Source organism: Sphaerisporangium rhizosphaerae (assembly GCF_042665155.1).
GTDB lineage: Bacteria > Actinomycetota > Actinomycetes > Streptosporangiales > Streptosporangiaceae > Sphaerisporangium > Sphaerisporangium rhizosphaerae.
In genome coordinates this window covers 570,529-628,199 of record NZ_JBHTCG010000001.1, presented here as the reverse complement: position 1 = coordinate 628,199, position 57,671 = coordinate 570,529, and the positions used below count along the sequence as shown (strand labels likewise).

Genomic DNA, 57,671 nt, shown 5'->3' with positions numbered 1-57,671 from the left:
CCCGCGGGCCGGCCAAGACCCAGGACCCAGGACCACGACCGGGAGAACCGGTCCGGCCGTGCCCGCCCGGGGGCAAGCGAATGGGACCCGCCCGGCATGCGGGTGGGTGGTCCGAGGGTTGCTGCCCGCCCAGCTCGTCAGTCCATCAGATGGAGCGGCATGGAGACGGATGGCCGGTGTCGCGGCCGGTGCGGGGGACCGTTTCGCCGGCTGGGGAGCGTGAGGGCGGTCATTGTGGGCGTACGTCGTAGCTGAGGTGGGTGACCCGGTCGCTTTCCACGATGCGTGGGTTGTTCAGCATCGTGGTGGGGATCTTGTGCTCTCCGAAGAAGCGGATGCCGTCGCCGAACAGGACCGGAACGACGTACATGTCGATCTGATCCACCAGCCCCGCGGAGATCGCCTGCCCGGCGAGGTCGCCCGGGGGCATGGAGACGTCGCGGTCGCCGGCCGCCTGCTTGGCACGGGCCACGGCTTCTTCCAGGCCGCCGGTCACGAAGTGGAACGGGGCGTCGGGATAACGGCTCGGCCAGTCGCCGGGGGACCGGTGGGTGACGACGAAGACGTGATCGCCCACGGCGGGTTTGCCGCCCCAGCCGTCGGTGAGGTCGAACAGGCGGCGCCCCATGATGGTCGCGCCGACGCTCGCCCAGGTAGCGCGGAGGAAGTCGGCGCTTGCGGCGGCCGGCCGGTATCCGTCCTTCGGCCGGTACTGGTTCGGTGCGGCCGGCAGCTCCTGCGGGCCGTTGAAGTACCAGTCGAACAACGGTCCCACGCCATCGTTCCGGTCGGCGATGAAACCGTCCGCTGACACGGCCGCACCGATGATCACCTTGCTCATGTGCCTTCTCCTGTCTGGATATGTCTACTCGGCCGTCGAGCGGCGAACCCGGTCGTAGACCATGGCCATCTCGCCCAGCTCGCCGGTCTCCTGGTGGACCAGCGTCCACGTGGTGGCCGGCAGGCCGTCGTCGAACAGTCGCTGCCCCCCTCCGGTGATCTCGGGGAAGATCATGAGGTACAGCCGGTCGATCAGGTCCGCCGACAGGAGCGCCTTGATGACGCCGGGGCTGCTGTTGACGAGGATGTCGCCCTCGCCGGTCGCCTTGAGGTCGGTGACGACGTCGGCGGCGGGGGCGTTCACCACGCGGGTGCGTTCCCACGGAGCTTCGGTCAAGGTGGTCGACAGGACCACCTTCTCCGTGTCGACCAGCCACTTGGCGTATCCGCGATCACGCGGGTCGGCGTTCGCGTCTTCGGCGACCGACGGCCAGTACCCCATGAATCCCTCGGCATTGATCCGGCCGAGCAGCGCCGTCGTCGCGGCCTCCCACATGCGGTTCATGTGGTCGCGCGCGACCTCGGTGGTCACATAGGGAGCGAACGCGGCGAAATCGCCGGGTCCGCCGGGACCGTTGTAACGTCCGTCGAGGGTGAGACTCAGGTTCGCGGTCACCCTGCGTCCGGTCGAGTCGGTCATCGTGAGCTCCTTTTATCGGTGGTGTGCGAATGCGCGGCCAGGGTCGCTGCGAGCTTGTCGAGGCTCTGGCCGAAGCCGATCTCGATGCCTGCGACGAAGTCCGCGGATTCGACGGTGCTGTCGGTGATGTGGAAGAGAACTTCCAGGTCGGTGCCGGTGCCGCTGCCGGTGCCGGTGCCCGGGCCGGTGCCGGTGGGACGGAGATCGAGGTCGAGGTGGGCGGTGAAGGCGTGGCCGCCGTCGGGAAGCAGCGGAGACAGCCGGTAGGCGAGGTGTTCATGGGGCCGGACCTCGTCGACGATTCCCTCCGCGTGCCCGGCGACCTGGTCGGAGCCGTCGACGTCCTCGGCGTCGCGATACTCATGGGCGATCCGTCCACCCGGCCGCGCCTCGAATACGAGCTCGGAGACGCGTAGGTCGTCGGGGGTCCACCAGTGGGCGAGCAGGGAGGGCTCGGTCAGGTGGCGCCAGACCGACTCGGGGTCGCCTGTCAGCGACCGGTGGAACCTGAACGAGCGGCCGTCGGCCCACCCCGGCCGTTCCGCGGCGAGCCGCTCCGCGTGGACGCTGAGCCCGTGGCGGTCGAAGGTCTCGCGCGTGCCGCCGGCCTGCCCAGTGGTGTCGGCGAGCCTGTTGAGCTCGGCCGCCAGCTCCCGTAGAGGCTCGGACCGGAGCGCGTAGATGCGGCACTGGCCGGTGCGCTGGGAGGTGACGATGCCGGCGCGTTCGAGGGTCTGCAGGTGCTTGGTCGTCTGCGGCTGACGTGCCTCGGCGAGCCGAGCCAGGACGCCGACCGGCCGGGGCCGCTCGGCCAGCAGGATCACGAGCCGCCAGCGAGCCGGGTCGGCCAGTGCGGTGAAGAGTGCGTCCATGGAGAGAAGCATTCACCACTAAGAATATTCGTGTCAAGGAATATGTCGGGGCAGATGTCGGCCGGTGGTGACCAGTCGGTCAGCCGACGAAGGGATCGGGCAGGTCAGGCCGCAGGTCGGCCGGCCGACGAGACCAAGAGAACTCTGGAGCACATGACCGGTCGCCAGGCCGACCGGATTGGCGGGAACAGGGTCGGTCGGCCGGTGTGGGGAGTGGAAGCCCGGGTGGGTCGGCTACTTGATGGGAGGCGGGTGGACGGTCGACCCGTCGATGGAGGGCGGGAGGGCAGGGCGGTCGGCCGGCGTGGGGTCGGGAGGGTCAGGTTGGGGCGCCGGAGGCGGCCTCGCCGACGTAGGGAGTCGAACACCGGTCGGATCCATGGCGGCCCGCGAATGCACTGTGCCGGACGCAGCCCGTTCAACTCGTTCGCGCCGAATCCGTTCCCGGTCGAACTCGTGGATTCCCTCGCGAACCATTGAAGAACCGGTCGTCGAATCGCTTGTGGAAGCGCGTGAACTCGCCCGGGACTTCGCCCGTAGATCGGATCTCCGGTAGAGCAGCGGGGGCCGCACGGAGGTGATCAGCCCCTCCGGGGCGCGGGATATCGCAGCGCGGGGTACGGGGGGTGAGATATCGCGATGCCCCCGGAGGGACGGGTTAGGGGACGATGAGGACGGCGTCGCCCACGCCGCGTTCGACGCCGTCGGAGGGGTGGTTGACGACCTTGCCCTTGACGACCATCGCGCTGGAGCCGCCGCCGTCGAGGTTGATGGCCTGGCGGGCGCCGAGCCACATCATCACATGGGCGGCTTCGATCATCGAGGCTCCGACGGTGACGCCCGGCTTGCGGCCGTCCACGACGGCGAGGATCAGCCGGCCGGACTTGGTGACGCCCGCGAGGGTGCGCGGGTGACGGCGGAGGATCATGTTGATGTTCGCCTGGCCGTCCGCCTGCGCGGTGACGCGCTCGCGGCCGTCGCGGACCAGGCCGACGCCGCCGCCGATGACGCTGGTCTCGGGGGTGAGGGGGATGGCCTTGCCGGAACGCATGTCGGTCACCTTGGTGGTGATCTTCAGGCTCCAGTTCTCCCAGGCGTGCGACCAGATCCAGTCGGCCATGATGCCGGTGCCGTGCAGGACGCTGGTGCCGGCGGCGACCTTGCCGCCGGCCGGGCGCAGTTCGAGGACCTGTCCCTTGGCGTCCAGCACGGCTTCGGCGCCCTCGTCGGCGGGGGTCTTCTCCCCGAACTCCTCGGTGTACAGGACGAGCTCGTCGGCGGCGGCGGCGCGGTTCACGCCGTTGATGACGGTCTTCTCGCCGTCGGCGGAGGTGGCGGTGACGGCCGTGGCCACCTCGGAGATGCGCGCGGTGCGGCCCTTGAGGATGAGGGCGCTGCGGCCGAGAACGGCCTCGCTGAGCAGGCGGCCGTTGACGACCGAGACGCCGACGGGTTCGCCGCGGAGGTTCTTGTCGGTGTGGATGTTGAAGAAGCCGCCGTTGACGGCGACGACGGCGCCCGCCTTCTTGGCCATCGAGGAGGTGGTCTCGCGCTTGGCGACGCTCGTCCCGAGGCTCGCGTGGTAGGAGCCGCCGAAGACCCGCGGGTCGACGGTGAGGACGCGCATGTCCCAGGGGCCGGTGGTCTGGAAGCCGTCGTCGCCGAGGAAGTCGACCTTCGCCTTGACGCCGGCCTCGCCGAGCTTCTTGGCGATCTTGCCGGCCTCGGCCTTCTCCTCCGGCTTCCACATGCCGACGCGGACCATGTAGCTGACGCCCGCGGGGTAGTCGGCGACGGCCGGGCGGGTGAACTCCTGGATGCCGGCGGGGAGCCCGGCCGCCTGGACGGCCTCGGCGGCGGCGTCGGCCTGCTCCCGCGAGCCGTAGTCCTTGCCGTTCATGAGCACCGACACCGTGTATCCGTCGGTCGCCTCGCCGTGCACGACGGTGAAGAAGTCGATGCCTTTCGTCACGGACTTCTTCTTCTGGGTGACCGGGCCTGGCTGCCCCAGCGGGAAGTCCTTCGTCGGGAGGGCGAACTGGACACGCGTGGCCGTCGTGCCGGCCTGCCGGGTCGCCCGCGCCGTTTCGGCCGGCGCCGCCGACGCGGCCGACCGGGCGCTGGCGGCTGTGGGGGCCGCCGCCGCGAGGAACGACAGCGCGGCGAGTCCGGCGGCGAGACGACGTGGCATCAAGGGCTCCCGTGGGTGATCCGATTCCTCGATGACCATCGTCTTGTCCGCGGAAGGTCAAGGCCGGGTGAACACGCCAACGTCTACGAGAATGTGACCAGAGGCCCGGCCGGGGGCGTGGGCAGGGATCCCGCGGGCCGCCTTCTTCCGGTGGTGGGGGAGAGTGTCCGTAAGGGGCTACGCAAATCGGGTCAACGCCCTGGTCATTACGGGTCAACCGGCGGCGATCGGCTGCCGGCGCCCGTGTTCCGGGGTTACGGTTCGTCAGGCCGCGATCACGAGCCGGCGGCACACCATCCTCGAGAGGCACCCGTTATGGGGCTCAACGTAGTTTTCGTGATAATCCTGGCGAGCATGAGCCTTGGTTTCATCCTTGGAGTGATCATGGCTCGGCCGCGCCGGTGGGACGCCTACGTCTGCGCCGACGACGCGGCCCACGCCGCACGGCGGGACACCGTCCCCGACTCCTGACGCCCGTCACCACTTGGGACCTGTTCACCACCCAGGACCTATCACCATCCGAGACCCGTCGCGGACGACAGCGGGTCGCCATCCGCCGCGGCGGTCGTCAGCGCGTCTTCCGCCGAACGATTCGTGCGCGCCCGTCAGCGCGTCCCTCGCGGTGCGATCAGCGGGTCTCTCTGCGGAACGACTCCAGTGCCAGCAGGGCGACGTGCAAGGACAGGCAGGAGTCGACGTCGTCCAGGTTGGTGTCCAGGACGCGCTCCAGGCGGCGCAGCCGGTCGTAGAACGCGGGCCTGGACAGGTGGGCACGCTGTGCCGCGACCGCCTTGTTGCGCCCGGAGTCCAGGTAGACGCGCAGGATGCCGGTCAGGTCGCCGCCGCGATGGGCGTCGTGGGCGAGCAGCGGGCCGAGCTCGCGTTCGGCGAAGGTCTGCAGGCGCGCGTCGTCGCGCAGCAGGTGCAGCAGGCCGCGCAGGCGCAGGTCGGGCAGCCGGTAGAACGGGCGGCGGTCGGGCTGGCGCGCGGCGGCCTCGGCGACCTGCTCGGCTTCCAGGAAGCTGCGCCGCGCCTCTTTGATCGACTCGACCACCGAGCCGGCCGCCAGGACGAACGGCGTGGTGAAGGTCGTGCGGAGCCGTTCGGCGAGGGCGGTGAGCGCGCCTTCGGCCAGGGTGCGCGGCGGAAGGGGCAGCAGGACGCCGATGCGGTGCTGGTCGAGCGCGCCCACCAGGGCGGGCAGCCTGGCGTCCCGGCATGCGGCCGCGGCGGCCTCGGCCAGCTCGCTCAGCTTGGCCTGCAGGTTGAGCACCGTCTCGGCCGGCGGTTCCGCGAGGCGGAGCACCAGACCGATGAGCTTGCGTCCGGTCAGCGGGACGCCGACCGCGCGGGCGCGGGCGGCGACCTCCTCCGGGTCGGCGTACGCGTGGGTCAGGATGCCGGCGATGATCGTGCCGTGGGCCTGGCGTTCGAGGCTCTCCTGGTGCCGCTCCAGCAGCCGGCCCAGGGCGAGCGTGGTGGCGGCGCGCTCGGCGAGGACGATGTCGCGCGGGCTCGGCGGCGAGTCGCAGAGCAGGATGAGCCGCCCCCAGTCGTGGCCGCGCGCGCCGACCATGGTGACCAGCCAGCCGGAGGAGGGGTCGTAGGCCGTGCGCTCGCCGAGGACGACGGCGCGCGACCGGGCCTCCCAGTTGGCGAGCAGGATGCCGGTGTCGCGCCCGGCGGACTCGCAGGCGAGCACCTGGTGGGCGAGGTTCTCCAGCAACGCGGGCCGGGCCGAGAGCCTCGCGACCTGGGTCAGCACCTCGGCGGGCGAGGCGCCCTCGACCGACAGCTCGGTGAACACCTCGTGCAGCTGCTCGGAGGCGCGCAGCTCCTCCAACTGGATGTCGATGATGCGGGCGTGCACCGACTCGGTGATCTGCACGAACGGTGTCTCGCGCGCGAGGGTGACCAGCGGCAGGCCGTGGGTCTCCGCGGCGTCCACGACGGCGGAGGGCAACTCGTGGATGAACCTGCGGCCGAGCTCGACGATCAGGCCGGAGGTGCCCACGCTCGCCAGGTCGGCGATGTAGTCGGCGAGCTTGTCCGGTTCGTCGGGCAGGGCGACGCCGGTGGTGAGGATGAGCTCGCCGCCGCGCAGCAGGTGGGCGATGTCGCTGACCTCTCCGACGTGCACCCAGCGCACGCGCGTGTCCAGCCGGTCGGCCCCCGCGACCACGCGGGGGTTGCCTCGGCGCACGGCGTCCAGCGCGAGGACGTCGGCCAAGGTCGGTAGCATATTTCCGAGCCTAGCTGATCACGGTGTACCAGCGACCGTCCCCTATGTGGCATAGTGACCGCCCGTTATACGGCCGTTCTCGCCGGCCGTCCCGCGTGGGCCGGCCCTCGCCGCCAGGTCCGCTCCCACTGTCCGCCCCGCTCTCGCTGTCCGCCCTGCGCCCGTCCTCGGTCTGTCCGCCCTGCGCCCGTGCTCGGTCAGGTCTGGTGGAGGCGGAGCGCCAGGCCGTCCAGGAGGGCGGACAGGCCGTAGTCGAAGCTGAGGCGGCGCATCTGGGTGACGTCGAGGTCGTGGAGGCTGTCGTAGCGGGCGATCAGCTCTGGATGCTCGGCGCCGGCGATGTGGAGCTGGGCGCTCATGTCGGCCACCCATTCGGACTGGTCGGCGCCGCTGCGGCCCACGGTGTTGATCCAGCTGGCCTCGGGTGTGGTGGCGCCCAGGGTGTAGGAGACGATCGAGCTGACGGCGAACTCGAGGGTCACGCCGGCGAAGCCGCCGAGCTGCATGGCGGTGGAGAGCGCGGAGATCGCCTTGAGCGCGTTGGGCCCGATGCTCGGCATGGAGCCGATGAGCGTGACCGACCACGGGTGCCCGAGCACCGCCTCGCGCATCCCGTAGGCGAACGCCGCGGCGGTGTCGTGCCAGCCCGTGACGTCCGGGTCGGGCAGCCGCACCTCGGAGTAGACCTCGTCGAGCGCCAGCTCCAGCAGTTGGTCCTTGTTGGAGACGTGCCAGTAGATGCTGGTCGCTCCCGAGCCGAGGCGTGAGCCGAGCCTGCGCATGCTGAGGGCGTCGAGGCCCTCGGCGTCGAGCAGTTCGACGGCGGCCTTGACGATGTGGTCGCGGCTCAGCGCGGGTTGTTCGCGGACGGGCGTGGCCTTGGGCGCGCTCTGGCGTGACCAGACCGAGGTGAAGCGTTGCTTTGGCGGCACGTGCGCGGGCTCCTTCGTTCGCTCCAGGATAAATCTGTCGCACACCGTGCGAGGCTCATCGTACGCTGTGCGAGTGAACTCGAACGATGTACGAGACGAGGCCGGTCCGACCCCGGCCAAGCACCCGCGCCGCTGGTGGATCCTCGGCGTGCTGTGCGTGAGCCTGCTGGTGCTCGTGGTCGACAACACGGTGCTCAACCTGGCCATCCCCTCGCTGATCCGCGACCTCGGCGCCACTCCGTCCGACGTGCAGTGGATCATCGACGCCTACGTGCTGGTCTTCGCCGGCCTGCTGCTGACCGCCGGCAGCCTGTCCGACCGCTACGGGCGGCGCCGATTCCTGATCATCGGCCTGGCCGCGTTCGGAGCCGCCTCGCTGGTCGCGACGATCGCGCAGGAGCCGTGGCAGCTCATCGGCGCCCGCGCGCTCATGGGCGTGGGCGGGTCGTTCCTGATGCCGAGCACGCTGTCGATCCTGATCACGGTCTTCGACGAGTCCGAGCGCCGCAAGGCGTTCGCCGCGTGGAGCGCCGTCGCCATGGTGGGGGTGATCGCCGGTCCGACGCTCGGCGGCTTCCTGCTGGAGCACTACTGGTGGGGCTCGGTGTTCCTGCTGAACGTGCCCATCGCCGTCGTCGCGATCGTCGCCGCGGTGCTGCTGATGCCCGAGTCCCGGGGCCCGGCCCGCCCCGTCGACCCGCTCGGCGCGCTGCTGTCGACGGCCGGCATGACCGCGCTGGTGTACGTGGTCATCGCGGCGCCCCGCGACGGCTGGAGCTCGGGCGGGTCGGTGGCCGCGATGGCCGTCGCGGTCGTGGCGCTCGGGGCGTTCGTGCTCTGGGAGCGCAGGTCGGAGCATCCCATGCTGCCGCTGGCGCTGTTCCGCGACCGTGACTTCGGCGGGTCGTCGTTCTCGATCGTGCTGATGTCGTTCGGCACCGGCGCGCTGCTGCTCATGCTCACCCAGTACCTGCAGTTCGTCCTCGCCTACGGGCCGATGAAGGCGGGGCTCGCGCTGCTGCCGTACGCGGTGGCGGCGGCGGTCTTCAACGGGGTGGGCGCCGGGCTCGGGCAGCGGGTGAGCAACCGCGTGCTGATCGCCGGCGGCATGCTCGTGATGGCGGGCGGGTTCGCCGTGCTCGGGACGATCGGCCCGGCCGACGGGTACGGCAAGCTGATCGCCGGTCTGCTCGTCATGGGCGTCGGCGGCGGTCTCGCCGGGCCGGCCGCGTACGCGACGTTGATGGGGGCGGTGCCGCCCGAGCACGCGGGCGTCGGCTCGGCGCTGAACGACACCGTTCAACAGGTCGGCATGGCGCTCAGCGTGGCCGTTCTCGGCAGCGTGCTGGCCGGCGTCTACACCGCGAGCATGCCGGACGGCGCGCCGGCGGCGGCCCGCGACTCCATCGGCGCGGCGCTGCAGATGGGCGATCCGGGGCTGGCCAGGACCGCCAGGGAGGCGTTCGTGTCCGCGATGTCGTTCGGCTCGTGGGTCGGCGTCGCCTTCACTCTGGCCGCGGCCGTACTGGCCTTCTCCGTCCTGCGTCCCGGGCGGCCGGCGTCCGCGCCCCAGCCCGAGCCGGAAAAGGTCGCCTGAGCGCGCCCGCCCGCGCGCTCGGTACGACCGCGCCCCTCGCGCCGACCACGACGGTGCCGGCCACGACGGTGCCGGCGATCAGCGCCGGAGCGTCGGCGCGAGGGGCTTTCGCGCGAAGGAGGCCCCGACGGGCGTGCGCCGCCGAGGAGCCATGAGGACTCCGCTCGGAGCAGGCTGTGAGGTGATGTCCTGACATACTATCTACTGGACCGCACGACATTTTAGCCTGGCACTGCCAGCATGTAAGGTGATTTCGGGGTACGCCGACACCTTGGAGGTGGGAGCGATGGCAACGAGTGGACATAATCGGTCTATGTCCGACCTGCTTCCGCGCCATCGTGCGGTCATGCCCAACTGGTTGTCCCTCTACTACGACGAGCCCATCGAGATCGTGCGAGGTAAGGGCAACCGCGTCGTCGACGCCGAAGGCCACACCTACCTCGACTTCTTCGCCGGCATCCTGACCAACATGATCGGTTACGACGTCCCGGAGGTCCGTGACGCCGTCGAGCGCCAGCTCGCCACCGGGGTCGTTCACACCAGCACGGTCTACCTCCTGCGCGCCCAGGTCGAGCTGGCCGAGAAGATCGCCAGGCTGTCGGGCATCGAGAACGCCAAGGTCTTCTTCACCAACTCCGGCACCGAGGCCAACGAGACGGCTCTGCTGCTGGCCACCTACGCCCGCGGGTCCGACCAGGTACTCGCCATGCGGCAGAGCTACCACGGCCGCAGCTTCGGCGCCCTGGCCGTCACCAGCAACCGCGGCTGGAAGAACAACTCGCTGTCGCCGCTGAACGTGCACTTCCTGCACGGCGCCGACCGCCACCTGACCCAGTTCCGCGGCCTGTCGGACGCCGACTACATCGCCGCCTGCGTGGACGACCTGCGGCACGTGCTCGCCACCGCGGTGTCCAACGACGTGGCCGCGCTGATCGCCGAGCCGATCCAGGGCGTCGGCGGTTTCACCATGGCGCCCGACGGGCTGTTCCGGGCGTACAAGGAGGTGCTGGACGAGGAAGGCATCCTGTTCATCTCCGACGAGGTGCAGACCGGGTGGGGCCGCACCGGCTCGGCCTTCTTCGGCATCCAGAACCACGGCGTGACCCCCGACATGATGACCTTCGCCAAGGGGCTCGGCAACGGCTTCGCGGTCGGCGGCGTCGTCGCGCGCGGCGACCTGATGGACGGGCCGCACGCCATCGGCCTTGCCACCTTCGGCGGCAACCCGGTCTCGATGGCCGCGGCGAACGCGACCCTGGACTACGTCCTGGACCACGACCTGCAGACCCGCGCCGCCACCACCGGCGCCATCCTCATCGACGGGCTGCGCGCGGCCAAGGACCGGCTGCCGATCGTCGGCGACATCCGCGGCAAGGGCCTGATGTTCGCGGTGGAGCTGGTCGACCCGGGCAGCGGGGCGCCGTCGCCCGCGCTGGCCGCGCGGTTCATGGAGGAGACCAAGAAGCTCGGCCTCCTGGCCGGCAAGGGCGGTCTGTACGGCAACGTGCTGCGCATGGCGCCGCCGCTGACCCTGAGCGAGGAAGAGGCGCGCGAGGGGCTGGGCATCATCCTCGCCGCGCTGGAGACGATCAACGAGGAGACGGGCAAGTGAACCACGGGCCGGCGCACGGGCCGCTCGACCACGAGGGCGACGGGCGGGACGGCGCGGTGAGGCGGGTCGCGCACTGGATCGGCGGCGCCGAGACGCCCGGCGGCTCCGGACGCCGGGGCGAGGTGTTCAACCCGGCCACCGGCGAGGTGCGCGCCCTGGTCGACCTGGCGGCCGTCCAGGACGTCGACGCCGCGGTGGCCGCGGCCGCGGCGGCCTTCCCCGCCTGGCGCGACGCCTCGCTGATGAAGCGGGCGCAGGTGCTGTTCCGGTTCCGGGAGCTGATGGACGCCCACCGCGGCGACCTGGCCGCGCTGATCAGCGCCGAGCACGGCAAGGTGCGCTCCGACGCGCTCGGCGAGGTCGCCCGCGGCCTGGAGGTCGTGGAGTTCGCGTGCGGCATCCCGCACCTGCTCAAGGGCGGCTTCTCGGAGAACGTCTCGACGAACGTCGACTCCTTCTCGATCAGGCAGCCGCTGGGCGTCGTCGCCGGGATCACCCCGTTCAACTTCCCGGCGATGGTGCCCATGTGGATGTACCCGGTCGCCATCGCCTGCGGCAACACCTTCGTGCTCAAGCCCTCCGAGCGCGACCCGTCGGCGTCGCTGCTGATGGCGTCCCTGTGGAAGCGGGCCGGGCTGCCCGACGGGGTGTTCAACGTCGTCCAGGGCGACAAGGTGGCGGTGGACCGGCTGCTTGAGCACCCCGACGTGCGCGCCGTCTCCTTCGTCGGGTCCACGCCGATCGCCCGGTACGTCTACGAGACCGGCACCCGGCACGGCAAGCGGGTGCAGGCGCTCGGCGGCGCGAAGAACCACATGCTCGTGCTGCCCGACGCCGATCTCGACCTGGTCGCCGACGCGGCGGTGAACGCCGGCTTCGGCTCGGCGGGGGAGCGCTGCATGGCGATCTCCGTGGTGCTCGCCGTGGACCCGGTCGGGGACGAGCTGGTCGCCAAGATCGTCGACCGGGTGAGCCGGCTCACCGTCGGCGCCGGCGACGACCCCGACGCCGACATGGGCCCGCTGGTCACCGGCGCGCACCGCGACAAGGTGGCCTCCTACCTCGACACGGCGCTGGCGGAGGGGGCCAAGCTGGTCGTCGACGGCAGGGAGACGCCGGTCAAGGGCGGCACCACGGCGGCCGGGACGCCGGGGTTCTGGCTCGGCCCGACCCTGGTCGACCACGTCACCCCCGGTTCCGCCGTGCACCGCGACGAGATCTTCGGCCCGGTCCTGTCGGTGATCCGCGTCCCCTCCTACGAGGAGGGCCTGCGCATCATCAACGGCACCGAGTACGGCAACGGCACCGCGGTGTTCACCAACGACGGCGGCGCGGCGCGGCGCTTCCAGAACGAGGTGGAGGTCGGCATGGTCGGCATCAACGTGCCGATCCCGGTGCCGATGGCGTTCTACAGCTTCGGCGGCTGGAAGGCCTCGCTGTTCGGCGACACGCACGTCCACGGCGCCGAGGGCGTCCACTTCTACACCCGCGGCAAGGTCGTCACCTCCCGCTGGCTGGACCCGAGCCACGGCGGCGTCAACCTCGGCTTCCCCACCAACGCCTAGCGCGCTGTCCGCGAACGTCGACCGGGCCGGGCGCCGTAGGAGCGGCGCCGGCATCGCCGTACCACGCCTCGCCGACCCGGCGCCGATCACATCCAGCACATACCGGGTGGAGGGCCGCGGCCGGTGCAGGTGTGCGGTCGCCGCGCCAGCGCGCCCTCGCCGCGGGCCTGGCCCCCGGCGCATGACGCGCCCCCCGCCCGCCCGGCCGGTAGGCTGCCCGCAAAGGGCTGAGAACGAGGGGGACGGCCGGCGTGAGCACACCGACGAGGCGTCCTCGATGGCTGCCGGCGCTGCTCGCCTCGGCCGCCGTCGCGCTCGCCGGGTGCGGCGGCGCGAGGGGGCCCGCCACGGCCGACGCGGGGGCGGCGCCCAGCGCGTCGGGCTCCGCTTCCATCTCCGCCTCTCCCTCCGCCTCCGGGACGGGGCCGTCGGGCGCCGCCTCCTCGGCGGCCGCGACGCCGTCTCCGTCGTCCTCGTCCACCCCGGCGGCGACGCCGTCCCCTGCGGTCACCACCCTCGGGCCGGGGGAGGGGTCGGTCACCGTGCTGTCCTACCGTGGTTACGCCGAGTACGGCGGCACCGATCCGGCCTACAACTGGGTGGGGCGGTTCGAGACCACCACCGGCTGCCGGGTCAACCTGCGCTTCCCGGCGTCGGACGACCAGCTCGACACGATGGCGGCCGGCACCGCGTTCGACGTGGTGTCCGCGCCCCCGCAGGTCGGCGGGCGGCTGATCGCCGAGCGCAAGGTCGCCCCGATCACCACCTCGCTCCTGCGCAACTACGGCGAGATCCCCTCGTGGTTGCGCTCCCAGCGCGCGATCACGGCCGGCTCCCAGGTGTACGGCGTGCCATACCTGTGGGGGTGGTACGCGACGCTGTACGACAGCGTCGAGACGCGCCCGCCGGCGGGCGCCGGGCTGTACTCCGCCCGCGGGCCCGTCATGCTCAAGGACAGCCCGCTGACCATCGCCGACGCCGCGCTCGCGGTGAAGCGCCAGCGGCCGAAGCTCGGCATCGGCGACCCGTTCAACCTCACCCGGCCCCAGCTCGACGCGGCGATGGCGCTCCTCGGCGAACGGGGCGGCGCCGACCGGGTCTACTACGCCAGGCAGGTCCAGGCGTTGCAGGCGTTCGCCGGCGGCTCTGTCTCCGCAGGGCGGGGCCTGCCGTTCCTGATGGAGACCCTTCGCGCGGGCGGCCACTCCGTGAAGGCGGTGCGGGACGACCCGGCCACCGGCTGGGTGGACGCGTGGATGGTCTCGGCGACGGCCGCCTCGCCCAACTGCGCCTACCGCTGGATCGACTGGGCCTCCTCCAAGGACGTGCAGCAGCAGGCGTCGGCGCGCACCATGCTGGCGCCGGCCAACCCCGGGGCCTGCGCCTACCACGGCAAGGGGCCGGCGGCGGCGGGCCGCGCCAGGCTCGCCAAGGCCGTGTGCGCGGCGTTCCGGGTCCCCGACGCCTCCTGGGGCAAGAAGGTCGTCTTCGCCGTCCTCCCGGGGAGTGACTGCGAAGACCGGGACGGACCATGCACCGACTACGCCGAGTGGGCGGCCCGCTGGCGCTCGCTCGCCGGTTAGACGGGGCGCCGCCGGGGTTTCCGGTATCGGTCGTGCCGGCGGCCGGCTGCTCTCCTTCTCGTCGCCGTCTGGGGTCGCCGGCGACGAAATCCATGGTGGAAAGGGGTGGCCGGGTGGCGGGCATCATATTGATTGGTTGACCAGTCAGTTGATACGGTCCCGGCATGCGCATCCTTCTCGTAGGCGCGGGCGGCGTGGGTTCCGCCGTGGTGCCGATCGCCGCCCGCCGTGACTTCTTCGACCACATCGTCGTCGCCGACTATGACCGCTCACGCGCCGAGGCCGTCGTCTCCAAACAGGTCGGCGCGTCCAAACGCGTCGGCGCGTCAGAACAGGTGCCGCCCTCTGGACCGGGACGCGGCCCGGGGTGGCGCGGGGCCTCCGCGCGCCCGGTGGAGGACCGGTTCAGCGCGATCGGGCTGGATGCCGCAGACCAGGCCGCGGTGGAGGCCGCCCTGCGCGAGCACCGCTGCGACGTGCTGTTCAACGCCGTCGATCCCCGGTTCGACATGCCGCTGTTCCGCGCGGCCCTCGCCGCGGGCGCCGACTACCTCGACATGGCCATGTCGCTGTCCCGGCCGCACCCCTCCCGGCCGTACGAGCTGCCCGGTGTCAAGCTCGGCGACGAGCAGTTCGCCATGTCACGGCGCTGGGAGGCCGAGGGCAGGCTCGCCCTGGTCGGCATGGGGGTCGAGCCGGGCCTGGCCGACGTCTTCGCCCGGTACGCGGCCGACCACCTGTTCGAGAGCATCGACGAGATCGGCATCCGCGACGGCGCCAACCTGGTCGTGCGGGGCCCCGATGGGCAGGAGGCGTTCGCGCCCACCTTCTCCATCTGGACCACCATCGAGGAGTGCCTCAACCCGCCGGTGGTCTGGGAGGACGGCGGCTGGCACACCACCGAGCCGTTCAGCGAGCCGGAGGTGTTCGACTTCCCCGAGGGCATCGGCCCGGTCGAGTGCGTGAACGTCGAGCACGAGGAGGTCCTGCTGGTCCCGCGCTGGGTGAAGGCCCGCCGGGTGACCTTCAAGTACGGCCTGGGCGCCGAGTTCATCGAGGTGCTGCGCACCCTGCACAAGCTCGGCCTGGACTCGACCGAGCCGGTGCGGATCAAGGGCGTCGAGGTGTCCCCGCGCGACGTGGTGGCCGCCTCGCTGCCGGACCCGGCGACGCTGGGCGACCGGATGCGCGGCAAGACCTGCGCGGGCACCTGGATCAGGGGCACCGGCAAGGACGGCCGGCCGCGGGAGGTCTACCTGTACCACGTCGTGGACAACGAATGGTCGATGCGCGAGTACGGAGCCCAGGCGGTGGTGTGGCAGACGGCGGTCCATCCGGTCGTGGCGCTGGAACTGCTGGCGCGCGGCACCTGGAGCGGGCGCGGCGTCCTCGGCCCCGAGGCCTTCGACCCGGTGCCCTTCCTGGACCTGCTCGGCGAGTACGGCTCCCCCTGGGGCATGCGCGAGGAAGGCGCCGCCGCGGCCTAGGGGAGGGCGGCCTTGCGCGGGGCGGGCTTCTTGCGGGGTGCGGGGGGCGCGGGCAGAAGGGCTTCGGCGCAGTCCTCGCAGGCCATGACGGGGGCGTCGTCGGGCAGCCGGCCGACGCGGACCCGTGGCCGTGGCCACTTCTTGTGGCAGACCACGCAGGCGTCCCCCTCGCGCTGCGGGCCGGTCAGATCGTTGGGGTCGAAGGTCAGGTTGAGCCGTGCCGCTCCGGTCGGATCCCAGCTCATCACGCTCCCGTGGCTCGAATGGCTCCTACCCGAACCGTTATAACCCCGTTACTGAAAGTGATCGACTAGGGCGATGTCAAGGACGGGTTAAATCGCGTCCCTCGCCCCGCCCGTTCAATGACAAAAGGGACACCTCGGGTGAAACCCGGGTGCCCCTTTTGTGGTGCTCCTAAACGGACGCGATGGCCTTCTCCAGGATGGACAGGCCCTCCTCCAGCAGGGAGTCCGGGATGGACAGCGGCGGCAGGAAGCGCAGCACGTTGCCGTAGGTGCCCGCCGTGAGCACGACCAGGCCCTCCGCGTGGCAGCGCCGGACCATCTCCCCGGTGACGGCCGGGTCGGGCTTCTTGGTGCCCGGCGCGACCAGCTCGATGGCGATCATGGCGCCGCGCCCCCGCACGTCCCCGATGATGTCGAACCGCTCGGCCAGCGCCCTGAGCCGGGGGAGCATGATGGCGCCGACCTGCCGCGCGCGCTCCACCAGGCCGTCGGCCTCGATCGTGTCCAGCACGGCCAGCGCCGCCTCGCAGGCCAGCGGGTTGCCGCCGTAGGTGCCGCCGAGGCCGCCGACGTGCACGGCGTCCAGGAGCTCGGCCCGGCCGGTGACCGCCGCGAGCGGCAGGCCGCCCGCGATGCCCTTGGCCGTGCAGATGATGTCCGGCACGATGCCCTCGTCCTCGCAGGCGAACAGGTGCCCGGTGCGGGCGAACCCGGTCTGCACCTCGTCGGCGACGAACACGATGCCGTTGGCCCGGGCGTACTCCAGCAGCGCGGGCAGGAAGCCCCGCGCGGGCTCGATGAAGCCGCCCTCGCCCTGGATCGGCTCGATCACGATGGCGGCCACGTTCTGCGCGCCGATCTGCTTGTCGATCGCGTCGATGGCCTGGGCCACGGCCTCCTCGGCGCAGTTGTCCGGGCCGGTGGGCCACCGGTAGGGGTAGGCCATCGGCATGCGGTACACCTCCGGCGCGTAGGGGCCGAACCGGTGCTTGTAGGGCATGTTCTTGGCCGTCAGCGTCATGGTGAGCAGCGTGCGGCCGTGGTAGCCGTGGTCGAACACGACGACCGCCTGCCGCCCGGTGGCGTGGCGGGCCACCTTGACGGCGTTCTCCACGGCCTCGGCGCCGCTGTTGACCAGGAACGAGCGCTTGTCGTGGTCACCGGGGGTGAGGGCGTTGAGCCGCTCGCAGACCTCCAGGTACGACTCGTACGGCGTCACCATGAAGCAGGTGTGGGTGAAGTCGGCGACCTGCTTCTGGACCCGCTCGACCACGCGGGGGGCGGCGTTGCCGACGGTGGTCACCGCGATGCCCGAGCCGAAGTCGATGAGAGAGTTGCCGTCGGCGTCCACGAGCACGCCGCCGCCGGCGTGGGTCACGAACACCGGCAGGGTGGTGCCGATGCCCGGCGGCACCGCCGACCGCTTGCGCGCGAACATCTCGCGGGACTTCGGGCCGGGGACCTCGGTGACCAGGCGGCGCACCTGGGGCAGGGACGGGCCGCCGTGCGTGACGGGCTGGTCGGGAGCCACGCCCGGCTGCTGGTGTACCTCACGCTCGATGCTCATGCCTGTGACGTTACGGCCGCCGCCTCCAGGTGCCGACCTGGCGACATGTCACAATATGTCGGTCCAGCTTGTCCAGGTTGTACAACTCCGGACCCCCGGTGGATCCGGCCCTCTTCGCGGAGGAGCCGCGAGGCTCCGGGAACGGAGTCGTCCGCCTCCGGCGTCCCGAGGAAGTGACATGGCACCGACCCTGCGGCGGGTGGTCGCGCTCGCGCGGCTGCGGCTCCGCGTGCGCGCGGGCCATGACGCGCTGGAACGCCCGGTGCGCTGGGTGGCGGTGAGCGAACTGGAGGACCCCACGCCGTTCCTGGAGGGCGACGAGCTCGTCCTCACCACCGGCATGCGGCTCGCCCCGGACGACGCGCCCGCCTACGTCTCGCGGCTGGTCGGCCGGGGAGCGGCCGGCCTCGGGTTCGGCGTGGGCCTCGGCCACGAGAGCGTGCCGCCCGAGTTCGTCGCCGCCGCCGCGGACGCCGGGCTCCCGCTGGTCGAGGTGCCCAGGGAGACCCCGTTCATCTCCATCGGCAAGGCCGTCAGCGACATGCTCGCGGCCGAGCGGTACGAGGAGCTCGGCGACGCCTTCGCCGCCCAGGGCCGGCTGACCCGCGCCGCACTCCGGGCGGGGGGAATGGCGGGGGTGGTCCGGCGGCTGGCCCGTGAGATCCACGGCTGGGCCGTCCTGTTCGACGAGACGGGCGGCGTCCTGCACGCCGCCGGTGAGGGCGCCGACAAGGCCGCGACCCTGGTGCGGGGCGAGCTCCACCGCCTGCGCGCCCCCGACGGCGCGCCCGCGAGCCTCGCGCTGTCCGGGCCGCACGAACACGTGATCGTCCAGCCGCTCGGAGACCAGCGGCGTGTCACCGGCTTCTTCGCGGTCGGCGCGCAGCGGCCCTTCTCGCCGGTCGGGCACACCGTCGTCAACACCGCCGGATCGCTGCTCGCCCTGTCGCTGGAGCAGCGGCGCGACCGGCTGGCCGCCGTGCGCCGCGTCCGCTCCGCCGTGCTGCGGCTGCTGCTGGCCGGCGAGCGCGAGGCCGCGCGTGAGACCTTGGCGGCGCTGCCCGGCGGCCCCGACGAGACGGCGTTCATGGACGGCGGCCCGTTCGTGGTGCTGGCCTGCGAGGCCGGTGACGCCGAGGAGCTCCAGGACGCGCTGCCGGGGTTCACCGCTCCGTGGGGCGGCGTCGTGATCGCGCTCGCGCCCGTCGAGCAGGCCGGCCCGGTGGCCGAGGCGGCGGCCCGGCGAGGCAGGGTCGGGGTCAGCGAACCGGTGGAGTCGTCCGGGCCGTCCGGGCTGGCCGCCGGCCTGGAGCAGGCGCAGCGCGCCCTGCTGTCGGCCCGCCCGGTCATGCGCTTCGCCGACCTCGCCGGGCAGGGGTTGCTCTCGCTGGTGGAGCCGAACCTGCTGTCCGGGTTCGCCGCCTCGCTGCTGGCCCCGCTCCGCGAGTACGGCTCGCGCGCCGACCTGGTGGAGTCGCTGCGCGCCTACCTGGCGTGCAACGGCCACTGGGACGCGGCGGCCCAGCGGCTCGGCGTCCACCGGCACACCCTGCGCTACCGCATGCGGCGGGTCGCCGAACTGCTCGGCCGTGACCTGGACGACCCGGCCGTGCGCGCGGAGCTGTGGATGGCGCTGGCGGTCCGGCCCCCCGCGCCTCGGTGAGGGCCGGCAGGGTGTCCTCGCGGTGAGGTGTCAGTAAGGGGCCGGCAGGGTGTCCTTCTGGACGAGGTAGCGGCTGATGGCGGCCAGGGTGACGGAGGTGTAGACGCGGTCGTCGCGCAGGTGGCCGGCGCGTTCGAGGCTCACGGCGCCCTGCGCCGCCGCCCACAGGCAGTCGGCGATCTTGCGCGGCTGGGTCGGCACCAGGTAGCCGGCCGAGATGCAGTCGGCGATGGCCCGGTCGAGGATGTTCACCGCGGCCCTGGCGAGGGTGCGCGCCCGCTCGCTCGGCTCGAAGCCGGGGATGGCCTTCTCGAACATCACGCTGTAGTAGCCGGGCTCGGCCAGGCACGCCTCGCGGTAGGCGGGCCCGAGCGAGGTGAGGTACTCCAGCGGGTCGGGGTGGCGGGGGACCGCCGCGAGCCTGCGGCGAAACCGCTCGAAGCCCTCAAGGTACAGCGCCTCGGCCAGGCCCTCCTTGTTGCCGAACATGGTGTACACCACCGTGGTGGCGCACCCGGCCTCGGTGGCGATGCGCCGGACGGTCAGGCTGTCGGCGCCGCGGGTGACGAGCAGTTCGCCGGCCACCGCGATCAGCCGCGCGCGCAGCTCGTCCTGGGAGCTCTGGCCGCCCATCGCATAGGCGCCTTGGAGACCGAGCGGCGCAGGCGAACCCATGAGCGACTCAGCCCCTTCTCCCCAAGGGTCCCGCGCGGACCCGCATGTTGACTTAACCATGTGTCGCGACCTTCAAACCGCCATGCAACAGAAAACATCCCGAAATCGCGGCATGCTCGTTACGGAACGGGGAAAGAACGTTTCTTATGCGGAATGTAGCGGTGCCAGGGCGCACTTGTCCGTACCGGAGTAGCGTCCCGGACCGCAGGAAGGCATAGCGTCGGGACATGGACGTACGCCCCTTCTGGCTCGCCGGTTCGCCCGCGACGGGCGATGACGAGCTCACGGTGACCAATCCCCACGACGGCCGCGTCGTCGGCGTCGGCTCGGTGCCGACCCCGGACCAGGTGGAGCAGGCGGTGGCGGCCGCGCACGCCGTCCGCAAGGAGGCCGCCGCGCTGCCGATCCACGCCCGCGCCGAGGCGCTGGCCCACGTCTCGCGCCGCCTGGCCGAGCGCTCGGAGGAGATCGCCCGGCTGATCAGCGCCGAGAACGGCAAGCCGATCTTCTGGGCGCGCGGCGAGGTCGCCCGCGCCGTCTCCACCTTCCGCTTCGCCGCCGAGGAGACGCGGCGCTTCAGCGGCGAGGCCCAGCGGCTGGACACCGAGCCCGCCGCCGCCGGCCGCCTGGCCTACGTCTCGCGCCAGCCGTACGGACCGGTGCTGGCCGTCACGCCGTTCAACTTCCCGCTCAACCTGGTGGCTCACAAGGTGGCGCCCGCCATCGCGGTCGGCGCGCCCGTGATCGTCAAGCCCGCCCCGGCGACCCCGCTGTCGGCGCTGGTGCTCGGCGAGATCCTCGCCGAGACCGGTCTGCCCGAGGGCATGTTCTCGGTGCTGCCGGTGCCCAACGACCGCGCGGGGGCGCTGGTGGAGGACCCGCGCCTGCCGGTGGTGTCGTTCACCGGCTCCGGGCCGGTCGGCTACGCCATCAAGGACCGGGTGCCGCGCAAGCACGTCACGCTGGAGCTCGGCGGGAACGCCGCCGCGATCGTGCTCGCCGACGCCGACCTCGACTGGGCGGCCACCCGCGTCGCGTTGTTCGGAAACTACCAGGCCGGGCAGAGCTGCATCGCGGTCCAGCGGGTGATCGTGGAGGAGCCGGTGGCCGAGGCGTTCACCGCCAAGCTCGTCGCCGCCGTCGACAGCCTGGTCGTCGGCGACCCCGCCGACGACAAGACGCAGGTGGGGCCGATGGTGTCGGTCGAGGCCGCCGAACGGGTCGAGCAGTGGGTGGCCGAGGCGGTCGCCGCGGGCGGCCGGGTGCTCACCGGGGGCGGCCGGGACGGGGCGACCGTCGCCCCCACCGTGCTCGCGGAGGTGCCGGGCGAGGCCAAGGTCGTGCGCGAGGAGGTCTTCGGCCCGGTGCTGGTCGTCCAGCCGGTCGGCTCGGCCGACGAGGCGTTCGCCGCCGCCAACGACTCCAAGTACGGGCTTCAGGCGGGGGTGTTCACCCGCAGCATCGAGGCGGCCTTCCGCGCCGGCAAGGAGCTGGAGGTCGGCGGTGTGATCATCGGCGACGTGCCGTCCTACCGCGCCGACCAGATGCCCTACGGCGGCGTCAAGGAGTCGGGCATCGGACGCGAGGGTCTGCGCTCGGCCATGGAGGACTACACCTACGAGAAGGTCATGGTGCTCACCGGCCTGACCCTGTGAGCCGGTCGCGTCCTCGGCGTCCGCCGGACTGTCGTCCACCTCAGGCTCGCTGCGCCGCCTCGAACAGCCGGCGGGCCTGATCGCCGAAGTAGGGCCCGTACATCGTGCGCGGGTCGTCGCTGTACTTGAAGCTGCTCACCGAGGTGACCACGCCCTGCCCGGTCGCCGGGTCGAAGGAGCTCAGCCACGGGCCGCCGCTCGACCCGGCGGTGAGGTCACAACGCATGCCCTGGTCGCGGGTCTGGCCGTGCGGGTCGGCGTGCGTCGCGCCCGAGCAGTAGATCAGGTGCTCGCCGTCGTAGGGAGGGTCGGCGGGGAAGCCGAACCCGAAGGCGCGCTCGCCGCGCGGCGCGTCGAAGGCGATCTCCTGGCCGCCGACGACGTGCCCGAGGTGCCGCCCGTCCACCGGGTTGACCGCGACCATGCCGATGTCGTGGCTGTCGTCGCCCTTGGCCGACCAGGGCTCCGGCACGAGCGTCCGCCGGGCGGTGAACACCCCGAAGGGCCGCTCGCCCGCCTCGTAACCCGGCACGAACGTCCAGTTCTCGGCCCAGGGACCCCGGCCGTCCTTGACGCAGTGGCCGGCGGTGACGACCACGTCCATGGTGCGGCTGCGCACCGCGCCCGCCGAGCAGACGTAGTCGACGCCGCGCATGGTGAGGAACACCCGGCCGGTGGTGCGCGTCACCGCGCCCCCCGCCGCCCACCGGGCGCCGCTGGTGCTGACGCCGGGCGTCCGCGCGGCCGGCCGCGCGGCCACCGGCGCGGTGGACGCGCCCCCGGTGGTGGATCGGCCCTGCCCGGCCGGCCTCTCACGGGGCGGGGCGGCGGGACGCGACGGGGCCGGGGGCCGGGTGTGCCCCGGGGGCCTGGTGTGCGGAGGACGGGCGGCGGCGATGCGCAAAGGCAGGTCGCCGGAGCCGAGCCCGCCCAGCCTGGCGACCGAGCCGAGCAGCCCGCCGGGCAGTGCCCGCGCCATGCGCCGGGGCGTCCAGTAGGCGAGGACCCTGCGCTGCTCGGCCTCGGTGAGGGCGGCCACGTGCTGGACCACCCCCGCCGGGACCGAGGCCACCGGCTGGAGGACGCCCGCCCCAGCGACCGGAACGAGCGCGGCGGGCGGTGAGAACGGCGTGGCCGGCAGGCCGGAGCCCGCCGGTGGAAGGACCCGTGCGGAGGCGGCGGGCGCGGCACCGGCCAGCCCCGTGATGAGCGACGCGGCGGCGATCAAGGGGAGGATCGGGGTCATGGATCCCGAGTGTGGACTACGCAAGGTCGCCTTGTGGATACTTTCGGTGAATCAGGTGGCGTCCTGGTTCTGCGCCGTGGTGTAGACCGCCTGCGCCTCCGGGCCGAAGTACGGGCCGAACATCCAGTACGACGCGAAGTTGTACTTGAAGCTGTTCACCGAGTTCAGGGTGCCCGCGCCGGTCGCCTCGCTGAAGCCGAGGAACCACCCGCCGCCGCTGGAGCCGCCGGTCATGTCGCAGGTGAGGCCCTGGTCACTGGAGACCAGGAAGTCGTCGAACACCCGGCCGCTGCAGTAGATCAGCTTCGAGCCGTTGTAGGGGCCGGCCGCCGGGTAGCCGAAGGCGTACATCTGCCGCCCGCGCGGCTGGTTGAAGGCCACGCCCTGGCCGCCGACGACGTCGACCAGACGCCGGCCGTTCAGCGGCGCCACGACGGCGGCGGCCACGTCGAAGTTCATGTCCTCACTGGCGTTCCATTGCGGCGTGGTGAGCAGGCTGGTGGCGACCCAGGTGCCGTAGGGACGGCTGCCGTTGTCGTAGCCGGGGACGAACACCCAGTTGGTGTGGAAGGCGCCGCCGAGCTTCACGCAGTGGCCGGCGGTGAGCACGACGCTCTTGTTGGCGCTGGTGACCGCGGTGCCCGAGCAGGAGGCGCTGCGCCCCTGGTAGGTGAAGAAGACCCGTCCCTCGGTCCTGACGATCGTGCCGCCCGCCGTCCACGCGGCGCCCGGCGAGCGGGCCGACAGCGTGGCGGCCGGCGCGGTCGGCGAGGGCGTGGGGGCGGGGGTCTCGGCCTGCGCCGTCGGCGTGGGCGTGGCCGGCGCGGTCGGCGCCGCCTGGGTGGGCGAGGCGGAGGCGGTGGGCTCGGCCGGGGTGTCGGCGCGCTTCACGGCGTGCGCGCCGGGGGCCGGCAGGGTGATCGTCCTGCCGCCGCCGGGCGTGGCGGTCGTGCGCCCGCCGCGCGACCGCACCAGGTCCAGCGGCCTGGCGGCGGCCATCTTGGCCGGGGTCCAGAACTGCTTGACGACGCGCTGTTCCTTGGTGCTGTCGGCCGCGTCGTGAACGGCCGGCCGGGGCGCGGCGGACGGCTTGGCCGCCTCGGCGGTCGAGGCGTTCAGCAGGATTCCCGCCGCCGCCACGGGGGTGATGGCGAGGATGGGGATGAGACGTCGTGCCGTGGGGTGCATGCGGGGTCCTCCATGCGGTGGTCGCGGGAGCCGGGCGCCGCGCCGGCGGGGCGCGCTGCCCGGTGTCGGGCCGGCGCGGGACGCTGGACGCGGGCCCGGCTCCCGCGTGATCGGGTGCCGTGCTCTGACGCGGGAAGGTAGTGCGGTGGAATGCGGCATTTCTCGTGATTCGCCGAGACGGGTATGGCGGGTTTCGGGCATTGAGCTGCTGTTTTCTCACCAGTCGCAGTGGTGACACGGAACGGCCCCCGCGGACCTCTCCCCGGCGGTCCGGCGGGCGGGGCCGGGGCGGGCCGCGATAATGGGGGCATGCAGACCCCTCTCGCCGCGCCGGCCGGTCCCGCGGACTCCACCGCCGCCCTCGCGCGCGCCGGCCGTCCCGGCGCCGCGGAGCCGCGCTCGATCGTCGTGCTCGGTTCCACCGGCTCGGTGGGCACCCAGGCCCTGGAGGTCATCGAGCGCGACCCCGCGAGCTTCCGCGTCGCCGGGCTCGTCGCCGGCGGCGGCCAGGTCGACCTGCTGGCCCAGCAGGTGCGGCGGTTCCGTCCCGAGGTCGTCGCGGTCGCAGACGAGCGGGCGGTCCCCGCGCTTCGCGAGGCGATCGGCCCGGTGCCGGTCGTGGCGGGCGCCGAGGGGGTGGCGCAGGTCGCCGCCTGGCCCTGCGACATCGTGCTGAACGGCATCACCGGCGCGGTCGGGCTGACCTCCACGCTGGCCGCGCTGTCGGCGGGGCGGGTGCTGGCCCTGGCCAACAAAGAGTCGCTCATCATCGGCGGGCCGCTGGTCAAGCGGCTGGCCGGGCCGGGCAGCATCCTGCCGGTCGACTCCGAGCACTCGGCCCTGGCCCAGTGCCTGTGGGCGGCGGGGCCCTCCGGCCACGACCCCGCGCAGGTGCGGCGGCTGGTGATCACCGCCAGCGGCGGCCCCTTCCGCGGCCGCGCGCGGGCGGAGCTGACCGGCGTGACCCCCGAGCAGGCGCTGAAGCACCCCACCTGGGACATGGGCACGATGATCACGCTCAACTCGGCGACGCTCGTCAACAAGGGCCTTGAGGTCATCGAGGCAAACCTGCTGTTCGACATCCCCTTCGACCGCATCACCGTGGTCGTCCACCCGCAGTCGGTCGTCCACTCGATGGTCGAGTTCGTCGACGGGTCCACCATCGCCCAGGCCAGCCCGCCCGACATGCGGCTGCCCATCTCGCTGACGCTGGGCTGGCCGTCGCGCGTGCCGGGGGCGGCCGGCGCCGTCGACTGGACCAAGGCCCACACCTGGACGTTCGAGCCGCTGGACGACGAGGCGTTCCCGTCGGTGGCGCTGGCCAGGCACGTCGGCACGCAAGGCGGCACGGCGCCGGCCGTCTACAACGCCGCCAACGAGGAGTGCGCGGAGGCGTTCCTGGCCCGGCGGCTGCCGTTCCTCGGCATCGTCGACACCGTCGCGGCCGTGGTCGGCGAGCATTCGGTGACGCCGGCGGGGTCGGTGGAGGAGGTCCTGGACGCCGACGCCTGGGCCCGCGCCCGGGCCCGCGAACTGGTGGCCGCCCAGGAGGGCTGAGCCGCGCCCGGTCACCGGGGTGTGGCGGGAGTCACAGGTGGCCGGGAACTCCGGCTTTGTCGGCGGGCGGAGCCTACCGGTGCGCGGAGGTCCTTAGACTGGGGGGCGTCTTAGCGCGTCGCCACTATCAAGGTGCTGGAAAAGATGACATCTGTTGATCTGGGGATTCCCTCGGTACGGAGCAAGCCGATCGCCGAGCGGCGGGTGTCGCGGCAGATCATGGTGGGCTCGGTGCCCGTGGGCGGGGGCGCGCCGGTGACGGTGCAGTCCATGACCACCACACTGACCGCCGACGTGAACGCGACGCTGCAGCAGATCGCCGAGCTCACCGCCTCCGGCTGCCAGATCGTCCGCGTGGCCGTGCCCTCGCAGGACGACGCCGACGCGCTGCCGGCCATCGCGCGCAAGTCGCAGATCCCGGTGATCGCCGACATCCACTTCCAGCCGAAGTACGTCTTCGCCGCCATCGAGGCCGGGTGCGCGGCCGTCCGGGTGAATCCGGGCAACATCAAGAAGTTCGACGACAAGGTCGGCGAGATCGCCAGGGCCGCCGCCGACGCGGGCGTCCCCATCCGCATCGGCGTCAACGCCGGTTCGCTCGACCCCCGCCTGCTGGCCAAGTACGGCAAGGCGACCCCCGAGGCGCTGGTGGAGTCGGCGCTGTGGGAGTGCTCGCTGTTCGAGGAGCACGGCTTCCGCGACATCAAGATCTCCGTCAAGCACCACGACCCCGTCGTCATGATCCAGGCGTACCGCCTGCTCGCGGCCCAGTGCGACTATCCGCTGCACCTCGGCGTGACCGAGGCCGGCCCGGCGTTCCAGGGCACGATCAAGTCGGCGGTGGCCTTCGGCGCGCTGCTCGCCGAGGGCATCGGCGACACGATCCGCGTCTCGCTGTCGGCGCCCCCGGTCGAGGAGGTCAAGGTCGGCATCGGCATCCTGGAGTCGCTGAACCTCCGCGAGCGCGGCCTGGAGATCGTCTCCTGCCCCTCCTGCGGGCGCGCCCAGGTGGACGTCTACACCCTGGCCGAGCAGGTGCACGCCGGGCTCGACGGGCTGAAGGTCCCGCTGCGGGTGGCCGTGATGGGCTGCGTGGTGAACGGCCCCGGCGAGGCCCGCGAGGCCGACCTCGGCGTCGCCTCCGGCAACGGCAAGGGGCAGATCTTCGTCAAGGGCGAGGTCGTCAAGACCGTCCCCGAGTCGCAGATCGTCGAGACGCTCATCGAGGAGGCCCTGCGCCTGGCCGAGGAGATGGGCGTGGAGGTCGACCTGGACGACGACGAGGCCGCCTCCGGGCCGCAGGTCGTCGTCGGCTGATCTCCGCCCGCCCCCCGGCTGTCTCACCATTCGGGACGGCGGCCGGTCGGCGCCACAGGGCGAAATCCCCTGACGTGCGGGCGTTTCCGCAGGTCACAGCGGGCGTGGGTTTTTCGCCCGGGCTCGTGCTGGTGTATGCATGAAGGGTGCGGCACGCGTGGGGCAGAGCGGACGGGCACCGGCCGTGGCGGACGGGCCACGCGCTGGTGGCGATCCCGCTCGTGCTCATCTTCGTGATCACCGTGGCCGACCTGCTGACGCCGCGCGAGATCGAGCTGAGCCCCCTGCTGATCACCGCTCCGGCGATCACCGCCTCGTTCTCCGGGCCGTGGGTCACCGGGAGCGTGGGCGTGCTGTCCTTCGCCGGCGAGATGGTCGTCAGCGCGCACGACGGCACCATCGCCGACCGGCCCGTGCAGACGCAGTTCGCCGCGGCCGTCGTGGTCACGGTGTTCCTGGTGCTGTTCTCCTATCTGCGCGAGCGGCACCAGAAGGTCCTCACGCGCGTGCGGTCGGTCTCCGAGGCCGCCCAGCGGGCGCTGCTGCGCCCCCTGCCCGCGCGGCTAGGGTCGCTGCGGCTGGCCTCCATGTACCTGGCGGCCGAGGAGGAGGCGCAGATCGGCGGCGACCTGTACGCCGCGGCCCGCACCGATTCCCGGGCGCGCATCGTCATCGGCGACGTCCGCGGCAAGGGGCTGCCCTCGGTGTCGGACGCCGCCCTGCTCCTCGGCTCCTTCCGCGAGGCGGCGCGCAGGCACGCCACCCTGCCCGACGTGGCCCGGTACCTGGACCAGAGCGTGCGGTCCGACCTCGACGAGCACACCGAGGACCTCGAGCAGGCGCAGGAGAACTTCATCACCGCGGCCGTCATCGAGATCCCGCACGACCGGGCGGTGATCGAGATGATCGACTGCGGCCACCCGCCGCCGCTGCTCCTGCGCGACCACCAGGTCATGACGCTGGACGCGGCCAGGCCCGCGCCGCCGCTCGGCCTCGGCGAGCTGGCCGACCCGCTGTACGAGGTGGAGACCTTCGACTTCAAGGCCGGTGACACGCTGCTGCTCTACACCGACGGCGTCATCGAGGCCCGCGGCCGCGGCGGCGAGTTCTACCCGCTGGCCGACCGGCTGATGAGCTGGGAGGGCGACGGTCCCGAGACGCTGGTGCGGCACGTCCGCGACGACCTGCTCGCCTATGTCGGGGGGCGGCTCGGCGACGACGCCGCGATGGTCGCGATCCAGCGCCTGCCGGACTGACCTTCCACCGTCATCATCCGGGTCATTCCGTCATGTCTTCGATCCGCCCGAGCGCGACCGCGCGCGAAGCCTTGGATAACGGTGCGCAATCGAATGACTACAGATCGGTAAACATTGGGCCGGGTCGCCGGTCGTCGCGCGGCCGGGTCCGGGAGCATCGGCTTCTGCCACAGCCGCAGAGGGGAGTCAACGGGTGAGACGGGTTGTCAGTGTCATGGCCGGCGTGACCTTGCTGGTCACCGGGCTGACGGGAGCGACGGCGCGCGGAGCGGCCGCCGAGCCCAAGGGCGGGCCGACGTGGGCCGAGTGCCCCGGGCCGAAGTCGGTGGTCACGGTCGAGTGCGCGTCGCTGAACGTGCCGCTGAACCCGGCCGCGCCGGACGGGCGCGCCATCGCCCTGGCGCTCAGCCGCGTCCGGGGCGCGGAGTCGCACGACCACCGCCGGGGGCTCGGCGTCCTGCTGGTCAACCCCGGCGGTCCCGGCGCGCCCGGGGTGAACCTGGCCCGGTACGTGGCCGCCGCCCTGCCCAAGGACGTCGCCGCGCGCTACGACATCGTGGGCTTCGACCCCAGGGGCGTCGGGGCCAGCGAGCCGGCGCTCCACTGCGTGGACCCCAAGACGCACTTCGCCGCGCCGCGCCCGGACCAGGTGCCGGCCAACGACGCGGCCGAGGCGGCGCTGCTCGCCCGGGCCAAGGGGTACGCCGAGGCGTGCGCGACGCGCTGGTCGTGGCTGCTGCCGCACATGACCACGGAGAACTCCGCCCGGGACATGGACGCCATCCGGCGGGCGCTCGGCGAGGACAAGATCAGCTACCTGGGGTACTCCTACGGCACCTACCTCGGCTCGGTGTACGCGACGCTGTTCCCCAACCGGGTCAGGCGGCTGGTGCTCGACAGCGTGGTCGACCCCGAGGGGGTCTGGTACGACTCGAACATCGCCCAGGACTACTCCTTCGACCGGCGGCACCGTCAGTTCCTCGCCTGGGTCGCCCGGCACGACGACGCCTACCACCTGGGCGACACCGAGACCGAGGTGGCCAGGGCCTGGTACGGCATGCGCCGGCGGCTTGGCCTGCGACCCGCCGGGGGTCTGGTCGGCCCGAGCGAGCTGGACGACATCTACACCGTCGGCGGGTACACCAACGCCGTCTGGCCGCTGTTCGCGGCCGTCTTCTCCGCCTACGTCAAGAAGGGGCGGCCGGAGGGCCTGGTGGCCGCCTACCGCCGCCACGTGGACCACGACGCCGCCGCCGAGAACAACTACGCCGTCTACCTGGCGGTGCAGTGCCGTGACGCCGCATGGCCGCGCGACTGGGCGCGCTGGCAGGCCGACACCGCCAAGGTGAACGCCAAGGCGCCGTTCATGGCCTGGCCGAACGCCTGGTACAACGCGCCCTGCGCGTTCTGGCCGGAGAAGGGCGGGACGCCGGTGCACGTCGGCGACGTCGCCCACCTGCCTTCGATCCTGCTCGTCCAGTCCAGGCACGACGCCGCCACGCCCTACGCGGGCGCGGTGCGGGTGCGTGAACGCTTCCCGACGGCCCGGCTGCTGGTGGAGGGCGGCGGCAACCACGGGGTCTCTCTCGGGGACAACGCCTGCGTCGACCGGCACCTGGCCGCCTACCTGCGGGACGGCACCGTTCCCGGCGGCAGGGCCGAGCAGCGCACCGGGCGGCGGCCGGACGCCTTCTGCGCCGCCTCGGCCGAGCCCCGCCCGCCGCAGCCGGCCGAGGCCGACCCCGCGCACCCAAGGCCGGCGCAGGCGATCAACGGCCAGTAGGGTCGGTTCGTTCCAAAATCGGGGCTGTCGCGTAGGCTAAGCCCGTGATGCTGCGAACATCGGCGTCGCGGGTGCTCGACGATCAGGACCGCGACGAGGTGCTCACGCTCCTCGACGCGGACCCCGTCGCCAACGTCTTCGTCGCCTCCCGGGTCCGGTCCGTCGGGCTGAGCCCGGCCCGGCTCGGCGGACAGATGTGGGGGTTCGGCCCGCGCGGTGGGCTGACCTCGCTGTGCTATGCCGGCGCCAACCTGGTCCCGGTCAACGCCGGCCCCGAGGCCGTGCAGGCCTTCGCCGACCGTGCCCGCAGGCAGGGCCGGCGCTGTTCCTCGATCGTGGGCCCGGCCGACGCGGTGGAGAAGCTGTGGGAGCGGCTGGAGCCCTACTGGGGGTCCGCGCGGGCGATCCGCTGGGCCCAGCCGGTGATGGCCACCTCCTCGCCCTCTCCGGTGCCGCCCGACCCGCTGGTCCGCCAGGTACGCCCGGAGGAGTTCGCCACGCTGCTGCCCGCATGCGTGGCGATGTTCACCGAGGAGGTCGGCATCTCGCCCGACCTGGGGGACGGCGGCGCGCTCTACCGCTCCCGGGTGGCCGAGCTGATCCGCATCGGCCGCTCGTTCGCCCGCATCGAGGACGGCCAGGTCGTCTTCAAGGCCGAGGTCGGGGCGGTGACGCCGCAGGTCTGCCAGATCCAGGGCGTGTGGGTGCATCCCGACCGCCGCGGCCAGGGGCACGCCGTCTCGGGCATGGCCGCCATCGTGGACCTGACACTGCGCCACTTTGCCCCGGTGGTGTCGCTCTACGTCAACGACTTCAACGTCCCCGCTCGCGCGGCCTACCGCAGAGTCGGCTTCAAAGAGGTCGACACCTTCATGTCCGTCCTTTTCTGAACCGTTCCGCATGCCTCCCCGGGGGCGCGGGGTGGGGCGGGGAGCTGGGTACCCTTGGCGGGTGCTCGAACTGGTGACCGCGACGCGCTATGTGACCCCCCTCCGGGAGGGGGGATCGCTGCCCGGCGTCGTCGAGGCGGACGATCTTGGTACCTATGTCGTGAAATTCCGCGGTGCGGGGCAGGGGCGGCGGGTGCTGGTCGCCGAGATCATCTGCGCGGAGCTGGCCCGGCGGATCGGGCTGCGCACCCCTGAGCTGAAGGTCGTCGACCTCGACCCGCGCATCGGCGCGCGCGAGCCCGACCAGGAGATCCAAGATCTGCTCCAGGCCAGCGAGGGCCACAACCTGGGCGTCGACTTCCTGCCCGGGTCGCTCGGCTTCGACCCGCTGGCCTGGACCGCCGACGCCGACCTCGCCTCCCGCGTCCTGTGGTTCGACGCGCTGGTCCACAACGTCGACCGCAGCTGGCGCAACCCCAACCTGCTGGTCTGGCACGGCGACATCTGGCTGATCGACCACGGCGCCGCGCTGTGGTTCCACCACAACTGGCGCACCGCCGACCCGCAGCGCCGCTTCGACGCCGGCGACCACGTGCTCGCGCCCTTCGCCACGCGCGTCAAGCAGGCCGACGCCGAGCTGCCCGGCCTGATCACCGAGGAGCTGCTCGGCGCGGTCGTCGCCCTGGTCCCCGACGAGTGGCTGGAGGGCGAGCCCGGCTTCCCCGACGCCGCCTCCGTGCGCCGCGCCTACGTCGACCACCTGCTCGCGCGCGCCCACGGTCCGCGCGCCTGGCTGCCGGAGGCCGGCCGATGACCACCGCGCTCCCGCCCGAGCACCGCGCCGCCTCCGCTGATACCCGCGAGACGATGGCCGTCTACGAGTACGCGGTGATCCGCGTCATGCCCTGCGTGGTCCGCGGCGAGTTCCTCAACGTGGGGGTGATCCTCTACTCCCAGCCGAACGGCTACCTGTGCGCCCGCGCCGAGCTGGAGGAGTCCCGGCTCCGCGCGCTCGACGAGACCCTGGACGTGGGGGAGGTCGGCAAGGCGCTGGCGGCCTACGAACGCGCGTGCTCGGCCGACGCGGGGCCGCTGCGCGGCGAGTCGCTCGGCGGGCGCTTCCGCTGGCTCACCGCCCCGCGCAGCACGGTCGTGCAGACAGGCCCGGTCCACGCCGGGCTGACCGGCGACCCGGAGGCCGAGCTGGAATGCCTGCTCGACCGGCTGGTCCGCAGGCGCACCTCGGCGCACTAGCGTGCCGTCAAGGCTTTCGGGCCGGGTCGCGCGGCCTTCCGCGAAGGTCGACCCGCCCCGCGCTCGGCTACGGGGGAAAGCCGGGCGCGGGACGGGCGTTCATGGAGCCGCCGGCCCGCGGGCACCCGGCGGCCGGCCTCCGTCGGGGGCGGCGGTGGAGGGCACCCACCACATCTGGCCGCCGGCGATCTCGTGGTACACGTCGAGCAGGTCCTTGCCGGTCGTCACGCTGCGCGACTCGGCCGCCGCCCAGGTGTAGACGCCGCGCGACATGGTGGAGGTCTCCTGCCGCACCCGCAGCGTGTAGACGCGCGCCCTGATCTCGTGCACCTTTCGGTCGGACGGGTCGGCCTGGGTCGCCAGCTCGGCGAGCTGGCAGGCCAGGCGCAGGTCGCCCTCGGCGGCCGCCGTGGCGGCGCGCGTGGCCAGGGCCGCCGCCCCGCCGGACAGGCCGGCCAGCGCGTGGGCGAGGACGTCGTCGGGCGGGGGCTTCAGGTGGGCGGGGTTGCCGTCGTGCCAGCCGCCGTACAGCCGCCAGATGTTGCGCACGACGAACTCCGGCTCGTCATAGTGCGGTTGCAGGTAGGGCCGGCCGGCCAGCGCCTCGGGCGGCCGGACGGCATGGATGATCTCGTCGAGCCGGGCGCCGGCGTTCATCATGTCCAGCGTCTGCTCGACCAGGCTGTCCAGGTAGTCGGCGGTGTCGGTCAGCGCCTGGCGCACGCGCGCCGCGCCGGCGATCGGCAGGCCGTGGCCGGGCAGCAGCACCTCGGGCGACAGGGCGGCCATCTTGCGCAGGGCCAGAGCCCACTCGTCGGGGTACCGCTGGACCTTCTGCGGGTTGCCCGCGTTCGGGGTGACCCAGATGAACAGGTCACCGGTCAGCAGGACGCCGCGCTCGGGCAGGAACGCCCAGGTGGCGTCGTCGGTCTCGCCGCGCGCGTGCCGCAGTTCGAGGGTGACGTCGCCGAGGGAGAGGTCGATCCGGTCGTGGTAGGTCAGGTCCGGCTGGCGGAAGCTCGTCGGCCACACCATCCGGGTGAAACCGAACTGGCGTTGGTTGATCACCGTGTTGTACCCGGCCGTCCTGGCGTAACGGACGAATCGGGCGGCGACCTTCTCGTGGGCGATCACCTGGGGCCGCGGGCCGCTCTCGGCGTCGAAGGGCTCCATGCCGGCGACGTGGTCGAAGTGGCCGTGCGAGAAGATCGCGTAACGGACCGGCTCGTCCGACCAGGCGCGCATGGCCGCGTGCATCGTGCGCGCGTCCACGTTGTTGCCCGAGTCGAACAGAGCCAGGCCGCCGTCCCCCCTGATGCCGTAGACGTTGCCGAACGCCGGCCACATGACCACGCCTTCGGCCACCTCCTGCACCCCCCTCGAGCGCAGGTCCCGCAGCGGCACCTCCTGCGGGGGCACCGACCCGCGCCAGACACTGTCCGCGTGCTCGAGGATCGGCGATGTCATATGCCAAGCATGGCCCCGACCGATCCGGTGGCAGCAGTAGGGAGATCCCTACACCTGCCCGCGCCGCGTCCCATCCCGCGCGGCCCCGCTCGCGCCCGGCGTCACGGGCGGCGAAAACTCGGCGGTGTCGGGCTCCGCGGCGACCGGCGGCTCTCGGGGTCATCGCTGATCCCCGCTCTATCTTGATCGACATCGTCAACCGCAGTCCCCGCCGGCCGCGGTGGGGGCCGCGGTTGACGTGGCGGGGCTCCGGCGAACTTGGTGCGCGGCCTGGTGACAGGTCCGCTCCGGCCGCGTGCGACGAGCTGTCAGCCTCGCAGGTAGGTGAGGACGGCCAGGACGCGGCGGTGGTCGTCCTCGGCGGGGGGCAGGTCCAGTTTGGCCAGGATGCCGGCGATGTGCTTGGACACCGCCGCCTCGGTGACCACCAGCCGCCGGGCGATGGCGGCGTTCGAGCGGCCTTCGGCGATGAGCCCGAGCACCTCCCGCTCGCGGGGCGTCAGACGGGCCAGCGGGGCGCGGCGGCGGCCGAGCATCTGCCGGACGACCTCGGGATCGACGATCGTGCCGCCGGCGGCGACCCGCTCGAGGGCGTCGACGAAGTCCCTGACGTCGCCGACGCGGTCCTTGAGCAGGTAGCCGATGCCCGCGCCCGCGCCCACGTCGAGGAGCTCGGCCGCGTAGGTCTGTTCGACGTACTGGCTGAGCAGCAGCACCGCAGGCCCCGGGCGGTGGGCCCGCAGGGCCAGGGCGGCGCGCACGCCCTCGTCGGTGAAGTCGGGCGGCATCCGGACGTCCATGACCACGATGTCGGGCTCGTGCTCCCGCACGGCGTCCAGCAGGGCGCCGGCGTCGCCGACCGACGCGACGACCTGGTGGCCGAACCGTTCGAGCAGCCCGGCCAGCCCTTCGCGCAGCAGGACGACGTCTTCGGCGATGGCTACGCGGAGAGGGGGCACGGAATCTCCACTCGAAGCGAGGTGGGGCCGCCGGGCGGGCTGGACAGGGTCATGACGCCGTCGACGACGGCGAGCCGGTCGGCCAGCCCGGACAGCCCCGACCCCGCCGCCGGGTCGGCGCCGCCGACGCCGTCGTCCTCCACCTGGAGCACCAGCGTGTCGTCCAGCAGCCTGCCGCGGACCAGGCAGTGGTTCGCCGCGCTGTGCCTGGCCACGTTCGCCAGCGCCTCGGAGGTGACGTAGTAGGCGGTCACCTCGATCGGGCCGGGCAGTCGCGCGGGCAGGGAGATGTCCACCTCGACAGGGACCGGCGACCGGCCCGCCACGTCGAGCACGGCGGCGGGCAGCCCACGGTCGGTCAGCACGTGCGGATGGATGCCGCGGATCAGCTCGCGCAGCTCCGCCAGCGCTCTTTTGGCCTCCCCGTGCGCCTGGTCGATCTGGACGGCGGCCGGCGAGCCCGGTGGCAGGTCGAGCAGGGCGAGCCCCAGGTTCATGGTGAGCGAGACCAGCCGCTGCTGGGCCCCGTCGTGCAGGTCGCGCTCGATGCGCCGCCGCTCGCTCTCGAAGGCGTCGACGAGCCGGGCGCGCGAGCGGACGACCTCGGTGTCGTCCGGCGCGAGGACCGCGCGGACGATGCTCGCCCGGGTGCCCGCCCAGGCGGTGACGACATAGGCGGCCACGGGGAACAGCAGAAGCCCACCGGCGGCCACGAGCCAGCCGGTCAAAAGGTCGAGAGTGGGCTGCAACGGCCCCGACAACAGCAGCAGCGGCAACCAGATGGCCTGGAACGCCACGCCCAGGTCGACGAACCACATGACCATCGCCACCGGCAGGAGGGCCATCTCACGCCAGGTGGCCTGTTCGCGCAGCCGGGTGGCGAACCAGGCGCGCACGCCCGGCCGATCGGGGGGCCGGTGCGGGTCGGCGGCCGGGCGGAGGTCCACCAGGCCGAGCCGCGCCCGCTCGAGCCGCGCGGCGGCAAGCCCGCTCACCACGACGAGCGGTAGCAGGACGGCGCAGGCGACCGCGAGCCCGTACAGGTACGCGAGGGCCGCCAGGACGGCGGCGGCCAAGGCGAGATAGGCGCTGGACAGCAGGTACGCCAGCGAACGCCACGGCCAGGGCGACCGCAGGAACGCCGACGGCTTGCGGGTGAGGGCCTCCAGGGCGGTCCGGGCGAGCACGGTCCGACGCTATCCGACCTCCGCGGCCCGCACAGTGGTGCTGGGTCTACCTCCGGTCCTCGCCGTAGCGCCAGTGTGCCGCCGCCGCCGACCGGCTTGGCTTGCCGTCATGGAGAACGCAGAGACGGCCCGCCCAGGCATGAGTCACCCGGCCTTGGAACGCCTGAGTACGGACCGCGGGGGAACGGGTCGCCCGGATGCCGACAATTCGGGCATGGGGCGTGTGGGGACGGACTCCCCGGACGTCGTGCGGTTGTGGTCGGTGAAGAAGACCTACCGCACGGCCGCCCATGAGGTGATCGCGCTCGACGGGGTGACGACCGGCTTTCCCGCCGGCACCTTCACGGCCGTCATGGGCCCGTCCGGCTCGGGGAAGTCCACGCTGCTGCAGTGCGCGGCGGGGCTCGACCGGCCCGACGGTGGGAAGATCGTCATCGACGGCACCGACCTCGCCACGCTGAAAGAGACCGCTCTGACCGTGCTGCGACGCGAGCGGGTGGGGTTCGTCTTCCAGGCGTTCAACCTGGTCTCCGCGCTCACCGCGGAGCAGAACGTCTCGCTGCCTCTGCGCCTGGCGGGGCGGGCGGTCGCCTCCGCCGAGGTTCGCGCGGCGCTGGCACGGGTCGGGATGGCCGAGCGCGCCGGCCACAGGCCGAGCCGGCTCTCCGGCGGCGAGCAGCAGCGGGTGGCCATCGCGCGCGCTCTGATCACCCGGCCGGCCGTGGTGTTCGCCGACGAGCCGACCGGCGCGCTGGACATCAAGGCATCCCGCGAGGTCCTGCGCCTGCTGCGCGGCATGGTCGACGACCAGGGGCAGACGGTGGTCATGGTGACGCACGATCCGGTCGCGGCGGCCTACGCGGACAGGGTGCTGTTCCTGGCCGACGGCCGGCTGGTGGAGGAGCTGAACGGGAAACTCGACGCGGAGTCGGTCGCGGCCCGCATGACAGGTCTGGAGCGGTCGGCATGCTGAACGCGACCGCGGGCGGTGCAGGGACAGAGCGTGTGGGAAGCGGTGTGGTAGAGCGTGCGGGAGGCGGCGCGGTGGGACGTGCTGGTGGCGGCGGGTCGCGGCGTTCGGGCGGTGGCGCGTGGCTGGGCGTCGCCGGGGTGCGCGAGCGCTGGACCACCTTCGCCGGCACGTTCGTGACGCTCTTCCTGGCGGTGGCGATCGTGTCGGTGACCTCCCAGGCGTTCTTCTCGGCGGGGCCCCGGCTCCCGGCCCGGCTCGCGGGCGCCGCCGTCCTGGTGGCGGTGCCGACGATCGAGCGGCAGGAAGGGAACTTCACCCCCGACCGGCCCTGGTCGCCCGAGACGGCCGCGGCGCTCACCGAGCGGCTCGGCGGCATCCCCGGCGTGGCGCGGGCCATACCCGACAGATCCTTCTACGCGCAGGCCGTCATCGCGGGCGAACCGGTCGAGGCCCACCAGGGGTACGCCTGGTCCGCCGCGGCGCTGGCCCCGTACCGTCTGGCGTCCGGCACGGCGCCGCGGGGCCCGGGACAGGTCGTGCTCGACCGGGCGCTCGGCCTCGCCCCGGGAGCCCGGGTCACCGTGCTGACCGCGAGAGGACCCGCGGTCCACACGGTGTCGGGCACGGTCGACGCGCCGGGCGTGTACGTGAGCGACGCGGAAGCGGACACCCTCGCCGGCGGGGTGCGGACGATCGGGCTGGTCACCGCGCCGGACGCGGACGTCGCCGCGGTCGAGGCCGCCGCGCGGGCGGTCACGGGCGGCGACGGCCGGGTGTTCGCCGGCGAGGCGAGGGCCGCCCTGGAGCCCTTGGACGACGCGCGGATCCGCTGGATCGGGATGCAGGTGCTCACCGCCATGGCCGCCATGGGGGCGTTCGTCTCGATCTTCGTGGTGGCCTCGACGTTCTCGTTCGGCGTGGCGCAGCGGCGGCACGAGTTCGGGCTGCTGCGGGCCGTCGGGGCGACCCCGCGCCAGGTCCGCGCGATGGTGTACGGCGAGGCGCTCGTGGTCGGGGTCGCCGCCGCGGCGGCGGGGGTCGCGCTCGGCGCCCTGCTCGCTCCGGTCTTCGGAGACCTGCTGGTGGAGGCCGGGTTCGAACCGCGGGGATTCGCGGTGGAACCGCGGCCGGTCCCGCTCGCCGGCTCGTTCGCGGTCGGTGTGCTCGTCGCCCTGATCGGCGTGGGGTCGGCCTCGCGGCGTGCCGCCCGGGTGAGCCCGCTGGAAGCGCTTCGCGAGGCCGGGGCGGACGAGCGGCCGATGCCGCGCGGCCGGTGGATCGCCGGCCTGCTGTTCTGCGCCGCCGGCCTGGCCGGCGCGGTGCTCACCGCGAGCACCGGCGGCGACGGCCTGGTGAGCTCCGGCCTCGCCACCGCGATGGCGCTCATCGTCGGCCTCGCCCTGCTCGGTCCGGCCGTCGTCCCTGTGGTGGTGCGGGTGCTCACCTGGCCGCTCGGACGGCTGCGCGGCGCGGCGGGAATGCTGGTGCGGGAGAGCGCGCTGGTCGCGGTCAGGCGTACCGCCTCGACGGCGACGCCCGTACTCGTCACGGTGGGGTTCGCCGTGCTGATCACCGGAATGGTGCAGACGACGGCGGGCGCGTTCGTGTCCGCGCGGACCGCCTCCTTCCCGGTGAAGGCGATGGTGGTCGCGGACGGCGTGCCCGGCCTCTCCGATGCGGCGGTCTCCGCGGCCGGCGCGACGTCCATACTGACCACGGCCTTGTACAAGGGGAACGGCGACGCCGCGCCCACCGCGGGCGTCAGCCCCGAGCTGGTCGCGCGGGGTTGGGGAAGGCTCCGCGTGCTGTCGGGGTCGCTCGACGGTTTCGGCGAGCGGGGGGCCGACAACGGCGGGCGGGGGGACGGCATCGCCGTCGCGTCGTGGGTGGCGGACCAGTGGGGCTGGACGCCCGGCCGCACGGTGCGAGCGGCCTTCGAGGACGGCATCGACGTGCCGCTACGGGTGATCGCTGTGGTCGAGGGCGGACCGGGCGGCGTTCTGGTGCCGCGGGATCTGGTCAGGACGCATGACAGGTCGGTGCTCGCCGACGAGGCGTTCGTCCTGGGCGAGAGCGCGGGGCCGCCGCCGTCCGGGTTCGGCGCTCGGGTGGTCGACCTCGCGACCTATCGGGCCCTGGCCGACACCGAGGACGACCGGCTCGTGTGGATCTTCACCGTCCTCCTGGTCGTCGTGTCGGCGGGCTACACGGCCGTCGCGATCGCCGGCACGCTGATGATGGCGGCGGCCGGCCGGCTCCGCGACATGACCGTGCTGCGCCTGTCCGGCGCGACGACCCGGCAGGTGCTCGGGACGGTGGCCGCCGAGTCGGCGCTCGTGGTCATCCTCGGGACGGTGCTGGGCCTGGCGGTGGCGCTGCCCGCGCTGCTCGGGATGCGCGCGGGGTTGGAGGAGGCCATGGCGACTCCGGTCGCGCTCGTCCTGCCGGGGCCGTTGCTGCTGGGCGTGGTGGGCGCGTGCCTGACCATCGCGGCAGGCGCCGCCACCCTCACCACCTGGCCCGCCCTACGCCCGGGCCGGGCGGCGAGATGACCGGCTGACGCCGCACACCGCCGTGAGAACGGCGGGAAGCGGCGTCACGCCCCGGATGCCCCGGCGGGCGCCGTTCAGCCGTGTTCGGGTTCCACCGGGAGCCACAGTTCGGCGTCGGCCTCGGTCTTCTCCGGCGACAGGCGGATGCGCACGATCTCGGGGCCGGTGCGGGTGCGGTACGGGTTCGACGGGAACCACTCGGTGAACACATCCCGCCACAGCTCCTGGATGGCCCGCGGCGCCGGCCCGGAGGTGGTGAAGACCGCCCAGGCGCCGGCCGGCACGGCCAACGTGGTCGTGCCCTCCGGAGCGGCCGCGGAGGTGATCACGCCCTGGTAGTAGTCGAGGTCGGTGCCCTCGGCGCGGCTGGGGTCCAGGTCGTCGCAGACCGCGACGATGCCGTGCGGCTCCTGGTCGGACAGTTTCTCCAGGCGCTCCAGGGTCCGCGGGTCGATCGCGCGGACGAAGTCGATGATCGCCTGGTTCGGCCCCGCATGCACCAGCGGTACCCGGGTCTTGAGCCCGACGACGGTGAAGTCCGGCTTGTCCACAACGCGGTATCGCATACTGCTACTTCCTTCGATGGTGAGGCGGAAGGCCATCCGCGACTGGGAGCTGAGCGCGGCGCGGGTACGCCGGGCCTCGCCCGGTCCGATGCCGTGCATGGCACGGAACGCCCGCGCGAACGCCTCCCCGGAGCCGTAGCCGTAGCGCACCGCGATCTCCAGCAGCGTTTCACGCCCCGCGAGTACTTCGGCGCCCGCGAGGGTGAGCCGGCGGCGCCGGATGTACTCCGACAGCGGCATGCCCGCGAGCGCGGAGAACATCCGGCGCAGGTGGTACTCCGAGGTGGCCGCGACGCGTGCCAGCTCCTCCACCTCGACGGCCTGGTCGAGATGGCGTTCGATGTGCTCCATGGCCTGGTTCAGCCGCTCCAGCACGCCCGGCCCCCTTCCTCGTGACGACCACCACACTAGGCAGTGCCCGACCACGCGGGACCCCGACATCGGCGGCGCCTGCTTCGGCCGCCGGTGCTCGGGGAGTGGTGAGACCTGCTTCCGCAGTGCGCCGGACGTGCCGCTGCCGGGGACTGGTTCTCCGCCCGGTCACAGGAGCGGGTGAAGGGTGTCTACCCGGCGCCGCGGTCGGCGCCGTCCCCGTCCGGCCCGGGGGTGTGCTGTCCCAGGCCCCGGCGGATCGCGATCTCCACGGGTGAGTACGCGCCGTCGGCCCGCTCCAGTTCGTACGGCGCGGCCGGCATCAGCGGCGGCTGGGCCATGAAGCGCGGACGCACCCCGTGGTGCGGTTGCGCGGCGTGCACCAGGAACGGATGGCACAGGAAGACGTCACCCGGGGACCCGGTGGCGAGGGCGAGTGGCCGGTGGTCGGACGCCGCCACCAGATCGGGTGCGAGGGCCAGCCCGCTGGCCCCGTCCTCTCCGTGCTTCTCCAGCACCTTCGGCACGTCGAGGTGTGAACCGACCCGGATCCGGGTCGGGGCGTCCTGCTCACCGACCTCGCTGAACAGGAACAGCATCAGCAGCGCCCGGCCCCGGGAGCGCAGGTTGGTGAAGTACCAGCTCTCGCCCTCCGGCAGATAGCTCCCCTCGATGTGCCAGCCCGCGTCGTCGGGTTCCTCCTCGTGCGGGAAGCGCAGCGGGAAGGTGCCCAGCGAGTAGCGCGGTTGCCAGCGTCCCGCGCCGACGAGCAGGTCGTAGGCGTGGTGCAGGGACGGGGAGTTGGGCGCGGCGGCGAACGGCCCCTGCGCCATGTCGCCCACCCAGTGCACGGGCCGGGTCCACGTCGCCGGGTCGCCGGGGTCGCAGCCCGTCTCCCGCCACAGCAGCCGGGCGCAGTGCTCGGCCACACGCGGCGCGACGGCGCCCTCCAGCTTCACGAAGCCGTCCCGGAGGAAGCGGGATATCAAGGCCGTGTCATCCATGTCATTCATGTCATCCATGTCGTGCATGCCCCCATCGTGCGGGGACACCGGCCCCGAGCGCCCGACATTCTCCGCACCGCCTTTGTCGGGTGTACACCGAGCCCCTTCCGGCTCCGGTCGCCATACGAGACCGGAGGCTTCCATGACGACCCTGACCTCCGGATGCAGGGGTGGGGCCGCGGGTCCAGGGCCGGGTTCGGGTGGGTCAGACCTCGCCGCGTTCGTGGGCGAGGGCGAGTTCGACGCGGGAGCGCAGGCCGGTCTTGGCGTACACGCGGGAGAGGTACACCTCGACGGTCTTGCGGCTGTAGTGCAGCTCGTCGGCGATCTGCGGGTTCGACATGCCCTCGGCGACCAGTTCGACCACGCGCCGCTCGACGGGCGTGAGCCCGGTGGAAGGGGAGGGGACCAGCCCGGCCTGCCGCATCGCGCGGGCGGCGCGGTCGCGCCAGGGGGCGGCGCCGAGGTCGGTGAAGATGGCGTGCGCCCTGACCAGGTGGGAGCCGTCGGCGAGCGCGCCGAGGACCAGCCGGGCCTTGCCCTCCTCGAAGCGCAGGCCGTCCGCCCGCGCGGACTCCAGCGCGGCCTCGGCGGCGGCGGCGTCCCCGAAGACCATGGCGCCGGCCAGCTCGGCGGACATCCGCGCCCGCGGGGTGCCGGTGCGGGCGGTCTCGGCGAGCGCGGTCGCCGCGGCGCGGGCCGCGTCCAGCTCGCCGGCGGTGGCGTGCATGTTGACGCGGATGGCGAACTCGCGGTGCCGGACGTCGGGCGGACCGGAGGCGGCCTCGTCCAGCAGGCGGGCGGCGGTGCCCCGGTCGCCGAGCCCGAGAGCGCGCCGGGCCTTGAACACGGCGCGAAGCGAGAGCTGGAGCACGCAGTTGGGCGGCGGGTCGGCGAGCAGCCGCCCGGCCTCGTCGTAGCGTCCCTGGTCCAGCAGGATGTCCACCTCGATGTTGCGCAGCAGGGCGACGTTCTCCCACAGCCCGGCCTCGGTGAGGGCGACCGCGTCGGAGCGGATGTCGCGCAGGGCGTGCTCCCATTCGCCGCCGAGCCGGCGGACGACGGCCATGGTGCGCGCGTGCTGCCCGGCGATGTTGTGCCAGCCGAGCCCCCGGTAGATCTGCTCGGCCTGCGACAGCAGGTCCAGCGCCCGCGTGCGCGCGCCGGCGCTGGCCAGGATGTGCGCGGCCGACTCCAGCCCGGCCAGCCGGCCGGCCGGCGGCAGCGCGGCCGAGGCCGACAGCAGCGCGTCGAGGGCGCGTTCGGTCTCCTCCCACCGCGCCTTGATGATCGCGTCCCCGGCCAGCGCGCTGAGGGCGATCACCAGATCCTGCGCCGGGCATCCCGGAAGCGCCCGCCACGCGGCCTCGGCAAGGCCGGCCGAGGGCAGGCCGAGCTGGGTGCTGATGACCGCCTGCTGGGCCAGCAGGGCGGTCGGGTCGTCGGCGTGGGGGAGCTGCTCGGCGGCGATGGACACCGCGACCTCGTACCGGCCCATGGCGTGCGCGGCGTTGACCATCGTCTGCGCGGTGCGGGTGTGCCGGCGTCCGGGGGCGAGCACGGCCAGGGCGGCCTGGCCGGCGGCCAGGGCGTCCGCCGGTCGTGAGCCCTTCCAGTACGACAGGGCCTGCCGGGACAGCAGCACGCCGCGCTCCTCGGCGGGGGCCGGTTCGGCGGCCCTGCCGTACCAGTGGGCGGCCGACAGCGGCGCCGTCCAGCGGGTCAGTTCGGCGGCGCGCAGCATGGCGGTCAGCGCCTCGGCGCTGCTGCCGCCCTCGGCGACGTGGGTGGCCCACTCGAGCACCCGCCGGGTGCCGCTCAGACCCTGCCGGTGGAGCAGTTCGGCGATGCGGACGTGGACGCGCCGCCGCTCGGCCGGCCCGAGGTCGGCGTACAGGGCCTCGGCGACCAGCGGGTGGGTGAACTCGTAGGCGCCGTCGCGGGTGGGCTCGACCAGGCCGTCCCGCACCAGGCCGTCGAAGGCGCGCTCGGCGTCGGCCGCATCCAGGCCGGCGACCTCGGCCAGTGCGGGCAGGTCGGTCGTGGAGGCGGGCCGGGTGCGGCGCAGCGCGGCCAGCACCCGGGCCAGGCTGCGGCCTCCCTGGTCGCGCTGGAACAGCCGGCTGAGGATGGCGCCGCGGCGGTCACCGGGGAAGGCGGACTGAACGGCGCCGCCCTGCACCAGGGTGAGCACCGCCTCGCGGGCGAACCACGGGTTGCCGCGGCTCTCGGCGTGCACGCGGCGCACGGTCGCCTCGCTCGGCACCCGGCCGAGCAGGCCGCTCACCAGCGCGGCGACCTCCTCCAGCGACAGCGGGCTGAGCCTGACCACCAGGTCGGCGTCCATGGCGGGGAGCCGGCGGGCGGTGCCGGCGACGGCCAGCCCGCGCACGCGGCGGGGCAGATAGGACAGCGCGCCCAGGGTGTCGGCGTCGGCCAGGTGCAGGTCGTCGATGGCGAGGAAGGTGCGGCCGGGCAGCGACTCCAGCAGGTTGGCGGTGCGCACGGCCGGGGCGGCGCCGGTGACGCCGAGCGCGGCCTGGTCGATGGCGTCCAGCAGTTCCTTGAGCGGTTCGCGCGCGGCCGGTTCGGCGTGCAGCGGCCCGAGGGCGTCCGCGAGGGAGGCGTAGGCCAGGCCGCTGCCGAAGTCGCGGGCCTGGCCGTGCAGGACGCGGTAGCCCATGGTCGTGGCCAGGGCCTCGGTCTCGGCCAGCAGGTGGGACTTGCCGATGCCCGCCTCGCCCTGGATCAGCACGGTCAGCGGCGGGCGCAGCAGCGCCGTCTCCAGTCCCCGCAGGATGGCGGGGCGGTCGGCGGGAGGGTCGGCTCCGGCGTCGGGCCACCTGAGCGGTGCCTCCGGGCCGGCGGCGGACGGAGGGGCGTCTTCGTGGTGGCCTGTCACCGTCACCCGGCCTGGTCGTGGGATGCGGCGGACCCGGGAGCCTCGCCGGCCTCCGGCGGCGGGAACGCGTCGTGGACGGCGAGCGCGGCGGTGAGGACCAGGTCGCGCACGGTCTTCTCGGGCAGGTCCATCGTCTTGACCACCGCCAGTTGCAGCGACCCCATGACCGCCCACGCCCGCACCCGGGCGGCGTCATCGGGGGAGGGCCCGGCGAGCCGGGCGTGGATCTCGTCGCGGAAGGCCCGGATGGCCTCGCGGGGCGAGCCGGGGGTGGCCTGGTCGGCTCCGCCGATGTCCTCCATGAGCAGGCCGACGATGGCGCGGTGCCGCACGACGAACGTGGTGAGCGGCTCGACGAAGGCGCGGGGATCGCCGCCGTGGTCGCTGTCGAGCAGCGCGACGAGGTCGTCGGCCGCGGGGGCGATGAGCTCGGCGGCCAGGCGGTCCTTTGGGTGGAAATGGTAGGCCACGGCCGTCTTGGTCAGGCCGACGCGGGCGGCGATGTCGGACAGCGAGGTGGCGGCGTAGCCGCGCTCGGCGAACAGCTGGCGTGCGGCGGCGAGGATGCGGGTGCGCGTGTCACCCCCGCGGTCGATTGTGGTCATCGTCTCACTTCTCAGCGCGGTCGGGCGTCCAACGATATTCCCGCCTACGCTTTAGACGTACGTCCTGCACGGTCGTACAGAACGATGTTTCCCGCGTGTTTCCGAATCCACCAATACTGTCTGGGACGGTCACCGATGGCTAGCATGCTCGGCCGATTGGGCGGTTGGTGCGCGAAGCACGGCCGCCTCGTGCTGGCCGCCTGGATCCTGCTCGCCGCGGCGCTGACCGCGGGCACACTGGTGTTCGGACGGCCGGTCAGCAACAACGCCTCCATCCCCGGCACCGACGCCCAGCAGGCGCACGACCTGATGCGCCAGGGCTTCGGCCCCGGATACGACCCCGGCGGCACCTTCCAGATCGTCCTGTACTCCAAGGACAAGCCCCTCATCGACGCCGGACGCAAGCGCGCCGTCGAGCGCGCCATGGCGCGGGTGCGCGACGTGCCGCACGTGGTCCAGGTGGACACGCCGTACCGGGTCGGCGGCCTGTCCCGCAACCTGGCCATCGGCGTCATCACCGTCCGGCTCTCCGGCAACGACTCCGGCGACCTGGCCGCGACCTCGCGAAGCATCTCGGCGGCCGTCGAGCCGGTGCGCGCGGCGGGTGTGGAGGCCGTCCTGGCCGACAACGGCACCCCCGCCGACAAGGAGATCAAGACCGGGAGCAGCGAGATCATCGGCGTGGCCTGCGCCCTGCTGGTGCTGCTGCTCGCCTTCGGCACGCTGGTCGCCGCGCTCGTGCCCGTCTTCACCGCCCTCATCAGCCTGGGCGTCGGCCTCGGCGTCATCGGCCTGCTCGGCCACCTGGTGGACGTGCCCAAGCAGGCGTCGGTCATGGCGTCCATGATCGGGCTCGGCGTGGGCATCGACTACGCCCTGTTCCTGCTGTCGCGGCACCGTAAGCTGCTGGCCGACGGGGTGCCGGTGCAGGAGTCGGTCCGCCGGACGGCCCAGGGCGCGGGCGGGGCGGTCTTCTTCGCCGGCGGCACGGTCGTCATCGCGCTCGCCGCGCTCATGCTCGGCGGCTTCCCGCTGCTGCGCACGCTCGGCTGGATCACCGGCATCTCCGTCGTCTGCGCCGTGCTCACCTCGCTCACCCTGGTGCCCGCACTGCTCGGCCTGCTCGGTCACCGGATCAACGCGCTGCGCGTCCCGTTCGTGGGCCCGCGGCGGGACGCGGCGCACTCGGCGGCGAGCGGCTGGGCGGGCCTCGGCACCTGGGTCGCCGGACGCCCGTGGCGGGTGCTCGTGGTGGCGATCGCCGTGCTCGGCGCCCTGGCCGCCCCCGCCCTGGCGCTGAAGCTCGGCCCGCTCGACGACGGCTACGCCGACCGGGGGCAGGACGCCCGCCGGGCCTACGAGCTGATGGAGACCGGGTTCGGGCCGGGGAGCAACGGCCCGCTGATCGTGGTCGGCGAGCTGGACGCCGCGGTCGCCGTCGCCGACCCGCCCGCCCCGGCGGTCAAGCGCGTCGGCGACCGCCTGGCCGACGTCCCGGGCGTCACCTACGTCTCGCCCGCGAAGGTCAACGTGTCGGGCCGGTCGGTGCTGTTCCAGGTGGTCACCCGGTACGCGCCCAGCGACCCGCGCGCCGGTGACGTCGTACGGAACGTGCGTGCCCTCGGCATCCCCGGGGCGCGGCTGCACGTCGGCGGCGAGGTCGCCGGCATGGCGGACGCCAGTGACCGCATCGCCGAGCGCACTCCCTCGGTCATCGGCGTCGTCGTGCTGCTCAGCGCCCTGCTCCTGCTGCTCGCCTTCCGGGCGCCGCTGGTGGCCATCAAGGCGGCGCTGATGAACCTCATCTCGCTCGGCGCGGCGTTCGGCGCGCTGGCCATCGTGTTCTCCTACGGGCTCGGCAGCGGCCTGGTCGGCCTGGACCCGCCGGTCTCGGCCGAGGGCTCCTACCTGTCGACGCTGTTCTTCACCGTGCCCATCGACTCCTACGTGCCGCTGATGCTGTTCGCGGTGCTGTTCGGGCTGTCCATGGACTACGAGGTCTTCCTGCTGACCTCGGTGCGCCAGGCGTACCAGCGCCACGGCGACAACCGGCGCGCGGTCGCCGAGGGGCTCGGGGCGACCGGCCGCGTCATCACCTCGGCCGCGCTGATCATGGTGGTGGTGTTCGTCGCCTTCATCGCCTACCCCGACCCGCTGGTGAAGGTGTTCGGCGTGGGTCTCGCGGTGGCCATCGCCGTGGACGCCACGGTCATCCGCGGGCTGCTCGTGCCGGCCACCATGGTGCTGCTGGGCCGGCTCAACTGGTGGTGCCCGGCCTGGCTGGACCGGATCCTTCCCGACCTGTCGGTCGCCGGCCACGGCGAGGACGACGAGGAGGAGCCTCAGGTCACCGCCCACTCCGAGAAGGCCCTCGCCGGAGCCGGGAGGTGAGGGCCGGCACCAGCCCCTGGGGCAGGAACAGCACGACCACGATGAGCACCAGCGCGTAGACCGCGTAGGACAGCACGCCGGGGGCGTAGCTCGGCATCCCGGGCGCCGTCCCGACCACGTTGAGCGCCTGCACGAGCAGCGTGATCGCGGTCGCGCCCACCACCGCGCCCCAGACGGTGCCGAGCCCGCCGACCACGGCCATGACGATGTACTCGATCGACAGCAGCACCGGGAACGAGGAGGGCGCGACGTACCCGGCGTAGAAGGCGTAGATCCCGCCGGCCAGCCCGGCGAACGCGGCCGACAGGGCGAAGACCACCAGCTTGTAGCGGCCGACCGGCACGCCCGAGGACGCCGCCGCCGTCTCGCTCGTGGCCAGGGCCCGCAAGGCGCGGCCCGGCCGGGAAGCGATGACGTTGCGGGTCACCAGCATCACCAGCGCGACGCCGGCCCAGGTGAGGTAGGCGTAGCCGACGGCGCCGCCCAGCTCGAACGGGCCGGCGCCGAGTTGAGGGATGCCCTGCAGCCCGATGTCGCCGCCGGTGAACGACAGCCGGCCCGCCAGCGACAGCAGGATCAGCTGCATGGCCAGGGTGGCGAACGCCAGATGGTGCCCGCGCAGCCGCAGCAGCGGCAGCCCCACCACGACCGCGAACGCCGCCGCGACCAGCGGAGCGGCCAGCAGCCCCACCAGCGGCGGGCCGCCGCGCACGGCCAGGATGCCGGCCGTGTAGCCGCCCACCGCGTAGAACGCGCCCTGCCCGAGCGACACCTGCCCGGCGTAGCCCATCAGCAGCGAGACGCCGACCGTGACCATCGCGGCCAGGCCGAGGAAGATGTACACCGTCAGGGCGCTGTCGTCCAGCACCGCCGGCAGCGCCAGCGTGACGGCGGCGACGGCCAGGCCGGGCACCAGGCGGGTCATACGGTCTCCCCGAGGACGGTGGGGCGCCGCGCCGACTGCAGCACCATGATCACGAGCATCAGGCCGAGGGCGATCTCCGTCTGGTAGGCGCCGTAGCCGTACCCGGCGGCCAGTGACTCCGCGACGCCCAGCAGCAGCGCGCCCACCAGAGCGAGCCCCGGACGGGTCAGGGCGCCGAACACGGCGGCGGCGAAGCCGTTCACGATGAGCGCGACGTCGGTGTCGAACGAGATGGGCCGCAGCGGGGTCACCAGCACCCCGGCCACCCCGCCGAGCAGCCCGCCGAGGGCGAAGGCCAGCAGTCCCATCTTCCGGACGTCGATGCCGATCACCCGGGCGGCGTAGGGGTTGGAGGCGCACGCGCTCAGCGCCTTGCCCAGGTAGGTGCGGCCGAAGAACCCGGCCAGCGCGGCGATGGTCACGGCGGTGGCGGCGATGACGAGCAGGTGCTGCCTCTGGACGCCGACCCCGGCGATCGTGAGCGAGCCCGGCAGGCCGGGGAACGAGCGCGGCTGGTCGCCCCACACGACGATCTCGACGGCGTAGGCCAGCACGCCGGCGCCCAGCGTGATGATCAGCGATGACTGGGGCGTGGTGCCGCGCCTGCCGATCGCGAGCACTCCGGTCAGCAGCCCGGCCAGGGTGGCGATCAGGACGGCGCCGGCCTCGCCGAGCCCGTGCGGCACGCCGGCGCCGAGCAGCCACGAGCCGCTCAGCCCCGCGACCACGGCGAACATGCCCTGGGCGAAGTTCACCACGCCGGTCACCCGGTGGACGGCGACCAGGCCGCTGGCGACCAGGGCGAACCCGCAGCCCACGGCCAGGCCGTTGACCAGGTAGGTCAGGAACTCTCTCACGTCATGGCCCTCCCGGCCGCGGTACGCCGCTCGCACTGTCCACCGCTCCCGGGACCCCTCGGGGCTCGGGCTCCATGGGCGGCGCCGGCCCGGTCGCCGGGGCGGTGGCGGTCACGACCGGGGCTCCTCGACGGAGCCGCCGAGATAGGCGCGGGCGACGCGGGGATCCTCGGCCAACTCGGCGCACGGCCCCTCGGCCACGACGCGGCCCGCCTCCAGCACGTAGGCCCGCTCGCAGACGCCGAACGCCAGCCGGGCGTTCTGCTCGATGAGCAGCACGGTGAGCCCCCGCTCCCGGTTGAGCTCCACCAGGTGGGCGGCCAGGTCGCGGGTGGCGATGGGGGCGAGCCCGAGCGACAGCTCGTCCACCACCAGCACCTCCGGCCGGGACATCAGGGCCCTGCCGAAGGCCACCATCTGCTGCTCGCCGCCGGACAGCACGCCCGCGCGGCGCCGGCGCAGCCCGGCCAGCGCGGGCAGTATCTCGAAGACCGGGGAGGGGTCGCGCGTTCCCGCGCGCCAGCCGCCCAGCACCAGGTTGTCCTCCACCGTGAGGTCGGGGAACAACTGGCGGCCCTCGGGGATGTGCGCGAGCCGGCCGGTGACCTCGACCGTCCCCGCGGCGGGGGTGAGGATGCCCGACAGCGTGTCGGCCAGGGTGGACTTGCCTGCGCCGTTCGGGCCGAGCAGGGCGACCATCTCGCCGCGCCCCACCGAGAGCCGGACGTGGTCGAGCGCGGTCGCCGCACCGTACGTCACGACCAGGTCCCTGACCTCGATCATGCCGCCGCCCCGGGACGCCCCGCGAGGCGTCCTCCCCTCGGACCGGCGGGGCGTGGGCCGCGCGGGGTCCCCGGAGATTTTGCGCCCGGGGTCTCCGGAGGTCCTTCGCGCAGGGCCCCCGGGCGGTTTTCGCGCGGGATCATGAGGCGTCTCCCAGGTAGGCCGAGACCACGTGCGGGTCCGCGCGCACCTCGCCGGGCGTGCCTTCGGCGATCACCCGGCCCAGGTCGAGCACGGTGATCCGGTCGGCGAGCCGGGTGACGAACGCGACGTCGTGCTCGATCAGCATGATCGTCAGCCCGCCGGCCCGCAACTCCTCGATCAGCACGGCCAGCGCCTCGCGTTCGGCGGCCCGCAGCCCCGAGGCCGGCTCGTCCAGCAGCAGCAGACTCGGCCGCGCGCACAGGGCGCGGGCGACCTGCATGGACCGCTGCTGCCCGAGGGGCAGCAGGCCCGCCTGACTCTCGGCCCACGCGCCGAGGCCGACCCGGTCGAGGGCCTCCTCGGCGCGCCGCGCGATCTCACGCTCGTCGCGGCGGTGGCGTGGCAGGCGCAGCGCGGCGGCGGCGAAACCGGTGCGCCCGCGGGTGTGCGCGCCCACCATGACGTTCTCGCGCACCGTCATGCCGCGGAACACGCGAGCGCCCTGGAAGACGATGGACATCCCGAGCCGGGCGCGCCGGTGCGGCGGCAGCCGGTCCAGCGGGGCCGACCGCAGCGCGATGGCGCCGTGGTCGGCGGGCAGGTGGCCGGTGATCAGGTTGAACAGCGTCGACTTGCCGGCGCCGTTCGGGCCGATGATGCCGCGCACCTCGCCCTCGGCGATGTCGAGGCTGACGTCGCGGACGGCGTAGACGCCCCCGAAGGAACGCGAGACGCCGTCGACGGTGAGCATGCCCGGCACGTCGCCCCTACTCGGCGGTGACGGTCTTGGCGAGCTGCTCGGCCGCCCACTTGGTCGGCACGAACTGTCCGTTCTTCACCGTGTTGACGGAGATGTAGTCGGGTTTCAGCCCGGAGTGGTCGGTCGCGGAGTAGCGGAACCGCCCGTTGGGGGTGACCAGGTCCATGTTCTCCAGTGCCTGGCGCACCTTCTCCTTGTCGGTGGTGCCCGCCTTCCTGATCGCCTCGAACAGCAGCAGGCTCGCGCTGTAGCCGTCCTGGGCGAACTGCGGCGGCGGGTAGCCGTACTTCTGCTTGAACGGGGTGGCCATCTGGTCGATGACCTGCTTCTGCTTGCTGTCGGGCAGGTGGTCGCCGATGACGCCGATGGCGCTCTGCACGGTCATGCCCTCGGCGGCCGAGCCCATCGGCTCCAGCCACAGCTTGCTGGCCTGCGCGGCGGTGAGGAACAGCGGCACCTTCAGCCCCGAGGCGGCGTACTGTTTGCCGACGGTGACCCCCGGGGCGCCCGACCCCCAGAACACCAGGGCCTGCGCCCCGGAGTCGCGGACGTGCGTGAAGATCGCGCTGAAGTCGGAGGTGGTGGTCTCGTACGGCTCGTCGGCGACGACGCTCACCCCGTACTTCGGCGCCAGCGCCACCATCGCCTTGTGGCCGGCGACGGAGTAGGCGCTCTTGGTGTCGTGCGCCACCGCGATCTTGGTGATCTTCTCCGACTGGATGTACTGCAGGTACCGCTCGGCGTACATGTTCGACAACGCGGGGGTGACGAAGACGTAGGACTTGATCGGCTCGACCTGCTCCTGGGCGGGGGCCAGCGACAGCTGCGGGATCTTCGCGCGCTCGGTCAGCGGCTCGACGGCGAGCGCGGAGTTGGAGAAGACCGGGCCGATCAGCGCGTCGATCTGCCCCTTGATCTGGTTGAAGGCGACGATGCCCTGGTCGGGCGCGGTCTTGTCGTCCCGCTCGACCAGTTCGACCTTGCGCCCGAGCAGGCCGCCCTGGGCGTTGACCTGCTCGACGGCGAGTTCGACCGCCTTCTTGTCCTCGCTGCCGAGGGGGGTGTAGTTGCCGGTCAGGGAGACGATGAGGCCGACGCGGATGGGCTCGGCGGCCCCGCCGGAGGATCCGCCGCCCGAGCCGCCGCACGCGGACGCGGCCAGCACGAGGAAGGTGATCGTCGGAACGAGCTTGCGCACGTGCGCCTCCTGGAGGTCATGTCGCGGCAACAGGCTCTCGCGCGTGCCTCCACCGCGCACCGGCACGGCCCGGCGCACAGGAGGAACGAAGAGATCAAACCCCCGATCGCAAGAATTTAGGCATGGCGTTTTTCGGCTGTCAATACAAAGCCCCACATCCTGAAAACCCCTTGTCGAGGCGGCGTCCGCCGCAGGCGCCCGGCGGGCGGGCGCCGGGCGCGACCGTGGCATCCATGACCCGCCTGCCTGGGAGGACGCGGCGACGGGGTCAGGGAAGGGGAGGTTCAGGCCGTTATCGGCGGTGAAGGGGCGAGGACGCGGCGGTCTGGCCATGCGCATGGCCGACCCTGCCGGGCCGGCTCGGGAAAGCGGTACGAAACGCGTCAGAGCGCACTCGGACGTTTCCGGAGCCGTGCCGGTGCTCGTCCGGTGCCGCCCTGCTCACATCGCCATGGTGGGCGCCGAAACTATCGAGCCGGACGGAAACATCCTGGCCGGTGACCCGTCCGCCGCCGCCGGGGTGGCGAGGGAGCGGGTGACGTCCGGGTCGATCAGCTGAACGTTTCACCGGCCGCCGGGCGGCGTCCGGTGTGCGTGAGCCGCACCGCCCAGTTGGGGGCGGTGCGGCGTCGGACGAGCTGAGCGCGCCGGTGTCCGGGCGGTTGACACGGCCGCGCTCCGTCGGATTGGCTCCGGCCACGGTGAGCTACCGCCCTCGGTGGAAGGGGAACCTGCCTCCTGCTCGATGTTAGCGCTAACATTCCGGGTTGCCGTGCCTTGCCTCATCCGCATGGACCGTCCCACCTACCCCACCGTGCCGGCGCCTCGCTTGAGCGGAGCGGATTCTCTTCGCCGCGCGCCGTGAACGTGTCATCCCCTGACCTCCCTGGCGGATGGCAGGCCGGTGACCGTCACGATCACCACGGCGGCGCCCTGCGGCGGAGGTCGGGGCGACCGCCCAGGCCCTGTAACCCGTCTGAGATGAACGATTGGAGAGTCCGTGATACGGATCGTCGTAGCGACCGCTCTATTAGGTACGTCACTGATGGCCGTACAGGCCGCGACTTCCGCCGCCGCCGCCGGTGTCATCACCGTGTCGGATGGCGTCCAGCGCCAGCAGATCGACGGTTTCGGCGTCTCGACGGCGTTCCGGCGGGGAGAACTGCTCCGCGACCTCACGTCGGCGCAGCAGAACGACATCTTCCGCCTGTGGTTCGACCGCACCACCGGGGCGGGGCTCAGCATCCTGCGCCTGGGCATCGGCGCGTCGCCGCTGGGAAGCCCGTACGACAAGATGATCTCCATCCAGCCCCAGAATCCGGGTGGTCCGGACGCGCCGCCGAAGTACGTGTGGGACGGTGACGACGGCGCCCAGGTCTGGGTGGCCAAGGCCGCCCAGTCGTACGGTGTGAAGCGGTTCTACGCCGACGCCTGGAGCGCACCCGGGTACATGAAGGACAACGGGAGCCAGGACAACGGCGGCACCCTCAAGCCGGAGTGGCGAGCGGCCTACGCCCGCTATCTGATGCAGTACACGAAGTTCTACGCGCAAGAAGGCGTCAAGATCACGGATCTGGGGTTCACCAACGAGCCCGACTACACGGCGCCCTATGAGTCGATGCGCTTCACCCCCGCCCAGGCGGTCGCGATGGTGAAGGCCCTCGGCCCGATCGCCGGGGACGTGAAACTCCTCTGCTGCGACTCCTACGGGTGGGACCAGGGCAAGTCCTACACCAGCGCCATCGAGGCCGACTCCGAGGCCCGGCGCTGGATCTCGACGTACTCGGCCCACTCCTACGCCAGCTCGCCCACCAGCGCGCAACCCACGAGCAAGCCCGTCTGGATGTCGGAGTGGGCTCCTTCGGCGACCAGCTGGAACGAGGGCTGGGACAACGGCGGCGTCGACGGCTTCACCGTCGCCCAGCACATCCACCAGTCGCTCACCAGCGGCAACGCGAGCGGTTACCTCTTCTGGCTGGGGGGATCGAAGGGGAACACCGCGGCGCTGTTCCAGATAGACACGGCCGCGAAGACCTATCGCGTCTCCAAGCGATATTGGGCGATGGCCGCCTACAGCCGGTTCATCCGGCCGGGCGCCGTCCGGCTCGACGCCTCGACCACCAATTCGGCCCTGAAGGTGTCGGCCTATCGCAACTCCGACGGCACGAAGGTCGTCGAGGTTCTCAACACCGGCACCGCGGCCGTGACCTGGCAGGGCGTGGAGGGGAACGCCACCGCCTACGTCACCGACAACGCCAACTCGCTCACCCCCACCTCGACGGCGGGCGGAACGGTCACCCTCAGGCCCCGCGCACTCACCACCGTCGTGATCGGCGGCCCCGGCCCGACGCCGACTCCCACCCCCACCCCGACTCCCACTCCCACCCCCACCCCGACTCCGACCCCCACGCCGACTCCGACCCCCACGCCGACTCCGACTCCTACGCCCACACCGACCCCGACTCCTACGCCCACGCCGACCCCGACTCCCACGCCGACCCCGACCCCGACTCCGGTGCCGGGCGGTTGCACGGCGACGATCACGACGGTGAACTCCTGGGGCGGCGGCTTCCAGTCGTCGGTCACGGTGCGGGCCGGCGACGGCGCGATCAATGGGTGGACGGTGAGCTGGAGCTGGCCGGGATCCCAGTCGATCAGTCAGCTGTGGGGAGGCCTGCGCTCCGGTTCCGGCGCCGACGTCTCGGTGGGCAACGAGAGCTGGAACGGCAAGCTCGCCGCCGGAGCCACCACCGACTTCGGCTTCACCGCCAACGGCACGGCGGCCACCCCCGCACTGACCTGCAGCGCGACCTGAACATTCACGGCGCGGTGAACCCTCCCGGTCGGAAGGGAGGTGAGAAGGAGACGACGTAAGAAGGAAGGGACGCCAGGAACAGGGACGCCACCCCGCCGGCAGGCGGGGGGCGTCGCTGTGCGTATGAGCCGCCCGCGGCCTGATGTGCTCGGCGAACCGCGTTCTGTCCAAGATCGAATTGTCCTCTTTGTTGTAAATTCGAGCGGAGATCACACCCGACCGTCAGGGAGCGGCGCCATGCGGAACGAGGGGTTGGGGTCGTGGCCGGCGCGGCGGGCGCGCATGACTCCGGCGAAGGTCGCGCTGCGCCACGACGGGCGGTCGTGGACCTACGGCGAGCTGCTCGAGCGCGTCGACCGGCTGGCCGGCGCCCTGCGGTCGCTGGGCGTGCGGCACGGCGATCGGGTCGCCTACCTCGGGCCCAACCATCCCGCCTTCGTCGAGACCTTCTTCGCGGCCGGCGCCGCCGGTGCGGTGTTCGTCCCGCTGAACACGCGGCTGACCGCGCCGGAGCTCTCCTACATCGTGGCCGACGCCGGGGTGGCCGTGCTGGTGTGCGGTCCCGGTCAGGAGGAGGCCGGCGCCGCGCTGCCGGTGGCCCGCCGGGTGGCGGTGGCGGGAGAGTACGAGGAGCTGCTGGCCGCCGCCGGCCCCGCGCCGGCCGACGAGCCGGTGGGCCTGGACGAGCCCTGCCTGATCATGTACACCTCCGGCACGACCGGGCGGCCCAAGGGCGCGACGCTGAGCCACGGCAACCTCGTCTGGAACACCTTCAACCTGCTCGTGGACGTCGAGCTGACCCATGACGAGGTGACGCTGATCAGCGCGCCGCTGTTCCACATCGCCGCGCTCGCCCAGACGCTCGTGCCCACCGTGCTCAAGGGCGGCACGGCCGTCCTGGTCCCGTCGTTCGACGTCGACCAGACCTTCGACCTGGTCGAGCGCGAGCGGATCACGCTCATGTTCGGCGTCCCGGCCATGTTCGCCTTCCTCGCCCAGTCGCCCAGGTGGGAGGGCGCCGACCTGTCCAGCCTGCGCAACCTGCTGTGCGGCGGCGCGCCGGTGCCCGAGCCGCTCATCCGCACCTACCAGGAGCGCGGGCTGACCTTCCTGCAGGGGTACGGGATGACCGAGACCTCGCCGGGCGCGCTGTTCCTGGCGGCGGAGCAGTCGGTGCGCAAGGCGGGCACGGCCGGCGTGCCGTGCTTCTTCTCCGACGTCCGCCTGGTGCGCGCCGACGGCGAGCAGGCAGCGCCCGGCGAGCCGGGCGAGGTGGTCGTGCGGGGGCCGAACGTCATGACGGGATACTGGGGGCGTCCGGAGGACACCGCCGCGGTGGTGTCGCCGGAGGGGTGGTTCCACTCGGGCGACATCGCCGTCGCCGACGAGGACGGCTACGTCCGCATCGTCGACCGGGTCAAGGACATGATCATCTCCGGCGGTGAGAACATCTACCCGGCCGAGGTCGAGAGCGTGCTGTACGGGCATCCCGCCGTCGCCGAGTGCGCGGTCATCGGGGTGCCCGACGACCGGTGGGGCGAGGTGGGCAAGGCCCTGGTCGTCCTGCGGCCCGGCGCCGTGGCCGCGCCCGGCGACCTGCTGGCCCACCTGTCCGGGCGGCTCGCGTCCTACAAGATCCCCAAACACGTGGAGCTGCTGCCCGTCCTGCCGCGCAACGGCGCCGGCAAGGTGCTCAAGGCCCGGCTCCGCGCGCTGTACGGGTCGGCCGGCGGCCTCGCGCGAGAGGCGCCCGAATGAGCCCCGCGGACCGCGTCCGGATGACCCGCGCGGACCGCGCCCGAGCGCGCCACACGGACCGCGCCCGGGCGAGCCACGCGCGAGGCGCCCGAACCGATCGCCCGCGACCAGCCCTGACCGACCACGGGGGAGACGCCTGAATGAACATCGACAGCCTCGTCGCGATCGACGTGCACACCCATGCCGAGGTCTCCGAGCACGGCGCCGAGTCGCTCTCGGGAGAGCTGAAGGCCGGCGCGGACGACTACTTCAAGCTGGCCGGGCAGCACCGGCCGACCGTGCGCGAGATGGCCGCCTACTACCGGGAGCGCGACATGGCGGCCGTGGTGTTCACCGTGGACGCCGAGACCGCGACCGGGCACCCTCCGGTGCCCAACGAGGAGATCGCCCAGGCGTGCGCCGACAACGCCGACGTGCTGATCCCGTTCGCCGGCCTCGACCCGTGGAAGGGCAGGGCCGCGGTCCGCCAGGCCCGGCGGCTGGTCGAGGAGTACGGCGTGCGCGGGTTCAAGTTCCACCCGAACCTTCAGGCGTTCTTCCCCAACGACCGGATGGCCTACGGCCTGTACGAGGTGCTGGAGGAACTGCGGGTGCCCGCGCTGTTCCACACCGGCCAGACCGGCATCGGCGCCGGGGTGCGCGGCGGCGGGGGAGTGCGGCTGAAGTACTCCGACCCGATGTTCGTGGACGACGTCGCCGTCGACTTCCCCGACCTGCCGATCATCCTGGCCCATCCGTCCTTCCCCTGGCAGGACGAGGCGCTGGCCGTGGCCACGCACAAGCCGCAGGTGTACATCGACCTGTCCGGCTGGTCGCCCAAGTACTTCCCGCCGCAGCTCGTGCAGTACGCCAACACGCTGCTGAAGGACAAGGTGCTGTTCGGCTCGGACTTTCCGCTCATCTCCCCTGACCGGTGGCTGGCCGACTTCGACAAGCTGCCGATCAAGGACGAGGTCCGTCCCAAGATCCTCAAACTGAACGCCGCCCGCCTGCTCGGCCTGGACACCTGAACGGCTCCCTTCTGGTGTCTTGCGGCACATTTCAGGATTGTGGGGGCCGGTCACCGGAATGGCGGGATCCGGTGCGGCTGGGCGGGGAAGTACGATCAAGAGATGACCGAACAGACCGAAACCGCACCTGGGTGGCTTGCTCCGGAGGAGCTGGAGTCGGTGCGGGGGCGGATGCCGATCCTCTACGTCGACGCGGTGCCCGTGCGGGTCGACGACACCGGCGTGGTCACCCACGTCGGCCTGCTGCTGCGCATCTCCGCGGACGGGACGGTCAGCCGGGCCCTGGTCTCCGGGCGGGTGCTGCACCACGAGCGGGTCCGCGACGCCCTGCTGCGCCACCTGGAGAAGGACCTCGGGCCGGTGGCGCTGCCGCGCATCCCCTCCTCGCCGCAGCCGTTCACCATCGCCGAGTACTTCCCGACGCCCGGCGTCACGCCCTACCACGACCCCCGGCAGCACGCGGTGTCGCTGGCCTACATCGTCCCGGTGGCCGGTGACTGCCGGCCCCGTCAGGACGCCCTGGACCTGGTCTGGTTCACCCCCGAGGAGGCCGGCTCGCCGATGGTGCAGCAGGAGATGCCCGGCG

Annotated in this window: 44 protein-coding genes (1 of these 44 running past the window's edge); 21 read left to right on the top strand and 23 right to left on the bottom strand. The window is 72.8% G+C overall.

Translation table 11 applies throughout. The features are described from left to right. Positions 1-229: 229 nt before the first annotated feature. The 6 genes from ACFQSB_RS02705 to ACFQSB_RS02680 all read right to left on the bottom strand — a co-directional run bounded on the left by ACFQSB_RS02705 (position 230) and on the right by ACFQSB_RS02680 (position 7,717). Entirely contained in the window at positions 230-841 is a 612-nt protein-coding gene (locus tag ACFQSB_RS02705) for a dihydrofolate reductase family protein (protein ID WP_354835426.1), read from the bottom strand. A 24-nt stretch (positions 842-865) separates the two neighbouring features. Continuing rightward, complete coding sequence (locus ACFQSB_RS02700) at positions 866-1,480, bottom strand: dihydrofolate reductase family protein (protein ID WP_380824040.1); 615 nt, start codon at positions 1,478-1,480, stop codon at positions 866-868. Then, on the bottom strand, positions 1,477-2,352 hold the full coding sequence (locus tag ACFQSB_RS02695) for a metalloregulator ArsR/SmtB family transcription factor (RefSeq protein WP_380824039.1): 876 nt from the start codon (positions 2,350-2,352) through the stop codon (positions 1,477-1,479). Before ACFQSB_RS02695 ends, ACFQSB_RS02700 begins: the two co-directional genes overlap by 4 nt. 658 nt (positions 2,353-3,010) lie before the next feature. After that, the gene (locus ACFQSB_RS02690) at positions 3,011-4,543 is read right to left on the bottom strand and encodes a phosphodiester glycosidase family protein (protein ID WP_380824038.1); all 1,533 of its coding nucleotides are present in this window, start codon (positions 4,541-4,543) and stop codon (positions 3,011-3,013) included. 628 nt (positions 4,544-5,171) lie between these two features. Continuing rightward, positions 5,172-6,785: a PucR family transcriptional regulator gene (locus ACFQSB_RS02685; RefSeq protein ID WP_380824037.1), complete on the bottom strand. Its 1,614-nt coding sequence runs from the start codon at positions 6,783-6,785 to the stop codon at positions 5,172-5,174. A gap of 197 nt (positions 6,786-6,982) precedes the next feature. Beyond that, a complete protein-coding gene (locus tag ACFQSB_RS02680) occupies positions 6,983-7,717 on the bottom strand; it encodes a TetR/AcrR family transcriptional regulator (RefSeq protein WP_380824036.1) in 735 nt (244 codons plus the stop codon). 73 nt (positions 7,718-7,790) lie between these two features. On the opposite strand from ACFQSB_RS02680, the gene ACFQSB_RS02675 reads away from it, so the two are divergent. The 5 genes from ACFQSB_RS02675 to ACFQSB_RS02655 all read left to right on the top strand — a co-directional run bounded on the left by ACFQSB_RS02675 (position 7,791) and on the right by ACFQSB_RS02655 (position 15,561). Next, positions 7,791-9,314 (top strand): MFS transporter, encoded by a 1,524-nt coding sequence (locus tag ACFQSB_RS02675; RefSeq protein WP_380824035.1) that lies wholly within the window; start codon positions 7,791-7,793, stop codon positions 9,312-9,314. A gap of 313 nt (positions 9,315-9,627) precedes the next feature. Continuing rightward, the gene (locus tag ACFQSB_RS02670; RefSeq protein WP_380824034.1) at positions 9,628-10,926 is read left to right on the top strand and encodes an aspartate aminotransferase family protein; all 1,299 of its coding nucleotides are present in this window, start codon (positions 9,628-9,630) and stop codon (positions 10,924-10,926) included. 56 nt (positions 10,927-10,982) lie between these two features. Next, entirely contained in the window at positions 10,983-12,491 is a 1,509-nt protein-coding gene (locus ACFQSB_RS02665) for a CoA-acylating methylmalonate-semialdehyde dehydrogenase (protein WP_380824055.1), read from the top strand. Between the two features lie 251 nt (positions 12,492-12,742). Beyond that, on the top strand, positions 12,743-14,074 hold the full coding sequence (locus ACFQSB_RS02660) for an extracellular solute-binding protein (RefSeq protein ID WP_380824033.1): 1,332 nt from the start codon (positions 12,743-12,745) through the stop codon (positions 14,072-14,074). A gap of 164 nt (positions 14,075-14,238) precedes the next feature. After that, positions 14,239-15,561, top strand: coding sequence for a saccharopine dehydrogenase family protein (locus ACFQSB_RS02655; RefSeq protein WP_380824032.1), 1,323 nt, complete (start codon positions 14,239-14,241; stop codon positions 15,559-15,561). Here ACFQSB_RS02655 and ACFQSB_RS02650 read toward each other — a convergent pair. Next, positions 15,558-15,806, bottom strand: a complete 249-nt coding sequence (locus ACFQSB_RS02650; RefSeq protein ID WP_354835406.1) for a hypothetical protein — start codon at positions 15,804-15,806, stop codon at positions 15,558-15,560. The two genes, ACFQSB_RS02655 and ACFQSB_RS02650, sit on opposite strands and share 4 nt — an antisense overlap. A gap of 169 nt (positions 15,807-15,975) precedes the next feature. Beyond that, positions 15,976-17,373, bottom strand: a complete 1,398-nt coding sequence (gene gabT / locus ACFQSB_RS02645) for a 4-aminobutyrate--2-oxoglutarate transaminase (protein ID WP_380824031.1) — start codon at positions 17,371-17,373, stop codon at positions 15,976-15,978. A 178-nt stretch (positions 17,374-17,551) separates the two neighbouring features. Here gabT and ACFQSB_RS02640 point away from each other — a divergent pair, with 178 nt between their 5' ends. After that, positions 17,552-19,036, top strand: coding sequence for a PucR family transcriptional regulator (locus tag ACFQSB_RS02640; RefSeq protein ID WP_380824030.1), 1,485 nt, complete (start codon positions 17,552-17,554; stop codon positions 19,034-19,036). A gap of 30 nt (positions 19,037-19,066) precedes the next feature. On the opposite strand, the gene ACFQSB_RS02635 is transcribed toward ACFQSB_RS02640, so the two are convergent. After that, on the bottom strand, positions 19,067-19,669 hold the full coding sequence (locus ACFQSB_RS02635; RefSeq protein WP_380824029.1) for a TetR/AcrR family transcriptional regulator: 603 nt from the start codon (positions 19,667-19,669) through the stop codon (positions 19,067-19,069). Positions 19,670-19,938: 269 nt separating this feature from the next. On the opposite strand from ACFQSB_RS02635, the gene ACFQSB_RS02630 reads away from it, so the two are divergent. Next, entirely contained in the window at positions 19,939-21,366 is a 1,428-nt protein-coding gene (locus ACFQSB_RS02630) for an aldehyde dehydrogenase family protein (RefSeq protein WP_380824028.1), read from the top strand. A 40-nt stretch (positions 21,367-21,406) separates the two neighbouring features. Here ACFQSB_RS02630 and ACFQSB_RS02625 read toward each other — a convergent pair whose 3' ends face one another. Further along, a complete protein-coding gene (locus tag ACFQSB_RS02625) occupies positions 21,407-22,612 on the bottom strand; it encodes a trypsin-like serine peptidase (protein WP_380824027.1) in 1,206 nt (401 codons plus the stop codon). 51 nt (positions 22,613-22,663) lie between these two features. After that, the gene (locus ACFQSB_RS02620; protein ID WP_380824026.1) at positions 22,664-23,800 is read right to left on the bottom strand and encodes a trypsin-like serine peptidase; all 1,137 of its coding nucleotides are present in this window, start codon (positions 23,798-23,800) and stop codon (positions 22,664-22,666) included. A gap of 309 nt (positions 23,801-24,109) precedes the next feature. Here ACFQSB_RS02620 and dxr point away from each other — a divergent pair, with 309 nt between their 5' ends. The 7 genes from dxr to ACFQSB_RS02585 all read left to right on the top strand — a co-directional run bounded on the left by dxr (position 24,110) and on the right by ACFQSB_RS02585 (position 31,857). Further along, positions 24,110-25,357, top strand: coding sequence for a 1-deoxy-D-xylulose-5-phosphate reductoisomerase (dxr, locus tag ACFQSB_RS02615; protein WP_354915780.1), 1,248 nt, complete (start codon positions 24,110-24,112; stop codon positions 25,355-25,357). A 144-nt stretch (positions 25,358-25,501) separates the two neighbouring features. After that, positions 25,502-26,674, top strand: a complete 1,173-nt coding sequence (ispG, locus tag ACFQSB_RS02610) for a flavodoxin-dependent (E)-4-hydroxy-3-methylbut-2-enyl-diphosphate synthase (RefSeq protein ID WP_354835390.1) — start codon at positions 25,502-25,504, stop codon at positions 26,672-26,674. Between the two features lie 146 nt (positions 26,675-26,820). Then, on the top strand, positions 26,821-27,930 hold the full coding sequence (locus ACFQSB_RS02605) for a PP2C family protein-serine/threonine phosphatase (RefSeq protein WP_380824025.1): 1,110 nt from the start codon (positions 26,821-26,823) through the stop codon (positions 27,928-27,930). A gap of 193 nt (positions 27,931-28,123) precedes the next feature. Continuing rightward, a complete protein-coding gene (locus ACFQSB_RS02600; RefSeq protein ID WP_380824024.1) occupies positions 28,124-29,713 on the top strand; it encodes an alpha/beta hydrolase in 1,590 nt (529 codons plus the stop codon). Positions 29,714-29,760: 47 nt separating this feature from the next. Further along, on the top strand, positions 29,761-30,603 hold the full coding sequence (locus ACFQSB_RS02595) for a GNAT family N-acetyltransferase (RefSeq protein WP_354915845.1): 843 nt from the start codon (positions 29,761-29,763) through the stop codon (positions 30,601-30,603). A gap of 10 nt (positions 30,604-30,613) precedes the next feature. Further along, positions 30,614-31,417 carry a HipA family kinase gene (locus tag ACFQSB_RS02590; protein ID WP_380824023.1) on the top strand — a complete coding sequence of 268 codons (804 nt, stop codon included), beginning with the start codon at positions 30,614-30,616 and terminating at the stop codon, positions 31,415-31,417. Positions 31,418-31,470: 53 nt separating this feature from the next. Then, positions 31,471-31,857, top strand: coding sequence for a DUF3037 domain-containing protein (locus ACFQSB_RS02585; protein WP_380824054.1), 387 nt, complete (start codon positions 31,471-31,473; stop codon positions 31,855-31,857). A 99-nt stretch (positions 31,858-31,956) separates the two neighbouring features. Here the strand turns inward: ACFQSB_RS02585 and ACFQSB_RS02580 are convergent, their stop codons facing one another. The 3 genes from ACFQSB_RS02580 to ACFQSB_RS02570 all read right to left on the bottom strand — a co-directional run bounded on the left by ACFQSB_RS02580 (position 31,957) and on the right by ACFQSB_RS02570 (position 35,470). After that, positions 31,957-33,324 (bottom strand): alkyl sulfatase dimerization domain-containing protein, encoded by a 1,368-nt coding sequence (locus ACFQSB_RS02580; RefSeq protein ID WP_380824022.1) that lies wholly within the window; start codon positions 33,322-33,324, stop codon positions 31,957-31,959. 308 nt (positions 33,325-33,632) lie between these two features. Then, positions 33,633-34,283 (bottom strand): response regulator, encoded by a 651-nt coding sequence (locus tag ACFQSB_RS02575; protein ID WP_380824021.1) that lies wholly within the window; start codon positions 34,281-34,283, stop codon positions 33,633-33,635. Continuing rightward, entirely contained in the window at positions 34,265-35,470 is a 1,206-nt protein-coding gene (locus ACFQSB_RS02570) for a sensor histidine kinase (RefSeq protein ID WP_380824020.1), read from the bottom strand. The genes ACFQSB_RS02575 and ACFQSB_RS02570 overlap by 19 nt, the downstream gene beginning before the upstream one ends. Positions 35,471-35,684: 214 nt before the next feature. On the opposite strand from ACFQSB_RS02570, the gene ACFQSB_RS02565 reads away from it, so the two are divergent. Together ACFQSB_RS02565 and ACFQSB_RS02560 are read left to right on the top strand one after the other, a co-directional pair. Beyond that, positions 35,685-36,443 carry an ABC transporter ATP-binding protein gene (locus ACFQSB_RS02565; RefSeq protein ID WP_380824019.1) on the top strand — a complete coding sequence of 253 codons (759 nt, stop codon included), beginning with the start codon at positions 35,685-35,687 and terminating at the stop codon, positions 36,441-36,443. 71 nt (positions 36,444-36,514) lie between these two features. Further along, positions 36,515-38,995 carry an FtsX-like permease family protein gene (locus ACFQSB_RS02560; protein ID WP_380824018.1) on the top strand — a complete coding sequence of 827 codons (2,481 nt, stop codon included), beginning with the start codon at positions 36,515-36,517 and terminating at the stop codon, positions 38,993-38,995. A 74-nt stretch (positions 38,996-39,069) separates the two neighbouring features. Here ACFQSB_RS02560 and ACFQSB_RS02555 read toward each other — a convergent pair whose 3' ends face one another. The 4 genes from ACFQSB_RS02555 to ACFQSB_RS02540 all read right to left on the bottom strand — a co-directional run bounded on the left by ACFQSB_RS02555 (position 39,070) and on the right by ACFQSB_RS02540 (position 44,444). Then, entirely contained in the window at positions 39,070-39,936 is an 867-nt protein-coding gene (locus ACFQSB_RS02555; RefSeq protein WP_380824017.1) for an AraC family transcriptional regulator, read from the bottom strand. 188 nt (positions 39,937-40,124) lie between these two features. After that, positions 40,125-40,937, bottom strand: a complete 813-nt coding sequence (locus ACFQSB_RS02550; protein ID WP_380824016.1) for a phytanoyl-CoA dioxygenase family protein — start codon at positions 40,935-40,937, stop codon at positions 40,125-40,127. Between the two features lie 205 nt (positions 40,938-41,142). Next, on the bottom strand, positions 41,143-43,845 hold the full coding sequence (locus tag ACFQSB_RS02545; protein ID WP_380824015.1) for a LuxR C-terminal-related transcriptional regulator: 2,703 nt from the start codon (positions 43,843-43,845) through the stop codon (positions 41,143-41,145). Further along, positions 43,842-44,444: a TetR/AcrR family transcriptional regulator gene (locus ACFQSB_RS02540; RefSeq protein ID WP_380824014.1), complete on the bottom strand. Its 603-nt coding sequence runs from the start codon at positions 44,442-44,444 to the stop codon at positions 43,842-43,844. Before ACFQSB_RS02540 ends, ACFQSB_RS02545 begins: the two co-directional genes overlap by 4 nt. A 144-nt stretch (positions 44,445-44,588) precedes the next feature. Between ACFQSB_RS02540 and ACFQSB_RS02535 the strand changes: the two genes are divergently transcribed. Continuing rightward, positions 44,589-46,835: an MMPL family transporter gene (locus ACFQSB_RS02535; RefSeq protein WP_380824013.1), complete on the top strand. Its 2,247-nt coding sequence runs from the start codon at positions 44,589-44,591 to the stop codon at positions 46,833-46,835. On the opposite strand, the gene ACFQSB_RS02530 is transcribed toward ACFQSB_RS02535, so the two are convergent. The 5 genes from ACFQSB_RS02530 to ACFQSB_RS02510 all read right to left on the bottom strand — a co-directional run bounded on the left by ACFQSB_RS02530 (position 46,792) and on the right by ACFQSB_RS02510 (position 51,502). Continuing rightward, on the bottom strand, positions 46,792-47,760 hold the full coding sequence (locus tag ACFQSB_RS02530) for a branched-chain amino acid ABC transporter permease (RefSeq protein ID WP_380824012.1): 969 nt from the start codon (positions 47,758-47,760) through the stop codon (positions 46,792-46,794). The genes ACFQSB_RS02535 and ACFQSB_RS02530 overlap by 44 nt on opposite strands. After that, a complete protein-coding gene (locus ACFQSB_RS02525; RefSeq protein WP_354835361.1) occupies positions 47,757-48,617 on the bottom strand; it encodes a branched-chain amino acid ABC transporter permease in 861 nt (286 codons plus the stop codon). Before ACFQSB_RS02525 ends, ACFQSB_RS02530 begins: the two co-directional genes overlap by 4 nt. A gap of 111 nt (positions 48,618-48,728) precedes the next feature. Further along, positions 48,729-49,400, bottom strand: a complete 672-nt coding sequence (locus ACFQSB_RS02520; RefSeq protein WP_380824011.1) for an ABC transporter ATP-binding protein — start codon at positions 49,398-49,400, stop codon at positions 48,729-48,731. Between the two features lie 139 nt (positions 49,401-49,539). Next, entirely contained in the window at positions 49,540-50,295 is a 756-nt protein-coding gene (locus ACFQSB_RS02515; RefSeq protein WP_354915726.1) for an ABC transporter ATP-binding protein, read from the bottom strand. A gap of 16 nt (positions 50,296-50,311) precedes the next feature. Further along, complete coding sequence (locus tag ACFQSB_RS02510) at positions 50,312-51,502, bottom strand: ABC transporter substrate-binding protein (RefSeq protein WP_380824010.1); 1,191 nt, start codon at positions 51,500-51,502, stop codon at positions 50,312-50,314. Between the two features lie 1,000 nt (positions 51,503-52,502). On the opposite strand from ACFQSB_RS02510, the gene ACFQSB_RS02505 reads away from it, so the two are divergent. From ACFQSB_RS02505 to ACFQSB_RS02490, 4 genes are all read left to right on the top strand, one after another. Next, positions 52,503-54,317, top strand: a complete 1,815-nt coding sequence (locus ACFQSB_RS02505; protein WP_380824009.1) for a cellulose binding domain-containing protein — start codon at positions 52,503-52,505, stop codon at positions 54,315-54,317. A 237-nt stretch (positions 54,318-54,554) separates the two neighbouring features. Then, positions 54,555-56,075 carry an acyl-CoA synthetase gene (locus ACFQSB_RS02500; protein WP_380824008.1) on the top strand — a complete coding sequence of 507 codons (1,521 nt, stop codon included), beginning with the start codon at positions 54,555-54,557 and terminating at the stop codon, positions 56,073-56,075. A 140-nt stretch (positions 56,076-56,215) separates the two neighbouring features. Then, positions 56,216-57,085 (top strand): amidohydrolase family protein, encoded by an 870-nt coding sequence (locus ACFQSB_RS02495; protein ID WP_354835349.1) that lies wholly within the window; start codon positions 56,216-56,218, stop codon positions 57,083-57,085. A gap of 102 nt (positions 57,086-57,187) precedes the next feature. Further along, on the top strand, positions 57,188-57,671 hold the 5' portion of the coding sequence (locus ACFQSB_RS02490; protein WP_380824007.1) for an NUDIX hydrolase family protein. 53 nt of this gene lie beyond the right edge of the window; 484 of the gene's 537 nt are visible here — the first part of the coding sequence; the start codon lies at positions 57,188-57,190; its stop codon lies off the right edge, out of view.

What these genes read in the sequence shown, in the direction of transcription:
- ACFQSB_RS02565 (WP_380824019.1), top strand. Translation starts at nt 35,685, where the DNA reads ATGGGGCGTGTGGGGACGGACTCCCCGGACGTCGTGCGGTTGTGGTCG.
- ACFQSB_RS02595 (WP_354915845.1), top strand. Translation starts at nt 29,761, where the DNA reads ATGCTGCGAACATCGGCGTCGCGGGTGCTCGACGATCAGGACCGCGAC.
- ispG (WP_354835390.1), top strand. Translation starts at nt 25,502, where the DNA reads ATGACATCTGTTGATCTGGGGATTCCCTCGGTACGGAGCAAGCCGATC.
- ACFQSB_RS02705 (WP_354835426.1), bottom strand. Translation starts at nt 841, where the DNA reads ATGAGCAAGGTGATCATCGGTGCGGCCGTGTCAGCGGACGGTTTCATC.
- ACFQSB_RS02585 (WP_380824054.1), top strand. Translation starts at nt 31,471, where the DNA reads ATGGCCGTCTACGAGTACGCGGTGATCCGCGTCATGCCCTGCGTGGTC.
- ACFQSB_RS02695 (WP_380824039.1), bottom strand. Translation starts at nt 2,352, where the DNA reads ATGGACGCACTCTTCACCGCACTGGCCGACCCGGCTCGCTGGCGGCTC.
- ACFQSB_RS02500 (WP_380824008.1), top strand. Translation starts at nt 54,555, where the DNA reads ATGCGGAACGAGGGGTTGGGGTCGTGGCCGGCGCGGCGGGCGCGCATG.
- ACFQSB_RS02515 (WP_354915726.1), bottom strand. Translation starts at nt 50,295, where the DNA reads ATGCTCACCGTCGACGGCGTCTCGCGTTCCTTCGGGGGCGTCTACGCC.
- ACFQSB_RS02690 (WP_380824038.1), bottom strand. Translation starts at nt 4,543, where the DNA reads ATGCCACGTCGTCTCGCCGCCGGACTCGCCGCGCTGTCGTTCCTCGCG.
- ACFQSB_RS02620 (WP_380824026.1), bottom strand. Translation starts at nt 23,800, where the DNA reads ATGCACCCCACGGCACGACGTCTCATCCCCATCCTCGCCATCACCCCC.
- dxr (WP_354915780.1), top strand. Translation starts at nt 24,110, where the DNA reads ATGCAGACCCCTCTCGCCGCGCCGGCCGGTCCCGCGGACTCCACCGCC.
- ACFQSB_RS02655 (WP_380824032.1), top strand. Translation starts at nt 14,239, where the DNA reads ATGCGCATCCTTCTCGTAGGCGCGGGCGGCGTGGGTTCCGCCGTGGTG.
- ACFQSB_RS02685 (WP_380824037.1), bottom strand. Translation starts at nt 6,785, where the DNA reads ATGCTACCGACCTTGGCCGACGTCCTCGCGCTGGACGCCGTGCGCCGA.
- ACFQSB_RS02530 (WP_380824012.1), bottom strand. Translation starts at nt 47,760, where the DNA reads ATGACCCGCCTGGTGCCCGGCCTGGCCGTCGCCGCCGTCACGCTGGCG.
- ACFQSB_RS02535 (WP_380824013.1), top strand. Translation starts at nt 44,589, where the DNA reads ATGCTCGGCCGATTGGGCGGTTGGTGCGCGAAGCACGGCCGCCTCGTG.
- ACFQSB_RS02520 (WP_380824011.1), bottom strand. Translation starts at nt 49,400, where the DNA reads ATGATCGAGGTCAGGGACCTGGTCGTGACGTACGGTGCGGCGACCGCG.
- ACFQSB_RS02640 (WP_380824030.1), top strand. Translation starts at nt 17,552, where the DNA reads ATGGCACCGACCCTGCGGCGGGTGGTCGCGCTCGCGCGGCTGCGGCTC.
- ACFQSB_RS02590 (WP_380824023.1), top strand. Translation starts at nt 30,614, where the DNA reads ATGCCTCCCCGGGGGCGCGGGGTGGGGCGGGGAGCTGGGTACCCTTGG.
- ACFQSB_RS02700 (WP_380824040.1), bottom strand. Translation starts at nt 1,480, where the DNA reads ATGACCGACTCGACCGGACGCAGGGTGACCGCGAACCTGAGTCTCACC.
- gabT (WP_380824031.1), bottom strand. Translation starts at nt 17,373, where the DNA reads ATGAGCATCGAGCGTGAGGTACACCAGCAGCCGGGCGTGGCTCCCGAC.
- ACFQSB_RS02630 (WP_380824028.1), top strand. Translation starts at nt 19,939, where the DNA reads ATGGACGTACGCCCCTTCTGGCTCGCCGGTTCGCCCGCGACGGGCGAT.
- ACFQSB_RS02540 (WP_380824014.1), bottom strand. Translation starts at nt 44,444, where the DNA reads ATGACCACAATCGACCGCGGGGGTGACACGCGCACCCGCATCCTCGCC.
- ACFQSB_RS02635 (WP_380824029.1), bottom strand. Translation starts at nt 19,669, where the DNA reads ATGGGCGGCCAGAGCTCCCAGGACGAGCTGCGCGCGCGGCTGATCGCG.
- ACFQSB_RS02650 (WP_354835406.1), bottom strand. Translation starts at nt 15,806, where the DNA reads ATGAGCTGGGATCCGACCGGAGCGGCACGGCTCAACCTGACCTTCGAC.
- ACFQSB_RS02670 (WP_380824034.1), top strand. Translation starts at nt 9,628, where the DNA reads ATGTCCGACCTGCTTCCGCGCCATCGTGCGGTCATGCCCAACTGGTTG.
- ACFQSB_RS02625 (WP_380824027.1), bottom strand. Translation starts at nt 22,612, where the DNA reads ATGACCCCGATCCTCCCCTTGATCGCCGCCGCGTCGCTCATCACGGGG.
- ACFQSB_RS02580 (WP_380824022.1), bottom strand. Translation starts at nt 33,324, where the DNA reads ATGACATCGCCGATCCTCGAGCACGCGGACAGTGTCTGGCGCGGGTCG.
- ACFQSB_RS02550 (WP_380824016.1), bottom strand. Translation starts at nt 40,937, where the DNA reads ATGGATGACACGGCCTTGATATCCCGCTTCCTCCGGGACGGCTTCGTG.
- ACFQSB_RS02495 (WP_354835349.1), top strand. Translation starts at nt 56,216, where the DNA reads ATGAACATCGACAGCCTCGTCGCGATCGACGTGCACACCCATGCCGAG.